Here is a 55,875-nt window from a genome sequence, read left to right on the forward strand (position 1 = left end):
ACCCGAGGACGCATCGGCGCCGGCGGATGCGGCTCCGAATATGCAACCGGAAATGCAACCGGAAGCAGCCGCGGATTGCGGCAAGGATGCAGCACCGGACATGCAGGCACACACCGCCACACCCTCCCCCACTCCCGATCGAAGCGACTTCGGAGAATCGTCCCGATGAGCACTCAGTTCAAGGTTTGCAACTGCAATCACACGATGCCGCTCGATGCCGCATCCGGCACGGCGCTGGGCAAGGCGCTCGATGCCGGACCGCTGAACGTGGTCACGCAACTGTGCCGGCGCGAAGTCGGCGCGTATCTCGACGCAGTGGAAGGCGTCGACCAGGTGGTGGTCGCCTGCACGCAGGAGCGCGCACTGTTTTCCGAACTGGCGGCGCAGAAGCAGACGGTCGCGCCGATCCGCTTCGTCAACATCCGCGAAACCGGCGGCTGGAGCGCGGAGGCGAAGACGGCCACGCCGAAAATGGCGGCGCTGCTGGCCGCCGCCGCGCTGCCCGATCCCGAGCCGGTGCCGACCGTGGAATACGACTCGGGCGGGCAAGTGCTGGTGATCGGACCTGCATCGCGCGCATTGCCTTGGGCCGAACGGCTCGGCGCGCAACTGGAGGTGAGCGTGCTGCTGACTTCCGGCGGCGGTGAGGGCGTGCAGGATCGCCTGCTCCCGGCCTTCTCGGGCGCACAGATCAGGATCGACGGCTGGCTCGGCGCATTCAAGGCGAGCTGGCAGCAGGCCAACCCGATCGACCTCGAAGTCTGCACGCGCTGCAACGCCTGCATCGAGGTCTGCCCGGAAAATGCCATCGACCTGACCTACCAGATCGACCTCGACAAGTGCACATCGCATCGCGATTGCGTGAAAGCCTGCGGCGCGATCGGCGCAATCGACTTCGCGCGCGACGACACGATGCGCAAGGGCGAATTCGATCTGATCTTCGACCTGTGCGACGCGCCGCTGATCACGCTGCACCAGCCGCCGCAGGGCTATTTCGCGCCGGGTGCGAACGAAGCGAAGCAGACCGGCGATGCGCTGCAACTGCTGCAAATGGTCGGCCAGTTCAGCAAGCCGAAATTCTTCGCCTACAAGGAAAAGATCTGCGCGCACAGCCGCAACGAGCAAACCGGCTGCAACGCCTGCATCGAGGTCTGCTCGGCTGCCGCGATTACAGGCGACGGTAATCACATCAAGGTCAATCCCAACCTGTGCGTCGGCTGCGGCGCGTGCACCACGGTGTGCCCGTCCGGTGCGCTGACCTATGCCTGGCCGCGCCCGTCCGACCTCGGCCTGCGCATCAAGACACTGTTGACGACCTATGCGAAGGCCAGCGGCGCGCAGCCCGCGCTGCTGCTGCACAGTCAGGAACACGGCGCGGACCTGATCGGCAAGCTCGGCCGCATGGCGCAAACCGGCGGCAGACTCAAGGGCGTGCCCGCGCGCGTGATTCCGGTGGAGCTGCATCACACGGCATCGGTCGGCATCGACGTGTGGCTGGCGGCAGTCAGCTTCGGCGCGACCAACATCGCGATCCTGACGACCGATGAGGAAGCGCCGCAATATGTGACGGCCTTGCGCAGCCAGATCGGGATCGCGCAAACCATCCTGACGGCGCTCGGTTATCAGGGCTCGCACGTTCAACTGCTGCGCGTCGATACGCCGCAGGACCTGGACAACGCGCTGCATGCGCTGCAGCCTGGCGAGGTGCCGGCGCAGCGCGCCACCTTCCATGTCACGCAGGAAAAGCGCACGACGCTGGAGTTCGCGATCGAACACCTGCTGAAATTCGCGCCGCAGAAGAAGGACGAGATTCCGCTGCCCGCCGGTGCACCGTACGGCATGGTGCACGTCGATACGGCGGCCTGCACGCTGTGCATGTCCTGCGTCGGCGCGTGCCCGGAATCGGCGCTGACCGACAATCCAAACCTGCCTCAGCTGCGCTTCATCGAAAAGAATTGCGTGCAGTGCGGCCTGTGCGAAAAGACCTGCCCGGAAAATGCGATCACGCTGACGCCGCGCCTCCTGCTGACCGAACGGGCGCGGCAGGCGGTGGTGCTCAACGAAGCGCAGCCGTGGCACTGCATCCGCTGCCACAAGCCGTTCGGCACCCTGCAGATGATCGAGAACATGGTCGGCAAGCTGTCCGCGCATGGCGCGTTTGCCGGCAACATCGATCGCCTGAAGATGTGCCCCGACTGCCGCGTGATCGACATGATGGAGAACAAGCGCGAAACCAGCATTCTCGATCTCAAGCGCTAGTGTCCTGAGTTTCAAATTCGTTGCAAATAAAAGTGATGAAATCGCGACGAGACAAGGAAAAAGCGCAGCAAGGCCGAGGCCTTGCGAGCATTTTTGACGCGGTATCGGTGCGATTCTCGTCATCTTTTATGCAGCGAATTTCGAACTCAGGACACCAGCCCCGCGATATCCAACCATTTGCCACTCTCACCGCATGACATGACGACAACCCAACCGTTGAAGTTCGAAGCGCCGGACCACGGCGAGGAAACCGCACGCGCCGACTTGTACGGCTTGCTGGCGACCCTGTTCTACGCGCCGCCGCCGCAAGCCTTGCTGGACACGATCGCGAGCGCAGAGGCGCAAGGCGACAGCGCGCTCGAGCAGGCGTGGGCCGAGCTCGTTGCCGCCTGCAAGACCAGCCGCGCGGACGCGGTGCGGGAGGAATACGAGATGCTCTTCATCGGCGTCGGCAAGCCGGACGTCATGCTCTACGGCTCCTTCTACCTGTCCGGCTTTCTGATGGAAAAGCCGCTCGCGGCGCTGCGCACTGATCTTGCGAACCTCGGTCTGCGACGCGATGACAAGGTCAACGAGAGCGAAGATCACATCGCCGCGCTATGCGAAGTGATGCGCTATCTCATCGCCTCCGACGATGCGATCCACGCCAACCTCGCGACCCAGCGGCAGTTCTTCGCCGCGCACATGCAGCCGTGGGTGCTGGACATGTGCAGCGCGATTTCAGGCCATCCGCAAGCGCGCTTCCATGCGGCGGTGGCGAATCTGGCGAAAAGCTTTTTTGAAGTGGAGATGCAGGCGTTCGACATGGCGTGAGCGGCCTGTTGCCTCATGCTCTCAAGAATTCGCCAGCGGCGCGGTGTTGAGTTGCCGCCAGGCTTCATACGGCTCCTGCCCGGCGGGGCGCAGCGGCAGATAGGAAAGCTGCATGGCCTGCGCGGCGAGCGGTTTGGCAAGTTCGGCATAGAGCTCCCGCGTCGAAAGCCCGTACGGCTCGCCGTCCTCATTCGAGTAGGCGTAACAGACCTGCCGGATGCCGGCCAGGTACATGGCGGCCAGACACATCGGGCATGGATGCCCGCTGGCGTACATGACGTGGCCGTCAAGCCGCGGGCTGCCCTGTGCGCGGGCCGCCTCGCGAATCGCCTGCAGTTCGGCGTGCGCCGTGGGGTCATGGCTGGACAACACCGTGTTGACGCCGGTGGCGACAACCTGTCCATCCTTGACCAGCACCGCGCCGAAGGGGCGGCCTTTCCGGGTTTGCACGTTATCAAGAGCCAGCTGGATGGCCTGAGAAAGATGGTCTTCAGGCTTGGACACGATTGTCTCCTTGGCGGTGATGCGAGTCATGCAGGGCAATGCAGCAGGGGCGGCGAATCTCGCATCTCTCGCATCATATCCAGCGGCGCACCCTGCCCCTGTACGCAGAAAATTCGCCACCGAACAACGTCTGCAGCGCGCGTTCTTCCGGTGCGATCTGAAACCTGTTGAGGTAAAGCACGAAGAAGGGCAATGCGAGAAATGCGGCCGCGTTCGACAGGTACACGGCCCAGCCTGACAGCCCGAGCAGGAAGCCGAGATACATCGGATTGCGCGTGAAGGCGTAGATGCCTGCGCTGACCAGCGACGTTGCCGCGCCCGGACTGACGGGATTGACGGTCGTGCTGGCCCGCCTGAATGACACCACCCCGGCCAGGGCAATGCCGATGCCGGCAAGAACAAGAACGACTGCAAGCGCCACGCGGATTGAAGTCATCATCTGGAACGACGGCGCGAGCAGCGACAGCAGCCACATGCCGACGGCGAAGATGAATGCGACGACAAGCGGCGGAATTTTCAGTTCAAGGAAATTCATCATTCGCATAGGGGCAACGACAAGCGGTTCACGAGGACATTCAGCCGGACAGGCATTGTGCGTCGCCATCTCTTGTCCGGAAAGGAGGAACATTCCCGTTCCGCCTGGTTCTAACCTGGCTTGCCGACAATCTGAAACATATCGGCAATCTCGCACTGCATGAATGTACCGGAGGCGGCTGTTCTTGTGAATGCCGTGCTGGCACGTTCGCGCTTTCCGCACGGAATTTCACAAGGAGAACAGCATGAATCACCTTCCCGGCGATGTACTGGTTGCATTGCTTGCAGACCAGGAACCGCCATGTCTGTCGCTGTATCAGCCGACGCATCGATCGCATCCGGACAATGCGCAGGATGTGATCCGGTATGGCAATCTGCTGAAGGAAATGGAACTGTCGTTGCAGCAAAAATTCCGGGGCAAGGATACGCGGGCCATGATGGAACCGTTTCACGCGCTGGAGAGAAATACGGAATTCTGGAACCATGCGCTGGACGGTCTGGCGGTATTTGGCGGCAGCGGACGCTTTGAGGTTTTCAAGTTGCAACGGCCGGTACCGGAGCTGGCCATCGTGGCCGACAGTTTCCATCTCAAGCCGCTCTTGCGCATCTATCAGTCGACCGATCGCTATCAGGTGCTGGTATTGAACCGGGACGGCGTGAAACTGTTCGAAGGCAACCGCGACATGCTCGATGAAGTGGCGCTGTCGGCGGATGTGCCGCAGGCCATGCAGGATGTGACGGGCGAGATTGACGCGCAGCCTGACACGCTCGTGCACGGCACCGTTCCCGGCCGCGGCTCGGTGGTGCACACCGGCCGCGGCGCGAAGACCGATGTGATCGATACAGAAACGGAAAAGTTTTTCCGCGCCGTCGACCGCGCGATTCTCGAGCATTACTCGAAGCCTTCCGGCCTGCCCCTGATGCTGGCCGCCCTGCCGCAGTACCACGCGCTATTCCACAGGGTCAGCCACAATCCGTTCCTGATGAAGGAAGGCATCGAAATCAACGCGGATGCGATCGATGCGGACGCATTGCGCGCACGCGCATGGCAGACCGTCGAACCGGACTATGCCGCCGATCTGGTTCAGCTTGGCGAGCAATTCCACAACGCGCGTGCGAAAGGACAGAGCAATGATGATTTGAGCGACGTCGCCGCAGCGGCCGTGCATGGCCGGGTCGAGACGCTGCTGGTCGAGGCCGAGCGGCATATTCCAGGACGGATGGAGGCCGCCACCGCGCGCATCGCGTTCGACGAACTGGCGCATCCCGAGATCGACGATCTGCTGGACGATGTAGCGGAAGAAGTCCTGAAGAAAGGCGGCAATGTGCTGGTCGTGCCGAAGGCGCGCATGCCGACGCAGAGCGGACTGGCGGCGATCTATCGGTTTTGATTTGCGTTGTGGAGCAGCACAGGGCGCGGGCGCAATGTCCGCGCCCTCGTTGGCATGCCGGTTTCCGAAAAACGATTTCATCGGCAAGCGGAAAAGACCCGACGATGGCATGTGCTCGAACTGGCAATGAAGCCGATGACGCAGCGCAGCAGCGGCACTTGCCCTTGCGCACGAGAAGGCGACAACTTGATTCACTTCAACGAAATGCCATAAAAATCATGGCCTTCTGCTCCTTGCCGAAACAAAATGGCAAAAATCCATCTAATTCCATGAACATGTCGAATGAACATGTAATTCTTGAAAAATTGTGCTAAGTTGAAAAAGATTATAAAAATTAAAAACAAAAAGTAACCCAGATTACTTGCTGCCCTATCCCATTAGGAGACAACCATGGCAGAGCAAAGCAAAATCGCGCGCCGAAGCTTCTTCGCGGGCGTCGGCTTGATTGCAGCGGCAGGCATTGCCGCCAAGCTATCTCCCAAATCTGTCATGTCGGGCACTCCCGCCCCTTCGAAGGAACCGGAGGGTGACGGCTATCGCCTGACCGAACACATCAAGAAATACTACCGGACGACTACCATCTAACCGTCAACCGTCGAGGGGACAACCATGCTGTTGACTCGCAAGGGCCAGTCAGGCCAGCGCTCGCCCAATCGCTTCTCTTCCAGCTTGACCGATACGCTGTCGCGCGCATTGCCGACGATGGATCGCCGGACTTTCCTGAAACGTTCCGGCATCGGGGTCGGCGCGGGCATCGCCGCGACCCAGCTGTCGCTGATCCGCAAGGCCGGTGCGGCCGATGAAGGCAAGGCGCCCGGCACGGGCAAGATCGAGGTCAGGCGCACGGTGTGCACGCACTGCTCGGTCGGCTGCGCGGTCGATGCGATAGTGGAAAACGGCGTGTGGGTGCGGCAGGAGCCGGTGTTCGATTCGCCGATCAATCTCGGCGCGCATTGCGCCAAGGGCGCGGCGCTGCGCGAGCACGGTCACGGCGAATACCGCCTGAAATATCCGATGAAGCTGGTCAACGGCAAGTACCAGCGCATCAGCTGGGACCAGGCCCTGAATGAAATCTCCGCCAAGCTGATCGACATCAAGAAGACCAGCGGCCCCGACGCCGTGTTCTTCATCGGTTCGTCCAAGCACAACAACGAGCAGTCGGCGCTGTTGCGCAAGTTCGTTTCCTTCTACGGCACCAACAACACCGATCACCAGGCGCGCATCTGCCATTCGACGACCGTCGCGGGCGTGGCCAATACCTGGGGCTACGGCGCGATGACCAACAGCTACAACGACATGCAGAATTCGAAGGCGGCGATGTATATCGGATCCAACGCCGCCGAGGCGCATCCGGTGTCGATGCTGCACATGCTGCATGCGAAGGAAACCGGCACCAAGATGATCGTGGTCGATCCGCGCTACACCCGCACGGCGGCCAAGGCGGACCAGTACGTGCGCATCCGTTCCGGCTCCGACATCCCCTTCCTGTACGGCATGCTGTACCACATCTTCAAGAACGGCTGGGAAGACAAGCAGTACATCAACGACCGCGTCTTCGGCATGGACAAGGTCAGGGAAGAAGTGATGAAGTGGACGCCGGACAAGGTGGAAGAAGCCTGCGGCGTGCCGGAAGCGGAAGTGCTCAAGGTCACCGAAACGATGGCGAAGAACAAGCCGTCGACCGTTGTCTGGTGCATGGGCCAGACCCAGCACACGATCGGCAACGCGATGGTGCGCGCCTCCTGCATCCTGCAATTGGCACTGGGCAACGTCGGCGTCTCCGGCGGCGGCACCAACATCTTCCGCGGCCACGACAATGTGCAGGGCGCGACCGACGTCGGCCCGAATCCGGATTCGCTGCCCGGCTACTACGGACTCGCCACCGGCTCGTGGAAGCACTGGGCGGCGGTATGGGGCGTGGATTACGAATGGATCAAGAAGCAGTACGTGTCGCAGGCGATGATGGAAAAGTCCGGCACCACGGTGTCGCGCTGGGTCGATGCGGTGCTGGAGAAGAACGATCTGATCGACCAGGACAGCAACGTCAAGGGCGTGCTGTTCTGGGGCCATGCGCCGAACTCGCAGACGCGCGGCCTCGACATGAAGAAGGCGATGGACAAGCTCGACCTGCTGGTGGTGATCGATCCGTATCCGTCGGCGACGGCGGCAATGGCGGCGATGAAGGTGGATAACCAGGAATTGAATCCGAACCGCGCGGTGTATCTGCTGCCGGCGGCGACCCAGTTCGAGACTTCCGGCTCGGTGACGGCGTCGAACCGCTCGCTGCAATGGCGTGAAAAAGTCATTGAACCGCTGTTCGAATCGCGCACCGACCAGATGATCATGTACCAGTTCGCCGAGAAGCTCGGCTTCGGCAAGGAACTGGTGGCGAAGATCAAGCTGGTGCCGGGCAAGGGCGGCATGATGGAGCCGGAACCGGAAGACATGCTGCGCGAGATCAATCGCGGCAGCTGGACCATCGGCTACACCGGCCAGTCGCCGGAACGCCTGAAGGCGCACATGAAGAACATGCAGATGTTCGATGTGAAGACGCTGCGCTGCAAGAGCGGCAAGGATGCGGAGACCGGCTACGACCTGACCGGCGATTACTTCGGCCTGCCGTGGCCGTGCTACGGCACGCCGGAACTGAAGCACCCCGGTACGCACGTTCTGTACAACACGCACCAGCACGTGATGGATGGCGGCGGCAACTTCCGCGCCAACTTCGGCGTCGAGCGGGATGGCGTCAATCTGCTGGCGGAAGACGGCTCGCATTCGCTGGGCTCGGACATCACGACCGGCTACCCGGAATTCGACCACATCCTCCTGAAGAAACTCGGCTGGTGGAACGACCTGACCGATGCGGAAAAGAAGGCGGCCGAAGGCAAGAACTGGAAGACCGATCTGTCGGGCGGCATCCAGCGCGTGTGCCTGAAGGTGCATGGCGTGCATCCGTTCGGCAATGCGAAGGCGCGCGCCCTGGTGTGGAACTTCCCCGACCCGGTGCCGCTGCATCGCGAGCCGCTGTACGGCACGCGGCCCGACCTGGTGGCGAAGTATCCGACGCACGATGACAAGACGGCCTTCTGGCGCCTGCCGACCTTGTACAAGTCGGTGCAGCAGAAGAATGTCGAAGCCAAGCTGTACGAGAAATTCCCGATCATCCTGACCTCGGGCCGGCTGGTCGAGTACGAGGGCGGCGGCGAAGAGACGCGTTCCAATCCCTGGCTGGCCGAGCTGCAGCAGGATAACTTCGTCGAGATCAATCCGAAGGCGGCATCGGACCGCGGCATTCGCGACGGCGAGTACGTCATCGTCTCGACACCGACCGGCGCGCGCCTGAAGGTGAAGGCGCTGGTGACGCCGCGCGTCGGCCCCGACACCGCGTTCATTCCCTTCCATTTCTCCGGCTGGTGGCAGGGCAAGGACATGCTGGAGAGCTACCCGGCAGGCGCGTATCCGATCGTGCGCGGCGAAGCGGTCAACACCGCCACCACCTACGGCTACGACTCGGTGACGATGATGCAGGAAACGAAAACGACGATCTGCAATATCGAACGCTTCACGGCTTGATCGATGGCATGAGTCTGAGGAGACACGACAATGGCACGAATGAAATTCATCTGCGACGCGGAGCGCTGCATCGAATGCAACAGCTGCGTGACCGCGTGCAAGAACGAGAATGAAGTCCCGTGGGGCGTGAACCGCCGTCGCGTGGTCACGGTCAACGATGGCGTGGTCGGGCAGGAAAAATCGATCTCGGTCGCCTGCATGCATTGCTCGGACGCGCCGTGCATGGCGGTGTGTCCGGTCGACTGCTTCTACCGCAGCGACGAAGGCGTGGTGCTGCACAACAAGGACACCTGCATCGGCTGCGGCTACTGTTCGTATGCCTGCCCGTTCGGCGCACCGCAATTCCCGTCCAACGGTCAGTTCGGCCTGCGCGGCAAGATGGACAAATGCACCTTCTGCGCCGGCGGCCCGGAAGAAAGCGGCTCGAAGGCGGAGTTCGAAAAATACGGACGCAACCGCCTGGCCGAAGGCAAGCTGCCGGCCTGCGCGGAAATGTGTTCGACCAAGGCGCTCCTGGGCGGCGACGGCGACACCATTGCCGATATCTTGCGCACGCGCGTTTTGCGACGCGGCAAGGGCAGCGAGGTGTGGGGCTGGGGCACCGCCTACGGCAAGTCGCACAATCCGGACGCCACGGCACCCAACAAGCCTAACGGAACGAACCAGACAACCGGGACGATCGGGACAAAATCATGAGGCTCTCTTCTCTGCGTTTTCTGCTGCTGGCCATGGCGGCGGCTTCGGTCATCGGCTGCGGCGAAATCGACCAGGCCCAATCGGCATCCAATACCAACCGGGGCGATACGCCGGCCTGGAAGGGCGCAAAGGATCCCTTTGTCGCCAAGGGCTGGACGCCAGGCGACAAGGCCTCCTGGGAAAGCCAGATGCGTACGCGTTCGCTCAACCAGAACGAATACGTCAGGACGAATTGAGCCGCCAAGGGGAAGCATCATGAAGAATCGGTTTGCCAGCCTGGTACTCGGCATTGCAGTCATGGCGCTGTCTGCCGGCTCCGTCATGGCGCAGGACAACACGGCGAAGCCGGCACCAGCGGCACAAGCGGCGCCATCGACGCAACCCGCACAGCCCGCGCCGGCCGCCGCGCCCAACGTCGAATCGGACGATATCCGCTACCTCCAGCAGAACCAGGCCGAACGCGCGCGCGACCAACCCGGCAACAATGCGCCCGTATGGCGCACCGTGGTGGAAGGCACGAAAAACTATTCCAGCCTGCCCTATCCCGAAGCGGGCGTGCTGATCCAGCCCAGGCAGCAATTCCCCGGGCAGGCGCGCGCGACGACCGCCGGCGAGGCATGGCGCCAGTATCGCAACGGCCCGCTGACGCAGATCAGCGGCTGGGTGCTGCTGGTGGCGGCGGCAGCTTTCTTCGGCGCGTATCTGATCTTCGGCCCGATCAAACTGAAGGCCCCGAAAACCGGCCGCCTGATCGAACGCTTCACGCCCTTCGAACGCATCGCGCACTGGTCGACGGCGATCAGCTTCACCGTGCTGGCGCTGACCGGCATCATCATGCTGTTCGGCAAGTACGTGCTCATGCCGGTGTTCGGCCACACATTGTTCGGCTGGCTGGCCTACGGGTCCAAAACCATCCACAACTTCGTCGGACCGATCTTCACCGTCTCCGTGATCGTGGTCTTCCTGCTGTTCGTGAAGGACAACCTGCCGCGCGCCGTCGATGTCAAATGGCTGGCCCGACTGGGCGGCGCGATCGGCAAGGGCCATGTCAACGCCGGGCGCTTCAATGGCGGTGAAAAGCTGTGGTTCTGGGGCGGCGTGGTCGTCCTCAGCCTGATCGTCAGCATCTCCGGTTTCGTGCTCGACATGCTGGTGCCGGGCATCGAATACACACGCGGCAACATGCAAGTGGCCAACGTGATCCATATCATCGCCACCGTGCTGATCATGGCCGTATCGCTCGGCCATATCTACATGGGCACGATCGGCATGGAAGGCGCGTACGGCGCGATGCGCACCGGCTACGTGGACGATACCTGGGCCAGGGAACACCATGACCTGTGGTACGAAGAGGTACAGAGCGGCAAGGTGCCGCGCGTGCGGTCGCAGGAAGGCGACCGCAAGATGGTCGATCTGAAGGAGAAAGGCGCATGAAAAAACCGAGATACGATCTGACACGCGGACTGACACGCGGGCTGATGCTTGGACTGACGGCGCTGGCCATGTCAGGCGCTGCCATCGCCAAATTACCGGCCCCGAGTCCGGAAGCCAAGGCGAAGGCGGACGAAGCCAAGAACAAGACGACATGGAGCGACAAGGTGGCCGCATTCCAGCTATGCAAGGCGCAAAACAAGGTCGCGGAGCAATACCTGAAGAGCAAGGGTGGCGACCAGAAGCCGGAAGCCGACACGTCCTGTACCGATCCCGGCCCCTATTTGGCGCTGGTCGCCGGCCAGCAGGTCGGCGTCGCCGATGCCAAACCCGTCCCGGCCGCCGGCAAAGCGGTGCCAGGCGCAGAGACAAAGAAATAAGCGAAGAAATGATTGCGCAGGCGAATCGCTAGTGTCCTGAGTTTGAAATTCGTTGCAAATAAAAGTGATGAAATCGCGACGAGACAAGGAAAAAAGCGCAGCAAGGCCGAGGCCTTGCGAGCATTTTTGACGCGGTATCGGTGCGATTCTCGTCATCTTTTATGCAGCGAATTTCGAATTCAGAACACTAACCTGCCTCAACCGGAACACGACAGCCATCGCATGCCACGCCGCCCTCAGCTCTCCAACACGACGATTCACTTGACGCAACAGGTCGAGGTGATGGACGAACGCGGCAGGCTCTCGATCATTTCCATCCCCGCTGAACGGCCGCTGACGGTCTATGTCGACAAGCGCGAACTGGTGACGCTGATGACGCTGGGCGGCGCGCCCGAGGCGCTGACGCTCGGCTACCTGCGCAATCAGCGACTGGTGCGCTCGGTCGAGGACATCCATTCCATTCATGTCGACTGGGACGTCGAGGCGGTCGCGGTCAGGACGCATGGCGGCATCGCGAACATCGAGGAGCGCACCGCCAAAAAGGTGGTGACGACCGGCTGCGGCCAGGGCTCGGTGTTCGGCAGCCTGATGGATGAGATCGAGAACATCGTGCTGCCGTCCGATGCGCGCCTGAGGCAATCGACGGTGTACAAGATCGTCGACACCATTCGCACCCAGCAGTCGATCTACAAGCAGGCCGGCTCGGTGCACGGCTGCGCGCTGTTTTCGGCGGACGGCGAAATGCTGTATTTCGTCGAGGACGTGGGCCGCCACAACGCGGTCGATTCCATCGCCGGCAAGATGTGGCTGGACGATATCGCCGGCGAGGACAAGGTGTTCTACACCACCGGCCGCCTGACTTCGGAAATGGTGATCAAGGGCGCGCAGATGGGCATCCCGTTTCTCCTGTCGCGCTCCGGCACCACGCAGATGGGGCACATGGTCGCCGACAAGCTCGGCATGTCGCTGTTCGCCCGCTGCACGGGCAAGCATTTTCTTTTATTGACGGGCAAGGAGCGGCTCGTGCTGGAGACAGAGCTGGTGGACATGTTGAAGATCGCCTGATCCGGCAATGGATGTGCCGGCCATCCCGCCGCTGATCCCCTTTCCCGAATCTCTGGCAATATATGCATTGTCACAGTCGGACCCGCGCCCACCCTCATGCACCTGCTCCAGGCCATTCGAGATGCGTTCCTTCTGCTCTTGTCGGGCGATCCTTCGCTATGGCAAATCATCTGGGTGTCACTCAAGACTTCCTTCGTTGCGCTGATCCTCGCCACACCGCCCGCCGTCGTCGCCGGCTACCTGATCGCGACCCATTCCTTTTCCGGCAGACGCATTCTCATCTGGCTGACCCAGGCCTCGCTGTCGCTGCCGACGGTGCTGATCGGCCTGCTGCTGTATCTCGTGCTGTCGCGGCAGGGGCCGCTGGGCGGGCTGCATTGGCTGTTTTCGCAATCGGGCATCATCGCCGGACAGATACTGATCGTGCTGCCGGTCCTGACCGCGTTTGCATTGGCGGCGGTGCAGGCAGCCGATCTGCGGCTCGCCGAAACGGCGATCACGCTCGGCGCATCACGCTGGCGCGTGATGCGCACCGTGCTGCATGAAGTGCGCTTCGGCGTGATGGCGGCGGTGATCAGCGGCTTCGGCCGCGTCATTTCCGAAGTGGGATGCGCCATCATGGTCGGCGGAAATATCGCCGGCGAGACACGCACCATGACGACGGCGATCGCCTTGCAGACCAGCAAGGGAGAATTCGCGCAGGGCATTGCCTTGGGCATCGTGCTGGTCGCCATCGCGCTCCTGATCAATGCGATGCTGGTGATGGTGCAAGGCGATCCGCGCGCGGCGAGGGGCATCTCGTGACGACAACGACGCCGCTGCTGACCCTGCGCCACCTGCGCAAAAGCTACGGCGAACGGCCGCTGTTCGACATCGAGGCGCTCACCATCTGCGCAGCCAGCGCATACGTATTGACCGGCCTGAACGGCGCCGGAAAGAGCACGCTGCTGCGCATACTCGCCGGGCTGGAAACGGCCGAGGTCGAGGCGGCGCATTTCCTCGACCAGCCGGTGCGGCTGACGCCCTATCCGCGCGCGATGCGCGAAGCGGTGGTGTATGTGCACCAGCATCCGATCATGTTCTCGACCAGCGTGGCGGACAACATTGCATACGGCTTGAGCGCGCGCGGGATGACGAAGGCGGAGATCGTGCGCCGCACGGAAGGAGCGATGGAATGGGCCGGCGTGACGCACCTGCGCGACAGCAGGCCCCTGACCCTGTCGGGCGGCGAAAAGCAGCGCGTCGCGCTGGCGCGCGCGAAGGTGCTGGAGCCGAAGCTGCTGCTGCTGGACGAGCCGACCTCCAGCCTCGACGGCGAGGCGCGCGAACAGGTGATCGGCCTGATCCCGACCCTGCTCGAATCGGGCAGCAGCATCATCATGGCCTGTCATGACCGCGACCTGATCGCGCTGCCCGGCGTGCAGCGGCTGAAGCTGCGCGACGGACGCCTGCAGGCGCGCCAGAACCGGATGCGCCTGGCCTGAACGACATCGATTGATTCAACCACCAAGAGGAGACCTACATGCAACACGCAAGTAACCGAAGCATTTTGTCCCGCCTTTTTGCCGTAGCCGTCGCCCTGCTGCTGTGTACCTCGTCCGCCTTCGCGCAACAGGTGCTGCGCCTGTCCACCACCACCAGCACCGAGAACTCCGGCCTGCTGACCTTTCTCCTGCCGGAATTCGAGGCGCAATCAAAACTGAAAGTGCAGGTCATCTCTGTCGGTACCGGCAAGGCGCTCGAACTGGCGAAGAATGGCGACGTCGATGTGACACTGGTGCACGCCCGTCCGTCCGAGGACAAGTTCGTGGCCGAAGGCCACGGCGTGAACCGGCGCGACGTGATGTACAACGACTTCATCATCGTCGGCCCGGCCAGCGATCCGGCCGGCATCAAGGGCATGAAGAGCGCGCTGGATGCCATGAAGAAGATCGTCGATGCGAAGGCGCGCTTCATCTCGCGCGGCGACAATTCCGGCACCGACCAGATGGAGCAGGCGTACTGGAAGGAAATCGGCGCCAAGCCGACCGGCAGCGCCTATGTCTCGGCCGGCCTCGGCATGGGGGAAGTGTTGACGATGGCGGCGGAACTGCAGGCCTACACGCTGACCGACCGCGCCACCTATATCGCCTACCGCGCCAAGACCGGACTGGCGATTGCGATCGAGGGCGACCCGAAGATGTTCAATCCCTACGGCATCATCGCGGTCAGCCCGGCCAAGTACAAGGACATCAACTACAAGGGCGCGATGCAGCTGATTGAGTGGCTCACCTCGGACGCGGGCCAGAAGAAGATCGCCGCGTTCAAGGTCGATGGCCAGCAGCTGTTCTTTCCCTCAGCCGGCGGCGTGCCGCGCTGACACGGACGACTGCCAACTTCCGCTCAACTCAATTCTTTTTCTCGCCGGTGCTGTCCGGCACCGAATGGCTGTTCGGCTGCCCCGGCAACGGCATTGCCGTCTTTTCCTGTTCCTGGCTCAGGGTGGATGGGCTGGCTTGGGTCGGGTTGTTCGAATCTCCGCTTTTTGGTGCACCGGAAGCTTCCGGCTTGATCTGCGCATCCGATGGCGGCATCGCACTCGGCGGCGCGGCTACTGATGGCGGTGCCGCGGCTGAACCGGAATCCGCCGCTGCCGGCTTGGGTGGGTCACTTGCCTTTTGACATGCACCCAACATCAATGCGCACAACAGGGAAGCCAGATACAGACCTGATTTGCTTTTCATGGATACCTCGCGAAAAGGGGACCTATATCCGTTTTGACATCTGTGCGCAAAGCCGGTTCGCGTGGGTTTTCCTTATCAGGAACATTTATTGCATCAGACATTTCCACAAGGAAATTTCATTCTGCAAATAGTTGTTTTGCCGCTATGATTGAAAAAACAATAATTACATTTATACATATCGCATTTCCGCATATGCAAACGGTCCATCACATTTTCTGGCAAGTCGGGGGAGATCATGAAGTTCAGCAATTTGAGAATCGGTCAGCGTCTGTCCATCGGGTTCGGTCTGGTAATCCTGCTGATGCTGGCGGTAACCGCCATCGGCGTCACGCAGATCAGCAAGATCAACGGCGACATCGAGGACATGGTGCGCGACTTCTATCCCAAGACCGTGATGGTCAACACCATCAAGGGTGCGCTGAACGATACCTCGCGCAGCATGCGCAACGTGCTGTTCGTCAATACCGCGGCTGAAGTCGATGCCGAACTGGCCGCGATCGAGAAATCCGGCAAACTCGTCGCCGATACCTTCACCCGCTTTGAAAAAACCGAGCGTTCCGCAGAAGAAAACCTGCTGATCAAGAACGTCATCGAGGCGCGCGAGAAATACACGCCGATGCTGGCGAGTTACCTGAAACTGATCAGGGACGGCCAGACCGAGCAGGCGCGCGACCTCGCGCTGCCGGAGATCACGCCGGTCCAGCAGAAGTATTTCGATGCGCTCGACAAGCTGATCGAGTTCGAGGGCGGCTTGATGGAAAAGGCCGGCAAGCAGGCCGAATCGGTCGCGGGCAATGCACGTCTGCTGATGCTTGCGCTGGCATCGATCGCCGGCGTGCTGGCGGTGCTGGTCGGCCTGCTGGTCACGCGCAGCATCGCGCGGCCACTGACCTCTGCGGTCGGCATCGCCAAGCGTGTCGCCGGCGGCGACCTGACCGCTCGCGTCGAAGTCACCTCGCAGGATGAAACCGGCCAGCTGCTGCAGGCGCTCAAGGACATGAACGACAGCCTGGAAGAAACCGTCAGCCAGGTGCGCGCCGGCACCGACACCATCACCCAGGCATCGCAGGAAATCGCCGCCGGCAATGCCAACCTGTCGTCGCGCACCGAGACGCAGGCCAGCGCGCTGCAGGAAACCGCATCCTCGATGGAACAGCTGACCAGCACCGTGCGGCAGAACGCGGAAAACGCGCAGCAAGCCAACCAGCTCGTGATCAAGGCCTCCGATCACGCGACCAGGGGCGGCGCAGTCGTCGGCCAGGTGGTCGATACGATGGGTTCGATCAAGGAAAGCTCGCGCCGCATCGTCGACATCATCGGCGTGATCGACGGCATCGCATTCCAGACCAACATCCTCGCGCTGAATGCGGCAGTCGAAGCGGCCCGCGCCGGCGAACAGGGGCGCGGCTTTGCCGTCGTCGCGGCGGAAGTGCGCAGCCTCGCGCAGCGCTCCGCCGGTGCTGCCAAGGAAATCAAGACGTTGATCAACGATTCCGTGGAAAAGGTCGATGCCGGCGGCAAGCTGGTCGATGAAGCCGGCAAGACCATGGGCGAGATCGTCACCTCGGTCACGCACGTGGCCGACATCATGCGCGAGATCACGGCCGCCGGCGAGGAACAAAGCACAGGCATCGAGGAAATCAATCACGCCATCACCAAGATGGATGAAATGACGCAGCAGAACGCGGCGCTGGTCGAACAGGCGGCGGCAGCAGCCGACAGCATGCGCGTCCAGGCCGGCAGCCTCGCGCAGTCGGTGGCGGTGTTCAAGTTGAAGCACGGGGCCGTGCCGGCCGTCATCACGCCCCGCCCTGTTGCGGTATCGGCTGCGCCAGCAGCCAAGCGCGCTGCGCCACCGAAATCCACCACGCCCGCCGTGGCCGACCGCAAGTCGACCGCCATCGCAAGGGATGGCGGCGACTGGGAAGAGTTCTGATTTTCCTGAATGCCATTCCCTGTGCACGCAGGGAATGGCAGAATGTTGCTTTCTTTTAAGCAACTCCCTCACCTGCCTGCAAGTCATGCCGGACAGTCAAGCCGGCGCAGCGGGGAAGCGAGCTTCCATCCATGGGATTTCTGTACGGTCTGGCCGTTGCGCTCATCTGGGGCGCGCAACCTGTCGTCGCGAGTTTCGGCTATCGCGCCTCGCTGACTGCCTTCGATCTGACCATGCTGCGCTTCGCGGCGAGCGGCCTGTTGATGCTGCCACTGTTTTTCAGGCGCGGCGCGTGGAACGCATGCGGCATCGGCTGGCCGCGTGCGCTCGTACTGATCCTGCTGGCCGGACCGCTGTACAACATGGCGCTGATCGGCGGCCTGACGTGGGCGCCGGCGACGCACAGTTCGCTGATCTATCCCGCCTTCACGCCGCTGTTCACCGCCATTCTCGCGCGCGTCATGCTGGACGGAAACGATCGCCTGCCCATGCTCGGGCTGGGCATGCTGATCGTCGGCGTGCTGTCGATCAAGCTGGGGGCGGTGCTGCAACCGAGCGGCAATGCGCATCCGGATGCATGGCGCGGCGATCTGCTGTTCATGGGCGCTGCGCTGATGTGGTCGCTGTACACCGTGCTGATGCGGCGCTGGAATACCGAGCCGCTCGCGGTCGTCAGCCTGGTGCAGGTCGGCAGCCTGCTGTATGTGCCGGTCTATCTGTTGATGCACGGCACCGCGGTATTTCAACTCGACCCGACGGCCATCACGATCCAGGTCCTGTATCAGGGCATCCTGGTCAGTGTGATATCGGTCCTGCTGTTCAATCTCGCGGTGCGCCAGCTCGGTGCGAAGGCGTCGATGTTCACCGCGCTGATGCCGATCGTCGGCGTGAGCCTCGCGGTGCTGCTCCTGGGCGAGCCGCTGACGCTGTCGCTCGTCGGCGGCACATTGTTCATCGTCAGCGGACTGTTCCTGTCGCTCAGGAAGAAGTGATTCTTGTTGCGTCGTCTTGTCGCGACGCGCGCTTGTGATTTCACCTGCCGACGATCCTGTTGGAACGTTTCTAATTCCGCGCGTGCGACAGGTTGAAGCTTTCCACGTCTTCCATGGTGCTGAGTTCGCGCGCCAGCTCACTGAGCGGTGCGCCGCTCAACTTGTCGAACGCGACGGCGACGAAATGCCATTCTGCCTTGCCGTTCTGCACTGAAATCGAGATCGAGCCGTTGGCGATTTCATAGCCGCGCGCGAATGCGGCTTGGCGCAGCCGCGCCTCATCCGGTTCGAAGCCCGCCTTGAAGCGCAATACGATCACGATTGCCTGGCGCGACGGCAGCCAGTGGGTCACCTTCGGCACCCAGATCATGCATACGGCGGACATGAGCGCAAGCAGCATCGCCGACAGGAAAAATCCGATGCCGACCAGCACGCCGATCACCGACGCCACCCAGATCGATGCCGCCGTGGTCAGCCCGCTGATGTTCAGGCCCTCCTTCATGATCACGCCGGCACCGAGGAAGCCGATGCCGGTCACGATGCCCTGGATGATGCGGGTCGGATCGGCACCCAGTCCGGCCACCACCTGACCGCCATACCAGTAGCCCGGGTAGCCGGCGATCACCGTCAGTGCCGCCGACGCCATGCAGACCAGACCGTAGGTGCGCATGCCCGCCGCGCGACCGCGATAGGAACGCTCGTAGCCGACCAGCAGGCCCAGCAGCAGCGCGCCGAACAGGCTGAAGAAGACGATGAGGTTGGTGGCGATGACGGGGCCGGACCAGAACGCGGCGAGCGACTCCCAGGTGGGCAGATCGGCGGTGAGTTTTTCCATCAATGAGGTTCAAATGGTTTGTGCATGGACTGCTCGGCAGACTGGCGCTCACGCGCGAAAATTGCGCAGTCCCTCAAGGTCGAGAATGTGGATGCCGCCGTAATCGACCTTCAGCAATCCTTCCTTCTCCAGCACCTGCAGGGCCTGATTGGCGCGCTGGCGCGATGCGCCGGACAGGTAGCCGACCTCTTCCTGCGAGATCTGCAGCAGCTTGTCGGTGCCGGGATACAGATGCGGATTGAACAGTTGCGCCAGGCAGCGCGCAACGCGGGTATCGACATCCAGCAGTCGGTCGAATTCGACCATGCCGATGAACTGGCCGAGGCGCTCGTTGAGCTGCATCAGCAGAAAGCGGGAAAACGGCAGGCTGCTGTCAAGCAGCCACATGAAGGTATGGCGCGGCATGCGCGCAATGCGACTGTCGCGCAGCGCGGTCACGTCGTACTTGCGGCATTCGTTCTTGAGCAGCGTGCCTTCGCCGATCCAGCCGCCGGCCGGCACGCCGGCGAAAGTGACGGATTTTCCTTCCGGCGAGAAGTTGTTGATCTTGATCAAGCCGTCGACCACGCCGATCCAGCTGTCGACCATCTCGCCCTTGCGGCACACGAATCCACCCTTGGGCACGAATTGCTCGACCGTGTCGGCTTCCACCCGCGCCATCTGCTCGGCGGTGAGCTGTCTGGCCCAGATCGTCTGGCGCAACAATTCCTTGAACAGCGGCTTGTTTGATGTCATTGTGCGCGCGTCAGCCCCTTTGCATGCTAGTGTCCTGAATTCGAAATTCGCTGCATAAAAGATGACGAGAATCGCACCGATACCGCGTCAAAAATGCTCGCAAGGCCTCGGCCTTGCTGCGCTTTTTTCCTTGTCTCGTCGCGATTTCATCACTTTTATTTGCAACGAATTTCCAACTCAGGACACTAGGCCTTATTCACCTATTCGCATGCAGGAAAAATAGAGGTAAATTGTCAGTCAAATGACAGCATGTGCAAGAACTGCTGTCTACTATTCTGAGAAAAAGAACTACGGAGACATTGTAAGCGCATCTCGCAGCCGTCGATACAGACGGCGCAATATTGCCCTGCAACCCTTGAATCGGGATCAAGGGCCCCGCGTCTCTCCAAAAGATTCTGCTGCTGGTTTTTTTACTGGTTGAACGCCTGTTAAAGAAAGAGTGGGACGATGGCGGACGAGACACGAGACGCAGCGGCGCAGACCTTTCCGCGCATCCTGCTGCAGCACGCGCAGGCCAGGCCGGACAAACCGGCTTTCCGCGAAAAGGATCTGGGCATCTGGCAAACCTGGAGCTGGGCGCAGGTCGCCGACGAGGTGCGCGCGCTGGCCTGCGGTCTGGCCGCGATGGGTTTCAAGCGCGGCATGAACCTTGCCATCATCGGCGACAACCGGCCGCGCCTGTACTGGGCGATGGCGGCAGCGCAATGTCTGGGCGGCGTGCCGGTGCCGCTGTACCAGGATGCGCCGGCGGCCGACATGGCGTATGTGCTGGACGACGCCGAAATCGATTTTGCCGTGGTGGAAGACCAGGAGCAGGTCGACAAGCTGTTCGAGATCAAGCAGTCGCTCGCGCGCATTTCCCATATCGTGTACGACGACGAGCGCGGCATGCGGCATTACGCGCAGCCGGAACTCAATTCGTATGAGCAAGTACAGCAACTCGGGCGCGAGTTCGACAAGGCCAATCCCGATTTCTTCATGCACGAAGTCAATGCCGGCAAGGGCAGCGATGTCTCCATCATGCTCTACACCTCGGGCACCACCGGCAAGCCGAAAGGCGTGTGCCAGACACATGCGGCAATGATCGCGGCCGGCATCGGCGGCGTCGGTTTCGACAAACTGACGGCGGACGACGACATCCTGTCCTACCTGCCAATGGCGTGGGTCGGCGATCACCTGTTTTCCTTTGCGCAAGCAATGGTGGCGGGCTTCACCGTCAACTGCCCGGAATCGGGCGACACGGTGATGACCGACCTGCGTGAAATCGGCCCGACCTATTACTTCGCGCCGCCGCGCATCTTCGAGAACATGCTGACCACGGTGATGATCCGCATGGAAGACGCGAGCGCGCTCAAGCGCAAGCTGTTCCGGCATTACATGGACGTCGCGCGCCGTGTCGGCTCCGACATTCTCGACGGCAAGCCGGTCGGCCTGATGGACCGCATCCAGTATGGTCTGGGCAAGCTGCTGGTCTACGGCCCGCTGAAGAATGTGCTGGGCCTGTCTCGCGTGCGGGTCGCCTACACGGCAGGCGCGGCCATCGGCCCCGACCTGTTCCGCTTCTACCGCTCGATCGGCGTCAACCTGAAGCAGCTGTACGGCTCGACCGAAACCTGCGCCTATGTCTGCCTGCAACCCGACGGCAACATCAAGTTCGACAGCGTCGGCCTGCCCGCGCCGGGCGTTGAAGTGGCGCTTGCCGACAACGGCGAAGTGCTGGTCAAGTCGCCCGCCATGCTCAAGGAGTATTACAAGCGGCCGGATGCAACGGCGGAAGTGATCGACGCCAACGGCTACTTCCACACCGGCGACGCCGGCATCTTCGACAGCGAAGGCCATCTGCGCATCATCGATCGCGCAGCCGACGTCGGGCGCATGTCGAGCGGCGACATGTTTGCGCCGAACTACATCGAGAACAAGCTGAAGTTCTTCCCCTTCATCAAGGAAGCGGTCGCCTTCGGCAGCGAGCGCGACCGCGTGTGCGCCTTCATCAACATCGACATGGAAGCGGTCGGCAACTGGGCCGAGCGGCGCGGCATCGCCTACGCCGGCTACACCGACCTGGCGGCCAAGAAGGAAACCTACGATCTGATCGCCGAATGCATCGAAAAGGTGAACGCGGACCTCGCCGGCGAGGCACTGATGAGCGGCACGCAGATCCATCGCTTCCTCGTGCTGCACAAGGAGCTGGACCCGGACGACGACGAACTGACGCGCACGCGCAAGGTGCGGCGCCGCTTCATCGCCGACAAGTACCACGCCCTGATCGATGCGCTGTATTCCGGCAAGACCTCGCAGTACATCGAGACGCAGGTGAAGTTCGAGGATGGACGGCAAGGCATGGTGGCAGCCGACCTGCGCATTCTTGACGTGAAAACATTTGCCTCGGTGAAGCAGGCCGCCTGATCGACCAGGACACAAGATGACCATGACCAGCACCCGCAAGATCGGCGACGTGATCCTCGACTTGCAGAACATCTCGCTCGCGTTCGGCGGCGTGAAGGCACTGACCGACATTTCCTTCGACGTGCGCAAGCACGAAATCCGCGCCATCATCGGCCCGAACGGCGCAGGCAAGAGCTCGATGCTGAACGTGATCAACGGCGTGTACCGCCCGCAGCAGGGCAAGATCACCTATCGCGGCGAGCACCGCAAGGACATGGACACCTACGCCGCGGCCAAGAGCGGCATCGCGCGCACCTTCCAGAACATCGCGCTGTTCAAGGGCATGTCGGTGCTCGACAACATCATGACCGGCCGCAATCTCAAGATGAAATGCAACTTCCTGCTGCAGGCGCTGTACTGGGGCCCGGCACAGAAGGAGGAAATCGAACACCGCAAGAAGGTCGAGCAGATCATCGACTTCCTTGAAATCCAGCACATCCGCAAGACGCCGGTCAGCCGCCTGCCCTACGGCTTGCAGAAGCGCGTGGAACTGGGCCGTGCACTCGCGGCGGAGCCGGAAATCCTGCTGCTCGACGAGCCGATGGCCGGCATGAACGTCGAGGAAAAACAGGACATGTGCCGCTTCATCCTCGACGTCAACGACCAGTTCGGCACCACCATCGTGCTGATCGAACACGACATGGGCGTGGTGATGGATATCTCGGATCGGGTGGTGGTGCTGGACTACGGCAAGAAGATCGGGGATGGCACCCCGGACGAGGTGCGCGGGAATCAGGATGTGATCAATGCGTATCTAGGGGTGGCGCATTGAGGTTGTTGGCAGCGGCTGAGAGATTCCTCGCTGCGCTCGGAATGACAGGCCGCGGTGAATTTTCAAGAATGCAAATGATTGACGTTGCAAGCCAAGCGCGAACCGGTAGTGCCGGGAGCTTTGGCAGTTCCGCTGTGACGCTGCCGAAAAGTTGACTGGCAAAGTGGAAAAAGAAGCGAAACATGTCTGAGCCCGCAGGGCGAGTTGGTTTCGCTTCCCACTTTGTCAGTCAACTTTTCGGGAACCCCGAAGGGGCAGCGGCTGTGCGGTCGCCTTCTTTTGGTTACTTTTCTTGGCGAGACAAGAAAAGTGACTGGCTGCTGGGCCACCCCCGGCTTGTCTCCACGAAGGAACAGCATTGTTATGCAATGAACGAGGCACATAGCAGCCGCACTGCAAAGACAGCGCAGCAACCTTAAAGCAGCTGACCAGGACCCACGCATGAACATCAGTTTCTTCTTCGAAGTACTCATCGGCGGCCTCCTCGCAGGCGTCATGTACGCCCTCGTCGCCCTCGGCTTTGTCCTCATCTACAAAGCCTCCGGCGTCTTCAACTTCGCCCAGGGCGCGATGGTCTTCTTCGCCGCATTGACCTGCGTCGGCATCTCCACCAAATTCAACGTGTCCTTGTGGATCGCGATCCCCCTGACGATGGCCGTGATGGTCCTGCTCGGCCTCGCCACCGAAAGAATCGTCTTGCGCCCGCTGGTCAACCAGCCCGAGATCACGCTTTTCATGGCCACCATCGGCCTCACCTTCTTCATCGAAGGCCTGGCGCAACTGATGTGGGGCTCGCAAGTGCACCAACTCGACATCGGCATCGAGGACGTGCCGATCCAGTCCCTGCTGGACAACTTCAATATTTCGATTTCACAGTTCGACGTCACCGCCGCCGTGATCTGCGCGGCACTGGTCACGGGCCTCGCACTCTTTTTCTCCAAAACCAAGATCGGCCGTGCGCTGCGCGCCGTGGCCGACGACCATCAGGCGGCGCTGGCGGTCGGCATTCCGCTGCAGCAGATCTGGGGCATCGTGTGGGCGGTGGCCGGCTTCGTCGCGCTGGTGGCCGGGCTGCTGTGGGGGGCGCGCAACGGCGTGCAGTTCGCGCTGACCTTCGTCGCATTGAAGGCATTACCGGTGCTGATCCTCGGCGGCTTCACCTCGGTGCCGGGCGCGATCGTCGGCGGCCTGATCATCGGCGCGTCGGAGAAACTGGCGGAGGTGTATATCGGACCGATGGTGGGCGGCGGCATCGAGGGCTGGTTCCCGTACGTGCTGGCGCTGCTGTTTTTGCTGGTGCGGCCGGAAGGCTTGTTTGGCGAGAGGATCATTCGGCGGATTTAAGAATGTTGGCGATTCCGGCGAAAGGTGTAGCAGGGGATTCGGGCAGCATGCTGCCCGCCTGCGGAACGGTTTGCGCCTGCAGGCGCAAACGCGCCGTGCAAGGGGGAACCCGGTGTCGTTTATTCATGCGTCAGAAGTTCAGGTGGTGATCGCGTCAGGATCTCCTTCCCCTTCAAGGGGAAGGGTGCAGCAGGGAATTCGGACGACATGTCGTCCGCCTGCGGAACGATCTGCGTCTGCAGACGCAGATGCGCCCTGCAAGGGGGATGGGGATGGGTTCGAGCAGTCGTGTTCCACCCATCCCCACCCTAGCCCTCCCCTTGAAGGGGAGGGAATCAATACCTGCAAACGTATGACAGGCAAATTGCAACACTTCAGGAAGGCAAAACATGTTCTACCGTGAAGCAGGCCAGTTCAAGACAACGTATCAAGCCGACAGCCAGATCCTGCCGATCCGCCAGGATCGCATCGGCATCGCGACGCTGCTCGCCTTCGCCTTCCTGGTGGTGCCGCTCATCGCGTCGCCCTACGCCTTTTCCGCGATCCTGATTCCCTTCCTGATCTTTGCGCTGGCCGCGCTCGGGCTCAACATCCTGACCGGCTATGCAGGGCAATTGTCATTGGGGACGGCGGCCTTCATGGCGGTCGGCGCGTTCGCCGCCTACAACTTCATCCTGCGCGTGCCCGGCATTCCGGTGCTGGTCGCCTTCATTCTCGGCGGGTTATGCGCGGCGGCGGTCGGCATCGTGTTCGGCCTGCCCTCGCTGCGCATCCGCGGCTTCTATCTGGCGGCGGCGACGCTGGCGACGCAGTTCTTCGTGGTGTGGTGCCTGACCAAGATCCGCTGGTTCACCAACTACAGTTCCTCCGGCGTGATCACCGCGCAGAAGATCACGATCTTCGGTTACAGCTTCGACACGCCGGCCAGCAAGTATCTGCTGACGCTCGGCATCGTCTGCGTGATGGCGGTGCTGGCGAAGAACATGATCCGCAGCAACGTCGGTCGCTCGTGGATGGCGGTGCGCGACATGGATGTGGCGGCGGAGGTGATCGGCTTTCGCCCGATGCGCACCAAGCTGCTGGCGTTCGCGGTCAGTTCCTTCTATTGCGGCGTGGCCGGCGCGCTGTATGCGTATGCCTATCTCGGCACGGTGGAACCGGAAGCGTACAGCCTCGATCTGTCGTTCCGCATCTTGTTCATGATCATCATCGGCGGCGTCGGTTCGATCCTCGGCTCCTTCCTCGGTGCCGCCTTCATCGTGCTGCTGCCGATCTGGCTGAACATGTTCGCGCATGCGCTGGGGCTGCCGACCTCGGTTGCGTCGAATCTGGAATTGATGGTGTTCGGCGCGCTGATCATTTTCTTCCTGATCGTCGAGCCGCACGGACTGGCGCGGCTGTGGCAGATCGCGAAGGAGAAGCTGCGGCTGTGGCCGTTCCCGTATTGAATCCGCAATGGATGTCATCGTTGTCACTGCTGTCTTATAACAAGGAGGAGCACCATGAAATTGATCAAATCCGCCCTGCTGGGCGCAGCCTTGCTCGGCGCGGTCAGCGCCGCCTCGGCGCAGGAGCAATTCGTCCCCGTCCTGTCCTATCGCGTCGGTCCCTATGCCGCAGGCGGCTCCGGCTTCTTCGGCGGCGCGATCGACTACATGAATCTGGTCAACGCGAGCGGCGGCATCAACGGCGTGAAGCTGACCTGGGAAGAATGCGAAACCGAGTACAACGCCTCGCGCGGCGTCGAATGCTACGAGCGCCTGAAGAGCAAGAACGGCGGCGCGTCGCTGGTCGAGCCGCTGGCCACAGGCATCGCCTACGGCATCCTGGATCGCGTGGCGACCGACAAGATTCCGATGACGACGCTCGGCTACGGCCGCTCCGACGCCGCCAACGGCAAGGTCTTCCCCTATGTCTTCCCGCTGATCACCAGCTACTGGAACCAGGCGGCAGCGATGGTGAAATACCTCGGCGACAAGAGCGGCGGCATGGACAAGCTGAAGGGCAAGAAGATCGTGCACCTGTATCACGACTCCGCCTTCGGCAAGGAGCCGATGCCGGTGCTGGACGCGCAGGCCGCGCAGTACGGTTTCGAACTGATCAAGATTCCGGTCGCGCATCCGGGCAACGAGCAGCAATCGCAATGGCTGCAGATCCGCCAGGCCAAGCCGGATTACGTGATCCTGTGGGGCTGGGGCGTGATGAACGCGGTGGCGATCAAGACCGCGCAGCGCAACGGCTTCCCGCGCGAGAAAATCCTCGGCGTCTGGTGGGCCGGCTCGGAAGAAGACACGATCCCCGCAGGCGACGCCGCCAAGGGCTACACCACGATGACCTTCAACACGCCGGGCAACTATCCGGTGCTGGATGAGATTCGCAAGAAGGTCTACGAGGCCGGCAAGGGCAACCTCGACGACAAGACACGCATCGGCTCGGTGTACCACATGCGCGGCGTGACGGCGGGCATTCTGTGGACCGAAGCGATTCGCAAGGCACAGGAAAAATACGGCAAGGGCAAGGTCATGACGGGCGAACAGATCCGCTGGGGCTTCGAGAACCTGAACGTGGATGAGGCAAGGCAGAAGGCGCTCGGCGTACTCGGCATGTTCCCGCCGGTCAAGACTTCCTGCGACGATCACGAAGGTTCCGGCGCGGTGAAGGTGCAGCAATGGAACGGCACGAAATGGGTCGCGATCACGCCGAACTGGGTGGTCGGCGACAAGGCGCTGACGCGCAAGCTGCTGGAGGAATCGTCGGCCAAGTATGCGGCGGAGAAGAACATCAAGCCGGCTTGCGCGAGCGGGGCTTGAAGTCACATTGGGTCGGAAAGTTCGCGAATCGCGAAATGCGCATTGATTCCCGGACTGCAAATTAACCCGCGACCTGCGCCTTTCCCCTCGCAGGGGGAAGGCCGGGATGGGGGTAGAGTCCCCGAACGAGCGTTAGCGCAAATTCGAGCACTCCACCCCCACCCTCTCCCTGCAAGGGAGGGGGAGGTCGCCTCTGCACACCTTCAACCATGAACATGAGCACCGCTCCCGCAAACAACAGCACCGCCGCCCCCTACCTCGCCGTCAACAATATCGAGGTCATCTACGACCACGTGATCCTCGTGTTGAAAGGCGTGTCGCTGCAAGTCCCGCAAGGCAAGATCGTCGCCCTGCTGGGCGCCAACGGCGCGGGCAAATCGACCACGCTGAAGTCGATCTCCACCCTCCTGCGCGGCGAGCGCGGCGACGTCACCAAGGGCAGCGTCGAGTTCAAGGGTGAACGCATCGACCAGCTGACGCCGAACGAACTGGTCAGGCGCGGCCTGTCGCAGGTGATGGAAGGACGGCACTGCTTCGGCCATCTGACCATCGAGGAAAACCTGCTGACCGGTGCCTACACGCGCCGGATTTCGCGCGCGGAACTGAAGGATTCGCTCGACATGGTGTATCACTACTTTCCACGCCTGAAGCAGCGCCGCGGCTCGCAGGCCGGCTACACCTCCGGCGGCGAGCAGCAGATGTGCGCGATCGGCCGCGCGCTGATGGCCAAGCCGTCGATGATCCTGCTGGACGAGCCGTCGATGGGCCTCGCGCCGCAGATCGTCGAGGAGATTTTCGAAATCGTGAAGGATTTGAACGGCAAGGAAAACGTGTCCTTCCTGCTGGCGGAACAGAACACGATGGTGGCGCTGCGCTATGCGGATTTCGGCTACATCCTGGAGAACGGGCGCGTGGTGATGGAAGGCGACGCGCAGGAACTGGCAAGCAACGAGGATGTGAAGGAGTTCTATCTCGGCGTTTCCGGTGCGGCGCGCAAGAGTTTCCGCGACATGAAGTTCTATCGACGCCGCAAGCGCTGGCTGGCGTGAGGAATGTGCGGCGGGTGGGACCCGCCCTACCGCCCGTGGAATGTAGGGCGGGTCCCACCCGCCAAGCACATGGAAGGCATAGCGTGCGCCACGCGCCCCGCCTTGCGGCATTGCATGAAAACGGCGACGTGCATGGCGCACCTTGGCACTGCGTTTGACAAACACATGGCGGGTCGCGACCTGCCCTACCGACATGAATTACGCGAAGCTCATCACGTATTGCAAGACACTCCCGCACGCTAGCTGGGAACGCAAGTGGGGCAGCACGCTGATCTTCATGGTGGAACGAAAGATGTTCGCGCTCTTCATTCTCAATGCGAACGACAAACCGATCGATCTCTGGTGCAAGGTGGATGACGACCTGTTCCTGTCCTACACCGAGCAGCCGGGCATCCGACCCGCGCCCTATCTGGCGCGCGCCAAATGGATCGGCATGGAATCCGGTGCGATGAGCGATGCGATGGCAAAGGAAGTGCTGGGCCGTGCGCGTGAAATCGTTTTCTCGAAATTACCCAAGCGCACGCAAGCCGCCTTGCGCGCCCAATCAAGATAGGTCCGGCATGCCAGATTATCTCGACTCACTCGAAACCCGCGATCCCGAGCAGCGCGAACGCGATCTGATGCAGCGCCTGCCGCAACTGGTGGCGCACGCGCAAGTCGCGCCGGGCTGGTCGCGCCTGCTCGCCGGCGTCGATGCCGCGGACGTCCGCAGCCGCGCGGCGCTGGCGCAGTTGCCGGTCACGCGCAAGTCGGACCTGCACGCACTGCAGCAGGAAGACCCGCCCTTCGGCGGCCTCACCGCGACCCCGGTGCAGCAGCTGCGGCGGCTGTTCATGTCGCCGGGGCCGATCTTCGATCCCGAGGGGCGCGGCGAGGACTGGTGGCGCTTTGCGCGGCCGATGGCGGCGATCGGGCTGCGCGCCGGCCACATCGTGCAGAACTGCTTTTCCTATCACTTCACGCCCGCCGCCTTCATGGCCGAAGGCGGCGCGGCGAAAATCGGCTGCGCGGTGATCCCGGCCGGTATCGGCCAGACCGAGATGCAGGTGCAGGCGATGGCCGCGCTGAAACCGGATGCCTATGTCGGCACGCCGTCCTTCCTCAAGATCATCATCGAGAAGGCGCGCGAGATGGGCGCCGACATCGGCAGCGTGCAGCGCGCGCTGGTCGGCGCGGAGGCGCTGCCGCCCTCGCTGCGCACATGGCTGCAGGGCAACGGCGTGCCGCACGTGCTGCAGATGTACGGCTCGGCCGACGTCGGCAACATCGCCTACGAAACGCAGAGCGGCGGCGCGGTGAATCCCGGCATGGTGCTCGATGAAGAGCTGATCCTGGAAATCGTGCGGCCCGGCACCGGCGACCCGGTGGCCGAGGGCGAGGTCGGCGAGGTGGTCGTCACCTCCTTCAACCCCGATTACCCGCTGATCCGCTTCGGCACCGGCGACCTGTCGGCAGTGCTGGCCGGCGTTTCGCCGTGCGGCCGCACCAATGTCCGCATCAAGGGCTGGATGGGCCGCGCCGACCAGACCACCAAGGTGCGCGCGATGTTCGTGCATCCGTCGCAGGTGGCCGAAGTCGCCCGGCGCTACCCGGAAATCCTCAAGGCGCGCCTGATCGTCAGCGGCGAAATCGGCAAGGATGTGATGACCCTGCATTGCGAAGTGGACAGCGCCGCCCGCATCGACGAGAACGCCATCGTCGAGACGATCCGCGACGTGACCAAGCTGCGCGGCGGCGTGCAGTTGGTTGCGCGCGGCAGCCTGCCGAACGACGGCAAGGTCATCGAGGATGCGCGCAAGTACGATTAGCCGGAACCTGCGCCAGGATATCCATCCGTCATCCCGGCGCGCACCGGGACCGGAGTGAGGTGCGCCTCGTCCGGCCGGACCACTCTTTTTCCTCGCTAAAATTTACTCCAGAGCAACACCGTTGTAACATGCCTGCATCACGATGAGGGCATGCGTGGCGCTGCGTGCGGCGCGGCCTTGCCCGACAACTCCGCACCCTGCCATTGCGGCGGAAGGCAGAACGACATGAGCAAGAACAAGCGATTGCAAAAAGGGCTGGATGATCTGGAAGCCGCGCTGCACCAGTGGCTGGGCGCCTTCGAGAACAAGGACCGTCTGGTCGCCGTGCACCAGCACTTGAAGGGCCTGGCAGAGTCGGCCCGCAGTTCCGGCGTGGGCGAATTGAGCGCGCGCGCCCTGCGCATCGAGAAACCGCTGGCGGCACTGGTCGCAAATCCCGGTCTGGCCGCGCAAAGCGCGATCCAGACGGCGGCCGCGCTGCAGGAATTGCTGGCATGGGACGCCGCCGTGCCGCCGCAGCACGGCGGGCCGCCGGCATCACAGCCGCAGCAGGTCGCGCCCAAGGGCGCCACCGCAGCGCCGATCTATCTGTTCAACAGCAATCCGCTGCTCGGCGAAGATACCGCGATGCAGCTGCGCTATTTCGGCCACAGCGTGGTGGTGGTCAGCGATATCGAGCGCGTCGGCAGCGCCATCGAAAAACGTCCCCCGTCGGCGCTCATCTTCGACTTCGAATACCGCGAAGACCTGATGGCGAAGGTGGCGGCACTGGCGCACGCGCGTCGCCCCCCCAATCGGCATTATCCGATCGCCGTGATCTCGACCCGCGGCAATTTCAAGGCGCGCCTGGCCGCGGCGCGCGCCGGCGTGGACTGCTACTTCACCAAGCCGGTGGACGCCGCCGCCCTGATCGACCGGCTCGACGCGTTGATCGTGTCGAAGGTGGCGCATCCCTTCCGTATCCTCTTCATCAGCGACGACCCGGCCGGCGCCGCGCAATACAGCGACGTGCTGCGCGAAGCGCAGATGGATACGCGAATGCTGCACAAGCCGGCCGAGATTTTCGAGGCCTTCGAGGAGTACCGGCCCGAACTGGTGGTGATGGACGTGCACACCGCCGCATGCAGCGGCATCGATCTGACCCGCCTGATCCGGCAGAACAACGTCTACCTCGACGTGCCGATCGTGTTCCTGTCGCACGACGACAGTCTGTCGCACGAACTCGATGCGATCAACTCCGGTGCCGACGATTTCCTCGCCAAGCCGGTCGATCCGGCGCACCTGATTTCCTCGCTGTCGAGCCGTGCCGAACGCTACCGCGCGCTGCGCGGACTGATCATGCGCGACAGCCTCACCGGCCTGTTCAACCATTCCGCCATCAAGGAAACGCTGGCGCGCGAAGTGGCCAGCAGCGAGCGCACCCGCACGCCGGTCACGCTGGCGATGATCGACATCGATTTCTTCAAGCGCGTCAATGACACCCATGGCCATCCGGTCGGCGACCATGTGATCCGCACCTTGTCGCGCCTCTTGCAGCAGCGGCTGCGACGCGGCGACGTGGTCGGGCGCTACGGCGGCGAGGAGTTCGCGGTGATCCTGCCGGCGACGCCGGCGACGGCCGCCATCGGCGTGCTCGACGAAATCCGCGAGGCCTTCTCCCGCATCCGCCATCATGCGGACGAAGGCGACTTCACCGCCAGCTTTTCCGCCGGCGTGGCCGATGTCACCGCGCACGAAACCGCCGACGCGCTGTTTCGCGCCGCCGATGCGGCGCTGTACGAAGCCAAGCACAAGGGCCGCAACCGGATCGAAGCGGGATAACTGCGCCAGGCGCGCCGCCATAAGCTTAGAGCCTATCCCAGTAGGCCTATGCTTCGCCAGGTGATAATGCCGCAGGCGAGATGAAGGAACGCGAGATGGTTCTTCGCCTTCTTGGCCCAACGAATCAGCAAGCCACGAAACCGGTTCAGCCAGCTATGCGTACGCTCCACCACCCAGCGGCGGGCTCTCGTTCCCGTCTGCCGCTGCTGCGCTTCCTCCCCGCGTGACCGGATGTGCGCCCGGTAGCCCAATTCAAGCGCCAACTGCTGGATCTGCGGATAGTCATAGCCCTTGTCCAGGCACAGTCCTTGTGGCCACACCGCAAGCAATGACGGTCGCCCCACTTCCAGCGACTCCAGTGTCGGTCGCGCCAGCTTCATGTCATGGCGGTTCGCACCATCAATGACGATGGCCAGGGGAATGCCGTGTGCGTCCGTCAGCAGGCTGCGCTTGACGCCGCCTTTGCCGCGATCCGTTGGATTGGGGCCGATTTTTTTCCCCACCCAGAGGAGCCTTGGTCATCGCGCCGTCGAGTGACAGCCAGGACCAGTCGATTTCCCGCAACGCCGCTGCCGACAACAGCCCATGCATCCAGAACTCCTCGAACACGCCGGCATCAACCCATTCCTGAAAGCGCCGATGCGCCGAACTGCTGGAACAAATGCCGGTACCGTTCAATGCATTCCACTGGCAACCGGTACGCAACACGAACAAGATCGCATCCATGGCTGCCCGGTCGCAGACACGCGGGTTATGGCAGCCCAGCGGATGTGGCTTGCGTGGCGGTAAAAGCGGCTCCATTTGCGCCCAGAGTCTGTCTGGCAAACGCCAGCCGTCGTCCTGCTTGACCATGCCCATGTCGAACCTCCTTCGCCAACATGCGCTTGGACCACCATTTACCTCGCAATTTCCCTTGCCGACGGCCTACCGGGATAGGCTCTTAGAGCCTATCCCAGTAGGCCTATGCTTCGCCAGGTGATAATGCCGCAGGCGAGATGAAGGAACGCGAGATGGTTCTTCGCCTTCTTGGCCCAACGAATCAGCAAGCCACGAAACCGGTTCAGCCAGCTATGCGTACGCTCCACCACCCAGCGGCGGGCTCTCGTTCCCGTCTGCCGCTGCTGCGCTTCCTCCCCGCGTGACCGGATGTGCGCCCGGTAGCCCAATTCAAGCGCCAACTGCTGGATCTGCGGATAGTCATAGCCCTTGTCCAGGCACAGTCCTTGTGGCCACACCGCAAGCAATGACGGTCGCCCCACTTCCAGCGACTCCAGTGTCGGTCGCGCCAGCTTCATGTCATGGCGGTTCGCACCATCAATGACGATGGCCAGGGGAATGCCGTGTGCGTCCGTCAGCAGGCTGCGCTTGACGCCGCCTTTGCCGCGATCCGTTGGATTGGGGCCGATTTTTTTCCCCACCCAGAGGAGCCTTGGTCATCGCGCCGTCGAGTGACAGCCAGGACCAGTCGATTTCCCGCAACGCCGCTGCCGACAACAGCCCATGCATCCAGAACTCCTCGAACACGCCGGCATCAACCCATTCCTGAAAGCGCCGATGCGCCGAACTGCTGGAACAAATGCCGGTACCGTTCAATGCATTCCACTGGCAACCGGTACGCAACACGAACAAGATCGCATCCATGGCTGCCCGGTCGCAGACACGCGGGTTATGGCAGCCCAGCGGATGTGGCTTGCGTGGCGGTAAAAGCGGCTCCATTTGCGCCCAGAGTCTGTCTGGCAAACGCCAGCCGTCGTCCTGCTTGACCATGCCCATGTCGAACCTCCTTCGCCAACATGCGCTTGGACCACCATTTACCTCGCAATTTCCCTTGCCGACGGCCTACCGGGATAGGCTCTTAGTAAGCGGCCCTATTTTCCGTCCTGCTTTTCGTCCTGCTTTTCGACCTTCTTCTTGCGCGGCACATCCAGCGGGTTGACCGGCGACGGCTCCGGCGTCTGGTTGACCACCGCATCGACCCCGCGCTCTGCCCGCAGATCGGTATCGACCTGGCCGCTCATCAAATCGTCATACGCCTGCCTGATCTTGCGGCGCGGACCGCTCGACTGGCTGTCGGCCGATTCGTCGCGCTCATTCGGCAGGCGCGGCGTGGCATCCTCGCGCAGGGGCGGGCCGGTTTTCACTTCGGTTTCCTGTGAGGCATTTTTCATGGCAATCCTTGCAGGCTTGTCGGCAATATTCATTCGAGCCGGCGGCTGGGCAAAGATTCCCCGCTGCACAGAATCTGTGCAGCCGAGTCGCGTTGTCATTCCGAGTGAAGGCGAGAAATCCCTGCAAGGCATGGCCGTGGGGAAGATTCCTCACGGCGCTCGACAACGACGCTAAATGGCATCCAGGCTGGTCCTGGCTTGCTGCCCGCAAAACCGGCCGCCGCAGCCGGATGGATGTGCGGGATCGCAGAACTTGTTGCCGCGACGCCGGGCGCAATCCGCGCGCGACGTCGCCTTGACCCCCTCGACATGTTTCTTCGCTGCCAGTTGCGGCAGCTGAAATACCGTCTTCGCGTGCGAGTGCGCCATGGACAGATGGTGCATGCGGTCGCCGCTGCCCGGTATGTGCAGGTTCTGCGGTGTGGCAGTTCTTCCGGAAGCGTGATTTTCCGCCGGAGCGCCTTGAGACGTGCCTCCCTGGGCAACGGCGTCCGCCAGCGGCCCGGTGGGTGCCGGCGGCGATGCTGGCCAATCCGGCGGCGTGGGCCTGGCCGGCTTTTTCCCGGCACCCTTTCCCGGTAGCGCCCCGGGGGTCTTTTTATGATCGCCGAATGATTTGGAACTCATGGCATGGTCTTGGCAAGAGGATTCGCTCGCAGGATGAGTGGGCAATGCGGCCGCACCGGTTCCCCATGCCTGAAATTTCCCCCTGGAATGGACTGGAATACGGGCGGCACAATCGTGTCCGTGCGCCGTGTCCGTGCGGCATCCCTTGCGGTGGATCGTGCTTTTCGCGCTTATTTTCTCGCTCGCGCCGCGCTCTGCCTAAGATGAGATGGGTCGCGCAACAAGATCTCCTCCGGCACGGAACTCAGGACACTAGATGCGCCGACCGAACCCGCAATGCATCACTGTGCAAGGAGATCCGGCAATGGAGGAAATTGCTGCGCTGCTGCATCGGCGTCCCGAACTGGCCTTGTTCGCCGCCATCCTGCTCGGCCAGATCATCGGGCGCATTCACGTCAAGGTCTTCAGCTTCGGTTCGGTGGTCGGCACCATGATCGCCGGGATTCTGATCGGCATTTTCGCCGCGCCGCCGCTGCCAGACCTGATGCGCTGGGTGTTCTTCTACCTTTTCCTGTTTTCCATCGGCTACTCGGTCGGGCCGCAGTTTTTCGGCAGCCTGCGCAAGGAGGCCATCCCGCAGATCGTGCTGTCCATCACGCTCGGCGTGACCGGCCTGATCACCGTCGTCGCCGTCGCGATCGTGCTGGACTTCGACGAGGGCACTGCCGTCGGCCTGCTCTCCGGCGGGCTGACCCAGTCGGCGGCGCTTGGCACCGGACTGAACGCGATTGCCGCACTGCCGCTTCCCGATGACATCAAGGCGAGCATGTCGGGCGCGGCGCCATTGGCCGATGCGATCACCTACGGCTTCGGCGACCTCGGCCTGATCCTGTTTCTGACCGTCGGCGCGCCGCTGCTTCTGCGCATCAACCTCAAGGCCGAGGCGAAGGCGCTCGAAAATGAACTGGCAGGCGGCGAGGCGGCAGACAGTCTGTTCGGCGGCCGCTTCTACGCGTTTCGCGGCTACCGGGTCGAGAATCCGTCGCTGTTCGGCGTGACGGTGGACGAACTGGAACAGCGTCATGCGGCCGGACGCCTGTCGGTGCAGCGGATCAGGCGCGATGGCACGCTGCTGCAAGTGCGTCCCGACACCCCCATCCGGCACGGCGACTGGATCGTTGCCGGCGGAAACCGCGCGGCCTTCGTCCATGCCGAAAGCGAGATCGGGACGGAAAGCGACGATGCGGAACTGCTGGCGATCCCGCTCAAATCGGCCAACGTGGTCATCACCAACAAGGCGGTGATCGGCCTCAGCATCGGCGAAGCGCGGGCAGACCGGTATTTTTCGCGCGGCGTGTATCTGGATTCCATCACGCGCGGCGAGCAAGAGCTGCCGCGCTCGCCCGGGACGCGCGTCCAGCGCGGCGACGTGGTGCACATCATCGGCTCGCCGCAGGACGTCGAACGCGCCGCCGCCGCAGGCGGCTTTGTCGAGCGCGACAGCGGCAAGACCGATCTCACCTTCCTGGCGGCGGGCATCATCTGCGGCGTGCTGATCGGCCTCTACACGATCGACATCGACAACATTCCACTCGGACTCGGCATCGCCGGCGGCATTCTCGTCGTCGGACTCATCGCGGGATGGGCGCGCAGCCGTTATCCGGTTTTCGGTTCGATGCCGGAGGCCGCACAGCGCGTGCTGGCCGACATCGGCCTGACCGTTTTCATCGCCATCGTCGGTCTCACTGCCGGCCCGCACGCGGTGGAGGCGTATCACACGCGCGGCGGAATCTTCTTCGCCAGCATATTTTTCGGCGGCATGATCGTGACGCTGGTGCCGCCGCTGGTGGCGCTGCTGGTGGGGAAGTTCCTTCTCAAGATCAATCCGCTGCTGCTGATCGCCGGCATCGCCGGCGCACAGACCTGCACACCGGGATTGAATGCCTTGCGCGACGCGAGCGGCAGCAATATCGTCGCGCTTGGTTATACGGTGCCTTACGCCATCGGCAACATCATCCTGACCATCTGGGGGCCCATCGTGGTGGCGATCCTGCAGGCGCTGCGGCATTGACGCGCCGCCTTGCGCGCCCGTGATGTCGCAACGCGCAAGGTGCTGTGCGCGCTGCCCTGCTACACGCCTTCGACAATGAACAGCCGCCCGATCGAATTGGCGAGGCGGACCTCTTTCGCCTTGCCGTACTCCACCGAGTCATACCAGCTGCGGGCCTGCTCCAGCGACGGGAACTCGACGATCACGGTGCGCCGCCCGCTGTTGTGCTCGGCGTCCTCGCCTTCCATCTGATGGCGCTCACCGCCACGCACGAGAAACCGCCCGCCGTATTGCGCGACGGTGGGCGTGGTCAGCACGCGATACTGCTCGTAGGGCTGCGGGTTGGTGACGACAATTTCCGCAACGACATAGGCTTTTTTCACAATTTCCTTTCCGGGCGTATCAGCCCTTGAGTGACAAGCGCTCACGTGCAGCGCGATATTCCGATTGCAGCCGTTCGACCACCTCGGCGACGGTCAGCACGTGGTCCATCAGGCCCACGCCCTGGCCCGCGCCCCAGATGTCGCGCCATGCCTTGGCCTTGCTGCCGCTGCCGGAACCGAAGTTCATTGTCGACTTGTCGGCCACCGGCAGGTTCTCGGGATCGAGGCCGGCGGCGACGATGGACTTCTTCAGATAGTTGCCGTGCACGCCGGTGAACAGATTGGTGTAGACGATGTCGGCGGCGCTCGATTCGACAATGGCCTGGCGATACGCTTCATCCACGTTGGATTCCTGTGTCGCCAGCCAGCGCGAGCCGATGTAGGCGAAGTCTGCGCCCATCGCCTGCGCCGCGAGAATGGCGTCACCGGTGGCGATCGAACCCGACAGCGCGATCGGGCCGCTGAAGAACTTGCGCACCTCGCCCACCAGCGCGAACGGCGACAGCGCGCCCGCATGGCCGCCCGCGCCGGCGGCAACCAGGATCAGGCCGTCGACGCCGGCCTCCAGCGCCTTCTGCGCATGACGGATCGAGATCACGTCGTGCAGCACGATGCCGCCGTAGCTGTGGATCGCATCCAGCATTTCCTTGGGCGGCGCGCGCAGGCTGGAGATGATGATCGGGATCCGGTGCTTCACGCATACCTCGACGTCGTGCGCGAGGCGGTCGTTCGACTGGTGCACGATCTGGTTGACCGCGATCGGGCCGACAGTTGCGCCGGGATTGGCCTCCTTGAACGCAGTCAGTTCCTGCTGGATCTCGGTCAGCCATGTGTCGAGCAGTTCCGCCGGACGCGCATTCAAGGCCGGGAACGAGCCGACGATGCCGGCCTTGCATTGCGCCTTGACCAGCGCCGGGCCGCTGGCGATGAACAGCGGCGAACCGATGACGGGCAGGCTGAGATTGCGCAAGGCAGCGGGCAGGCGTTGATTGCTCATGAATACTCCTTTGGTGATCTGGACGACGCGCGGCGCGACGTGTCTGCACATGCCGCGTGTTGCGCGATGCTGGCGGCGCATATCGCGCCAGGCGATTGCGTTTTCTGATATTGTGCGCAAGATGTTATCAGAAAAAACGCTGTTTTTTTCAGAACCCGATTCTGCCCATGAAAACTGCCAAACCCCCCGTGATCGACTTCCGCCAGGCGCAGGAAAATCTGCGCCTCGGCTTGCGCCAGGGCATGCTGGACGAGGCGACGCGCCTGCTGACCGAGGAAGGACCGCAGGCGATGACGGTGCGGCGCGTGGCCGAAGCGGTGAACTGTTCGACCACGCTGCTGTATTCGTTTTTCGGCGGCAAGGACGGGCTGGCCAACGAAATGTATCTCGAAGGATTCGCGCGCCTCAAGGCCGAATTCGACGCCGCCTCCACGCAGTTGTCCAGAAAGAAGACGGACAAGGACGGCCTCGCGCGCATCCTGCTGCATGCCCGCATCTATCGCCAGTATGCGAAGAGCAATCCGAGCTATTACATGGTGATGTTCGGTGACGCCATCGCCGGCTTCGTGCCGCCGCTCGAATCGCGCAAGAAGGCATGGGAATCGCTCGCGGCATTGATCGACGCCTTCGAGGAATGCATGAGCAAGGGCGCGCTGCCGCCCTCGAATCCGACCGCCGCCGCACGGCTGTTATGGGCGGCGATGCATGGCGCGGTCAGTCTGGAACTGAAGGGCTATTACCTGAAGACCGAGCGCGCGAACGAGTTGTATGACGCGGCGGTGAATGCGGTGCTGTGCTCGCTGAAGATGGGGACGGATGGCGCGCGCAAATGAGAGTGTCGTTCAGCTTGCGCCGTCATTTCGAATGCAATGAGGACACTAGGGTGTCAACGCCATTGCATGCGGAATGACCGTAAACAGTGATTCATGGATTAGGGCACGAACAACAACTTCACAGGAGACCTCGCAATGACCTACGAAAGCATCCAGTTCAGCATCACCGACAAGATCGCGCACCTCGTGCTGAACCGCCCTGCCTCACTCAACACCATGCATCCGGTGCTGTGGCGCGAATTGACTGCCGTGCTGACCGAACTGCAGCGCAACGCATCCGCGCGCGCACTGGTAATTTCCTCGACCGGAAAGCATTTCACCGCCGGCATGGCGCTCGATGTGTTCGGCAGCGCAGGCGGCATCGCACTCGACGACAAGAGCGCGGGCGGACGCGCCAACATCGCGCCGCAGCTGGCCGACATGCAGCACGCCTTCAACCTGATCGAGGAATTGCGCATGCCGGTGATCGCCGCGATCCACGGCGGCTGCATCGGCGGCGGCGTGGACATGGTGTGCGCCTGCGACATCCGGCTGGCGACGGCGGATGCATTTTTCTGCATTCAGGAAATCAACATCGGCATGACCGCCGATCTCGGTACGCTGCAACGGCTGCCGAAGCTGATTCCGGAAGGCATTGTGCATGAGCTGGCCTATACCGGACGGCGGCTGCCGGCGCAGCGCGCACTGGCGCTCGGACTGGTGAACGAGGTGTTCGACACGCAGGACGCGATGCTGGCCGCCGCGATGCAAATGGCGCGCGAGATCGCCGAGAAACCGCCGGTCGCGATCTGGGGCAGCAAGCAGGCCATCCACTACGCACGCGACCACTCCACGCACGATGCATTGCGGCAAATGGGCTGGCTGCAATCGGGCATCTGGCAGACAGGCAACCTGGTGGAAGCCTTCACCGCGAAACAGCAGGGGCACGCGCCGCAGTATGACGATCTGCCGCCGCTGCACTCGTTCGAGGAAGCGAAATATACGCTGAAGTGATGCGGCATGATCCTGCGCAAGCGGGAACTTGCGGGCACTGCGATGCTGTAAGCAGATATTGGTAGGGGCGTCGCAGGGGTTTCGTGGAGCATGCTCCACGCCTGCGGAGCAACACGGGCTTGCAAGCCCATGTGCGCCCTGCAAGGGGGCATGCAATGCCCACGCGGCTTGCGTCGATGACAGCGTGGGCACGTTGTGCCCACCCTACCCCCACATGAGGAGCCTCCCATGTTCCAGCCCGCACTCCTGCAAGGCAAACGCATCCTCGTCACCGGCGGCGGCACCGGCCTCGGCCGCGCGATGGCGGAAAAGTACCTCTCGCTCGGCGCCGACCTCTATATCTGCGGCCGCCGCAAGCCGGTGTGCGACCAGACCGCGACCGAACTGATGGCCGCGCACGGCGGCAGCGTCAAGACCTTCGGGCTCGACATTCGCGATGCGGCGGCGGTGGACGACATGGTCGAACAAATCTTCGCCGAAGGCCCGCTGACCGGACTCGTGAACAATGCGGCCGGCAACTTCATCTCGCCCACCGCCGCGCTGTCGCCGCGCGGCTTCGACGCCGTCGCCAACATCGTCATGCACGGCACCTTCTACGTCACGCACGCCGTCGGCCGCCGCTGGGTCGAGATGGCGATGAAAGGCGAGTGGAAACCATCCGATGGCTACCGCAGCGTGATCTCCATCATCGTCACCTGGGTGCTGAACGGCGGCCCCTTCGTCGTGCCCTCCGCAATGAGCAAATCCGCGATCCAGTCGATGACGATGTCGCTCGCCACCGAATGGGCGCAATACGGCATCCGCCTCAACGCGATCGGTCCCGGCGAAATCCCGACCGAAGGCATGAGCAAGCGATTGAATCCGGGCGAGGAACCCGGCGCGCGCACCGCCGCGATCAACCCGATGGGGCGTGCCGGCAGGATGGAGGAGTTGCAGAACCTCGCGACCTTCCTGATGGCCGACGGCTGCGACTGGCTGACCGGCCAGGCGATCATGATGGACGGCGGCGGTCATCTCGCCACCGGCGGCAATTTCTACGAGCTGCGGTCATGGACCCAGGAGCAGTGGAAGGAGGCGCGCGATCGGATCGAGGCGCAGAACAAGAAGGATCGCGAGCAGCGCACGGCGTGAGTGGTGCTGAACAAGCACGGCTTCACCTTTCGGCGAGGATTTGTCCGGCGATTCGGTCACGGCATTGGCGATGCGGTGATACCCGCCGCTCTTTTTGCAATCCGTTCGCCGTCCGTCAAATTCGGCATAAACATCGCAACATGCCGCTCAAGCAAGTGCAGAACGGCTTTCGAGAATTCCTGCGGCGCCACGCCATGCAGGTGGTGCCGGGTTACATGGAAAGCTCATGCCGCATAATCACGGTGGGCATCACATGCTGTTTTCACTCAAGGAGATAACACGTGAATTACCGAGGCAGTTGTCACTGCGGGCAGATTGCATTCGAGGCCGAGGGAGAAATTGGCGAAGTCCTGGCCTGCAATTGCTCCATATGTCAGCGCAAGGGTTCCCTGCTCTGGTTCATCCCGCGCCAGCAGTTGCGCCTCCTGACCGAGCCGGAGGCCATGAGCACGTACACCTTTAACAAGCACGTGATCATGCATCGGTTCTGTCCCAGGTGCGGCATTCATCCATTCGGAGAAGGCGTGGGCCCCGACGGCCAGGAGATCGCGGCGGTGAATGTGCGCTGCCTCGAAGGTATCGAGCCGGAGTCCTTGCGATTCCAGCACTTCGATGGACGCGCGGTTTAGCGGTGCGCGCCGCCTTTCGCAGTCCGGTTAATGCGGCATAACTATCGCAACATGCCGCTCAAGCAGGCGCAGAGCGGCTTTCGACGATTCCTTCGGTGCCACGTTATACAGCAGGTGCCGAGTTATAAGGACAGACCCTGCTGTATATATCAAGTTAGACCGCTTCAAGAGGAGAACGCATCGTGCCATCCACGCCATCAATGCCGGCGAGTCAACGCGTCGTGCAAATCTGCTTGTTCCTCGTCGCAGCAATCGCGATATTCGGCGGCACGCTGCAGATGTACTTGGGAGAACCGCAGGTTTCTGCACGCCTCGACAACGTGCACCGCTTCATGGCCGGTATTTATCTTTCCACAGGCCTCATCAGCCTCTGGGCAGCCATCACCGTCAGGCAACAAGGAACGCTGGTGTACCTCCTTGCACTGGGCGTTCTCTTCGCTGGCATCGGAAGGCTTGTGTCCATCAGCCAGGTCGGGCTTCCCGAGCCGGCGGCAGTGTGGCTCGGCTACCTCATCCCGGAGTTGCTGTTGCCGGCAGTCATCGTTCTAGCCCACAGAGCCACAAATCGCGATGCCTCGCGCGTAGCGGCCTAACCCTTCCATCGAGAGGACTTGTCCCGGCAAGCCGGGCCAAGCCTCTCATGTCAAACGTTATATTTGAAAATGCTGCCATTCCATATTTACACAGAGCAGCGAGGCCCGCGGCTATATCAGCTCGATGACGGTAGGTTTCAGATTATCGAAAAGGGTGATTTGGGACCATTCATGTCTGGATATGGCTATGTCCTAGCTGACCGCGATTTGGCTGATTTCCTTGAGCAACTGGATGCTGAACGCGTGACCTTCAAAGACGCCGTTGTGTGGGATCGGACTTCAAACGCTGAGTACACGACGTATCGACAGATACTAATAAATCAACATTTCAGCCACGACCAGATTCGAGATTTAAATATTGAGGGAACGCGGATGCTTATGATGGGTAACGAATATCCATTTGTAAGTCCAATGCTCAAGCACCGATTGGAGAACTCTCAGTTCACATATTTGAGATTCAGCGAGGGACTAAGTGGATTCGCCGGCCAAATATAAATCAGTAATCGACAGGGGCGTGTTGCCCCGCCCGTCATCGCAACGTTAGCCATCTCAATGAACCTCAGCCGCACGCAACAATTGATTCACGACGGAATTGATCCCAACGCTCCTGTCGAGAGCCTTATTCATGTTTTGGAATCAGCCATTGAATTGTTATCCCTGCCAGATAACGACTTCTGTTGGTCATCTTGGCAGGGTGAGCAAGATGCAGTTGCTGAACTCAATAGCATCATAAACCTGTTAAAAGAAAGTTCTCTTCCAGAGCGAGTCAAAGTAGCTGTTTTATTTGCACCAACAGGGCCACTCCAAGAGGTCAGTCTAAGCAGTGGCTGGGGTGACGCTTTCCTCAAGGTGGCAGAGAAGTATGACGAAATCGAAAAACGTCTCTGGTAAGCCAGCTAACATTGTGGTCAATACCACTCCTTTCGGTCGCTGGACGTCCCACAAGCGGGCCACCCATCACCTACAACGTTGGGCTCCATAAGGAGGTTTCAATGCATACCGATAAAGCTCACAGCGTCCTCAACACGTACCTGCATGTGAAGGATGACGGCAGAACGGACCCAATCCCCGCGTCGGAATCATTCTGGGAACAACTCGCTGGCGGCGCATATCCGCACCTCGATCAAGGCAGGCTCATGTCGGCCTTTGCGTTTTCCGAGCCATGGTCCGTGTGGGAACGTCATCCCGCCGGCGAGGAGCTCGTCATGCTGCTCTCGGGCGCGGCCACCGTCGTACTGGAGGAATCCGGCACAGAACGTACCGTGCAACTCAGCGACACCGGGGCTTATGTTCTTGTGCCGCCAAATGTCTGGCATACGGTCAGGACTTCTGTCCCCACCACCATGCTGTTTCTTACACCGGGCGCGGGAACCGAGCATCGGCCGGTGCAGGGTTAGGCGCCCGATTCGGGAGTTGCGTTCGTCGGGCAGGCTGGATCGGAAGAAGTGAGGCATCCATTCCGCAAGGAGCCATCATGCTGAAGACCTGCCACGGCAGCTGCCATTGCGGTGCCGTCACCTTCGAGGCGGATCTCGATCTCGCGCAGAGCACTTATCGCTGCAACTGTTCCATTTGCAGGCGTACCCGCTTCTGGCCGGCCATTGCCAAACCGGAGAACTTCCGCTTGCTGACAGGCGAATCCGACCTGATGCAATATGTGTTCAACACGGAGAAGAACCATCACACCTTTTGCAGGCACTGCGGCGTGCGCAGCTTCGGCATCGGCAACGAAACGCCCATCGGCAAAATGTATGGCGTCAATCTGGGTTGTCTTGACGATGTGACAGACGAGGAATTGTCAAAGGCGCCGATCACCTACGTGGATGGCCGCAACGACCGATGGCAAGGCGCGCCTGAGTTCTTCGCGCATCTGTGAGTCATGACGCCGCATCACGAATCATCATCAAGGAGATCGCCATGCCCATTCACGAGAAAATCAATTACGTGGAGTATCCGGCCAGGAACCTGGCGGCCACCAAAGCCTTCTTTCAAGCCGCGTTCGGCTGGTCGTTCGTGGATTACGGACCTGACTACGCGGCATTCTCGGATCAGGGGCTTGACGGCGGCTTTTACCGATCCGAACTGAGCGCGAGCACGGACAAGGGAAGCGCGCTGATCGTTTTCTACAGCGAACGCCTCGAAGACACGCTTGCCAAGATCACCGCCGCCGGCGGACAGATCGTGAAGCCGATCTTCTCGTTTCCCGGCGGACGCAGGTTTCATTTCATGGAACCCAGCGGCAACGAGTTTGCGGTGTGGGCGGAGCCGGCTGCGTAGGGTAATGAAATGGACGCCTCCCACCCACGACGGCATCGCGATGTGCCAAAGTGGAAGAGTGATCAACCACTGAGTGAGGGGAAGCGTCATGGACAAGATTAGCGTAGTTGGCCTGGATTTGGCAAAGAACGTATTCCAGGTACATGGTGCCAATGCACAAGGGAAAAAGGTTTTGTCGCGGCGGTTCAAACGGGCAGAGGTGCTGGAGTTTTTTGCGAGCTTGCCGGCCTGCCGTGTCGGCATGGAAGCGTGTGGTGGCGCCCACGAGTGGGCCCGGCGCATCAAGGCGCTGGGCCATGCCGTCAAGCTGATGGCGCCGCAGTATGTGAAAGCCTACGTACAGGGCAACAAGACCGATGCGCGGGATGCGGCGGCGATCTGCGAAGCCGCTAGTCGGGACTGTGTGCCGGCGGTTGCCATTCGCAGCCGGGATAGCCAGCAGGTGCAGGCCTTGCACCGGGTACGCGAAGGCTGGATGAAGCAGCGTACTGCCACGGCGAATCAAGTGCGGGGCCTGGTCGCCGAGTTTGGCCAGGCGCTCACGCCCGGCATGCGCCGCCTGCGCAGCGAAGTGAGTGCATGGCAGGACAAGGCACGGGCCGATCTGGGGCTGCTATGCGGATTGATCGACGACTTGCTGGCGCACCTGACGCAACTGGAAGAGCGGATTGCACAAGTAGACAAGCAGCTCATGCAGGTGCATCGGGACAATGCAGCGTGCCAATTGATCGAGAGCATTCCGGGCATCGGAGTCATGACCGCCACGGCCGTGGTGGGCAGTTTCGGCCGAGCGGACATGTTTGCGGACGGGCGCAAGTTTGCGTGCGCGCTGGGATTGACGCCAAGAGAACACAGCAGCGGCGGCAAGCAGATATTGCTGGGGATCAGCAAGCACGGCAACGGTTATGTGCGCAAGTTGCTGGTGCATGGCGCGCGCGCGGTGCTCAAGGCACGGATGGGCAAGCCGGCGTATGCCGACGATTGGGTGGTCAAGCTGGCGGCGCGACGTGGCCACAACGTTGCGGTGTGCGCGCTGGCGGCGAAGAATGCGCGGCGTATCTGGGCCATGCTGCAAAGCGGCGAGGTGTTCCGTGCCGATTATGCGCAGACCAACGGCGTCTGCGCATAATCGGCACGGCAGAAAGATGAACTGAACACGACAACGGAGGAAGTGCAACCGATTGCCATGGCAATCCCAAGTGATGACAGGACAGGTCAGACCGGGGTGGTCACAGCTCGCCGAGCGCACCGTGCGTGAAGCACGATAGGGTGATTGAGCGGCCACCAGCGAATTTCATCATGCGTCAGCAGCCCATACGTCGGCTGCAACAAAGACCGAATGTATGGCTGCAATCGACTTCGTCAGGAAACACTTGAAGATTTGTTCTTGCAAAAGGGAGGCGTCCATGTATGCGCCACGCGCACCGTTTCTCGTGTTGAGGCAAGCCTTGTCGGCAAATGTCGTCGCTGCACCGGTGCGCATGGCGCACCCTGCCCTTGCTGCAAGCCTGTATCCAGACAAGACGCAAAGGCGCTTCCGCAGCTTCGCGCCGCACTGCATTGCCATGCGGAGAAATCATGCTTGCGCTTGTTGCCGACCGGTTCCTGACGCTTTGCAATTGCAGACGGCGAGGTGAACTTGAAAGGACAGGCGCTGTCGATAAGGAGCACGACAGTCTGTCATCAGATGCCGGTGAGCGTGCTGACCGCTCCGGTATCGCGTGCACGGGTGCATACGAGTTACACAAATAAGTTGCACGAATCTCGTCTCATTCCGAAAGGAATCCCATGAACAACAATCCCGTTGGCTGGTTCGAAATCTACGTTCAGGACATGCAGCGCGCGAAGGCGTTCTACGAGAGCGTGTTCGGCATTCAAATGAAAAAACTCGACATGCCGGATATCGACATGTTGATGTTCCCGATGCAGGAAGAGGGGCCCGGCGCGGCGGGCGCGCTGGTTCGCATGGAGGGCTTTCCTTCCGGCGCGAACAGCGTCCTCGTCTACTTCAGCTGTACCGATTGCGCGGTGGAAGCGGCACAGGCGGCACGCGCCGGCGGCAAGGTGCAGAAGGAAAAATTTTCCATCGGCCAGTACGGCCATATCGCGCTGGTGATCGACACGGAAGGCAACATGATCGGCCTGCACTCCATGCAGTAGGACGAAAGCGCGAATCCTTGCTCGATGCATGGAATGGCATGTCTTGTCACAGGTTTTTGCCGCAGGCGGAGTTGCCGGAGTTGCGTTATCCCGATAAACAGCGCCCGGACGATTTTCCGTCGGGCCGCGTGACCACGCCACGCGACGCGACACTTTGCACCGCAACGGATTTCGCCGACGCAAAACGCCACCATTCCGCTGGCAGCCATCCGATATACGGCTTTGGTCCAATGGCTGGATCTCGTCCTGGCGATTACGCTGTCTCAAGAGGTGGGTGTCGGCACATGCATGCAGGCAACGACATTCACTACCGGCATCAGCCACAACTGGAAGGAGGATAGCAACATGGCGGCAACTTTATTGAACCAGGTGTCCAGCGAGTTTGGCGGCGACGTGCTCGACCGCATCGGCACGGCGATCGGCGAAAGTCCGGGCAAGATCAAGATGGCGCTGGGCGACATCCTGCCGGCGCTCCTGGGCGGACTCGCAAGCAAGGCGGAAACCAGGGAAGGCGCGCACGAACTGCTCGACGTGATTCATCGCGACCATCTCGACACCGAGCAATACAGCCATGTTGCCGACGCGATCAAGGAACCCGGTGCTGTCAGCGAGCTGATGCACACGGGAGCGCCCTTGCTCGATAGCGTGCTCGGCGGAAAAACCGGCGCGGTCAACGACTACGTTGCATCGCATGCGGGGCTCGACCCGATGGCGTCGAAATCCTTGATGAGCCTGGCATTGCCTTTGGTGCTGGGCCTGATCGGACGGAAGGTCGGTAATGGCGGCGAATCGGGCCTGATGAATCTCCTGGGCAAGCCGCGCAATTTCCTGCAGGACCTGCCGTCCGGTCTGGCGGGCGTTCTCGGTCTGGGCGGCGCAACAGCGGCGGCGGCAAGCGCGCGCCCGGCGTTGGCCGAGACGATGCCGCGCCATACGGGCAGCTATACGGACGTACAGGAGAAGACAGGCTCATGGCGCAAATGGCTGCTGCCATTGCTGGCCCTGGTGGGGCTGGCCTGGCTGGCCAGCTATTTCCTTGGCCGGCGCGAGCCGGTGAGCACGGCTCCGCCGCCACCGGCGGCCACCGCACCAGCCACGCCGTCTGCGCCCGCAATGACGGCACCGCCGCCGGCAGCGACGGCACCTGCCGAAACCGCACCGACGGCACCTGCCGCCACCGCGCCAGGGGCGATGGCGTCGGGCGACCTCGGCGCGATGATCGACAAGAGCCTGCCCGGCGGCCTGACACTCCGCATTCCGGGCAACGGTGTCGAGAGCAAGCTGATCGCGTTCATCGAGGATCCCGCCATGACGGTCAGCGAGGACAAGTGGTTCAGCCTCGACCGGCTTGAATTCGAGACCGCCTCGGCCACGCTCAAGCCCTCGTCGGAAGAACAGTTGCGCAATGTCGCCGCGATCATGAAGTCATATCCGGAGGTGAACATGCGGATCGGCGGTTACACCGACAATACCGGCAGCCCCGATGCCAACCTGCTGCTGTCGAAGAATCGCGCAAACAGCGCAATGCAGCAGCTGGTCACGCTCGGCGTCGAGCCGACGCGGCTGACAGCCGAAGGCTACGGTGAAAAGTTTCCGGTCGCCGACAATTCGACCGACGACGGACGGCAGCGGAATCGACGGGTGGATGTGAATGTGACGAAGAAGTAGTGGCACGCCGGGGCGGTCGGCGCGCGCCGCAGCAAGCCGCGCCGACTGTCCGCACAGAGCGGATATCCCGGACCTCAAGACATCGCGGCATCACGCGAGCGCCGCCACCCTGCTTTCCGCCGTGCGCAGCTGACTCGGTGGCTCTTCCTCGATTTTTTCGATACGCACCGCGACTGCCGGCGCGCAAGTGCGACGCCGGTGCATTGCAGGTAAAACCCGGCGTTACGCCGCAAGCTTGTGCGGGGCGTACTGCGTCGCGATGCGAGTGATCGCCTGCTGTGCCTGTGCAATCGTCTGCGTCGCGGTATCGCGCAAGCGATGAAATTCCGTTTTCGTCAGCGTCTGTCTGCGCAGCCCCTGCTCCGCCATCTCGAACACATCGCGCAGCACCAGACGCAGTGCGCTGCGATGTTTTTCCGCTTCACCGAGAATCTGCTCATACAGTGCAGACGGCCCTGGTGCAGCTGGCGAGCGCGCCAGTTGCATGGCCACATACGCGAATGACCGAACGGTCATATCCGTGTCGAATTTGCTCTGGATATTCATAAGTAATCCTTGGTCGCTGTGGGGATACAAGGCATATAACGTCGTGCATCTCGATTCAGCTGACGAAGTAACAATTACTTACGAATTTCTGCAGGGCTCGCAAAACGCATGTATTGCCATGGAGGGAAAAACGAGAATCCATGGCCTCTTGCGCGTCATTCTCCACCATGCGACATGGTGACTATCACGATGCGAAAAGGATTTCGCATTCCAGGTGATCCGGGACGTCTTTGTCTTCCGCGCACACCTGCACATGGCATCAGATCAATTCACGAGCTCCACCGCCTTTTCCGTCGCGCGCAATCGGCTCGGCGACGCACCCTCGAACTTTTTCCACACGCGCCGCAATTGCCGGCTCGAGTGGAAGCCTGCCCTTTCCGCCACGCGCTCGATATCCAGCTGCGACTGCGTGAGCAGATCGCGCGCCAGCGCGATGCGGATGCACTGCAGGTAGTCCACCAGGCTCGCGCCGGCATGTTCGCGGAACAGGCGCGTAAGGTGGCGTTCGCTGGTGCAGGCGATCTGCGCCAGTTGCGGCACGTTCCAGTCATGAGCGGGATTGCCGACGATCGCATCCTGCACGCGATGGACTGCCGGATGCAGGTGATTGCGGAATGCGAGCCACGGCGAGAACTGCGGGTCGGTGCCGGCGCGCCGCATGTAGATCACCATCGATCTGGCCACGATGGCAGCCACGCGATGCCCCGCGACCTGCGCCACGATGTGCAGCGCGAGGTCGATGCCCGCCGTGACACCGGCGCTGGTGAAGGCCGGTCCGTCTTCGACGAAGATGCGATTTTCCTGCACGTGGGCGCGCGGCGCGATCATGCGCAGACTGTCGCAATGGCTGTGGTGCGTGGTGCATTGCCGTCCGTCCAGCAGACCGGCATGCCCCGCCAGCAGCGCACCGGTACAGATGCCGAGCAGGCGATGCTCGCGCGTGACGTGCCGATGCAGCCATGCGACCGCCGCCTGCGCCGTCTCGCTGCTGAAATCGTCATCACTGCCGGCGCAGCCGATCAGCATCAGCATCGCATTCGCCGGCAGGCTGTCCGGCAGACCGCCGAAGCCGGTCAGACCCAGCCCGATCGACATCTCCAGACTCGGTTCGGCGCTGATGTAGTGCAGCGAGAACAAGGCGGGCCGACCTTCTTTCTCCGCCGCACGGTTGGCATAGCGCAAGACCTCGGCCGGACCGATCAGGTCGAGCGCAACGATGCCCTTACGCAGCAGAAAATAGACGGGCAGCGCTTGAGCGAGAGCGGGCTGATTGTGTGTGGTCAATTGTTCCATGCGTACTCCATCGATATTCCATTTGCCGCGCCGTCGCTTCCGCCAGCTGCCGCCCTGCCAGTCGCTCGACCAAGTGCAGGCTCATGTCGATGCCGGCCGAGATGCCGGCGGACGTCACCACTCTACCGCAGTCGACCCAAGGCACATCCTGCCTGACTGTCGTCGCCGGGAACATGCTGGCCATCTCGGCCTGGTCTTCCCAGTGCGTGGTCGCGGGCAGTCCGTCCAGCAAGCCCGCCCTGGCGAGCAGGAAGGCGCCGGTGCAGACCGAGGCCGTGATCGTCGCGTCCAGCGCCTGCGCGCGTATCCAGTCGATCACCTCCGGGTTGCCGAGCACTTTCGACACGTCGCCGCCCGGCACGATCAGCACGTCGACATCGGACGACGGCGTCAGCACGCAATCCGGCAACACCTTCATCCCGCCGCGCGCGCGCACTGGTCGCATGTCAGGCGCAACGAGAAAGCAGCGAAACAGGGACGCCGCCGTGTGCAGGCGCGCATGCACCCGCGCCGCAGTCGAAAACACTTCATAAGGACCGGAGAAATCGAGTATCTCCACATCGTCAAAAACAAGTATGCCTACGCTCAACATCATGCACTCCTTCGCACAGGAAATCCGGACGACGGCTCCTTCGAAGAAGGAGTGCCGCGCCTGAAAGTCATCTTAGGGAAGGAGGCGATGCGGCGAAATGCGCATGGGGGACAAGATGCGGACAAAAACGGACATGCGAATGGATAGGCTGCTGTAGAGAGGAATGGCGCAAGCCATTGCGTCCCCTGTCATTTGCCCGAATTGCGTTAGCCGCCTAACAATCGCACACGAAGAATGGTTTCGAAGTCCTGGCGGGTGGAGCAAAAGACATGGACATAGACGATCATCTTTCCATCATCGATTTGATAGATGATCTTGTTCAGGTTTTCCACGACCATCTGACGGTAGTGTTCGAAACCTGTCTCGGTCAGTTCGGGAATCGGCTTTCCCATTTCTGGGTGAGCCTTCAGCAAATCCACCGATTTCTTGATCGCGGCATACTTTTCTCTCGCCACATCAACACCGAAATTCGACACAAGATAGTTGTGATACAAGTCCCGTAGTTCAGCTTGCGCGCCTTTGAGCAAGACAACGCGGTACGTCATCGGGCGATTTCCTTGTCCATCCCGGCAAAGAACTCATCGGCATCAACAAATTCCCCGCGCGCGATTTCCTTTTGACCCAGCGCCAGAATCTTGAGAAGAGCCATCGTCTGCTGTGTTTTCTCAAAGCTCTTGATGTCCTGCACAACGAAAGTCGCCTCGCCATTCTGCGTGATGATCATCGGCTCACGGCTCTCGGTAATTTCCTTTACGACCGACGCAGTTTTTTCCTTGAGGTAACTTATCGGTTTGATACATGATGAAAATTGCATGCCGCCTCCGAATTTTCCGAAACATTCAGACTAAATATAGACCGAATTCAGTCTTATCGTCAATAAAACAAGAAGCAGATCAAAAGAAGGGAAGCCGGACGAGATGAGCCCGAAGTTGACGCGCGGGCGCCTCAAGAGGTGAAACTACCCGATACGATACGCAAGCTTCCACCCTTGGAGCGACATTACCGATTCATTCTCCAAGTGCGGCGCACGGTAGTAGGCACAACGTGCCCACTCTGTCGCTCTCAATCGCGATTCACCAACACCCCATCCACCACTTCCGCCACCCCACCCCGCACCAGTTGCGCCACCACCCATTGCGCCAGTTCCGCATCATCCCGATGCAGATAGCGCCGGTTCGCCTCATGGAACAGATGCATGTTCGACAGCAAGGGCAGCACCTCGGTCAGCGCCATTCTCTGCTTGTCGAGCAGCAGGAATTTCAGCAGCACCTTCACGGCATTCTGTGCATTGCGCACCGGGTCGGCGATGAAGTAGTCGATGCGCGAGAACGCGGTCTTCAGCACCTTGTCGACATCGGCAAACGGCGCGCCGTGTCCCGGGATCACCAGCCGCACGTCGAGCGAGGCGATCAGTTCCAGCGTGGCGCGCGTCTCCGCAAAACCGGATTCTCCCTCCAGCTCCGGGAAGATCACGCCGAAGCCGTTTTCCCACAGTGCATCCGCCGAGATCAGGATGCGCTCCTGCGGACAGTACAGGATCAGCGAATGCGGGTCATGCCCCGGTGCGCCAAGCGCCTGCCATTCCATGCCGCCCAGTGTCAGTGTGTCACCCGGCGCGAGCGTGTCGTCGAAGGTAAAGCGCTCGCACTGCTGGCCGGTGGCGGCGTAGCTCAGTTCATCCTCGGCCCAGGCGCGCACCATGTCGGCGTCCGCGACGGGAATCGTGGTGCGGCAACGGTATTCGCGCTGCAGTGCCGCGTTGCCGCCGCAATGGTCGGAATGCAGGTGCGTGTTGATCAGCCGGTCGAGCGGCCGGCCTTGCAGCGCGTGCTTCACCAGCGCGAGCGTTTGCGGTGCGTGCGTGAGATAGCCACTGTCCACCAGCGCGGTTTCTTCGCCGAGGAACAGGATGTTGTTCGACGAGAGCCAGCCGCGCTCGAACACGCGCATGCTTGCGGGCAGTGTCATCGTTTGGTGTTGAACGCGAGCGCGATTTTTGTGAATTCGATCAGCATCTCGCGCGTGCCGCCATTGAAGGTGGCGATCGAATTGCCGGTGCGCACCACGAGCCGCGGCGGGAACAGCCACGACATGAAGGGGATGCCGATCAACTTCGCCGCGCTGACGTTGCGCCATTCAACCTGCTTGTTGTGCATGCCGGTTTGCCGGATGCCCTTGTCGTCGATGGTGGTGGTCGAGCGCAGGAACCAGTAGCAGCTGATCGCCAGCAACAGCGCCGCGCATGCGAGCGAGACCGCGAGGCCGAAGCCGAATTGCATCAGCGGAAAGCGCAGCACCACGCTTGCGCCGTATGCCGCGAGGATGGTGCAGATGACAGTGGCGACAGACTTGAAGCCGGTGCTGTAGGTTGGGCCGCTGACGGTGTTCTGTGGTTGGTAAAGCTGCATTGCGGATGGTGTCCTTTGATGGTTGCTATGGTTGTTATGGTTGCTGTCCGGCTTGAATGTCCTGAATATCCTGCTTGCGATGGATTCCACATCTGTCGCTTGCCGTCATGCCACGCGCAGCGAGGAATGACGCGCACGGCGAATGTGTCAGCGACAACGCCTCAACGCGCAAACACGTCATGCTGCCGCCGCCTGATCTCCACCCACACCGCGCGCTTCGTCTCCTCGCTCGCGCTGCCCCATTGCGCGATTTCGTCGATGGTGCGGTAACAGCCTTCGCACAAGCCGGTGCGCGGATTCATCCGGCACACGTTGATGCACGGCGAAGGCACCTTGCCGGTATCGACGGACGGATCGACATCCATTGTCATGCCGCTACCGTCCTTTCTGCAAACCGCGCATTCTCAGGCATCACGCAGCGCCACATCGGCCACCGTCGCGCCGGTCATCGACACCAATTGCCGCGGGGTCAGGTTGAACACCGCATGCGGATGGCCTGCGGCGGCCCAAACGCTTTCCAGCTTCAGCAGATCCTCGTCGATCAGCATGACCGTTTTTTCAACATGTCCGATCGGGCAGACGCCACCGATGACGTAGCCGATGCGCTGCTTCACGAATTTGGCGTCGGCTTTGCCGAGCGGTCCGACGACGGCGGCAACCTTCTTTTCATCGACGCGGTTGACGCCGCTGGCCACCACCATCACGGCGGCATCGTCCGACAGGCGGCGGAACACGATCGACTTCGCGATTTCGGCGATGCTGCAACCGAGGCCGGCGGCGGCTTCGGCGGAGGTCTTGCCGGTTTCCGGCAGCATCACGACCGGCTTGTCATGGCCGAGTTCGGATAATAGATCGGCGACGCGCTGTGCGGTGTCGGGAAGGTTGCCTGCTGTGCTTTCTGTTTGCATACGGTTCATTGATAAGGGTGCAATGCCATCGCTGCGGCACGCATCGTCGGGATGACGGAAAAATTTCGGAGGCGGCAATGCATTACAAGGCCAATGCCGCTTTCACCCGCTCGCGCACCACCGGCAGCATGTCGCGCTCGAACCAGGCATTGTTCCTCCACCATGAGCGGTTCAGCGGACTCGGGTGCGGCAGCGGCAGATATTCCGGCAGATAGCTTTCATAAGCCGCCACAGTGTCGGTCAGCGTCGCCCTGCAATTTTCCTTCAAAAACGTCTGCTGCGCATAACGACCGATCAGCAAGGTCAATTGCACATCCGGCAACATGGACAGCAGCTGCGGATGCCACAGCGGCGCGCATTCGGGGCGCGGCGGCAAGTCGCCGCTCCTGCCCTTGCCCGGATAGCAGAAGGCGGTCGGCACGATGGCGATGCGCGTGTCGTCGTAGAAAACATCGGACGAAACGTTCAACCATTCGCGCAGACGATTGCCGGACGGATCGTTCCATGGAATCCCCGTCTCGTGCACATGCCGGCCAGGCGCCTGCCCCACGATCAGCAAGCGCGCCGTCGGCCCCGCCTGCACCACCGGCCTCGGTTCATGCGGCAGATGCGCCGCGCACACGTTGCAGGCGCGCACGTCGGCGAGCAGCCGCACAAACTTTCTATCTCTTGCAAAATCTCTTGCAGATGTCACAACACACTTCCAATTCCATTGCCGCCATCAGCCCTGCCGCTTCGCCGCAATCGCATTCCCCGCGCGGCTGACCGCCTTGCGGCCGAGATGCTGCGAGATGAACTGGCCCGCATCGACCACGGCATCCAGGTCGATGCCGGTGTCGATCCCGAGGCCCTGCATCATGTACAGCACGTCTTCGGTCGAGACATTGCCGGTCGCGCCTTTCGCATAGGGACAGCCGCCGAGGCCGGCGACGGAGGAATGGAAAATCGCGATGCCGACTTCCATGCTGGCGTAGATGTTCGCCAGCGCCTGGCCGTAGGTGTCGTGAAAATGTCCCGACAGCCGTTCCATCGGAAACTCCTTCATCACACGCTGCATGACAGCCTGCACATGCTTCGGTGTGCCGACGCCGATGGTGTCGGCGATGTCGATTTCATCGCAGCCGAGATCGCGCATGCGCTGTACCACGTCGGCCACGCTCTCCGGCGACACCTCGCCCTGATACGGGCAGCCGAATGAGCAACTGATGCTGCCGCGCAGACGCATGCCATGTTGCTTGGCGGCCTGCGCGACATCGCGGAAACGCTCGATCGATTCGGCAATCGAACAGTTGATGTTCTTTTGCGAAAACGCTTCCGACGCCGCGCCGAAGATCACGACTTCATCGGACCTGGCCTCGACTGCCGCCTCGAAACCTTTCATGTTCGGCACCAGTGCGGAATAGATCACGCCCGGCTTGCGGGCGATGCGCGCCATCACTTCGGCCGAGGTCGCCATTTGCGGCACCCATTTCGGCGAGACGAAGGAAGCTGCTTCGATGTTGGCGAAGCCGGCTTGCGTCAATCGGTCGACCAGCTCGACCTTGACATCGGCGGGAATGGTTTCCTTTTCGTTCTGCAAACCGTCGCGCGGACCGACCTCGACGATCTTGACGCGTTGGGGAAGCTTGCTCGTCTCCGTCATCTCAATATCCTTTCGCAAAATCGACCACGCCGGCGATCTCCCGGCCCTCTTTCAACGCCTGAATCTTGTCCGCGATCTGGCGCGCACTCTGATCCACCTGGGTCAGCGCCGAGATGTGCGG

At 61.8% G+C, this 55,875-nt stretch carries 61 protein-coding genes (2 of these 61 only partly in view); 38 read left to right on the forward strand and 23 right to left on the reverse strand.

The window, feature by feature from the left end; all coding sequences use genetic code 11:
* From D3870_RS16945 to D3870_RS16955, 3 genes are all read left to right on the forward strand, one after another.
* Positions 1-169, forward strand: partial view of a DUF3306 domain-containing protein gene (locus D3870_RS16945; protein ID WP_119740915.1) — the end only. Its footprint begins 398 nt before the window's first position; 169 of the gene's 567 nt are visible here — the last part of the coding sequence; its start codon lies beyond the left edge, outside the window; its stop codon occupies positions 167-169.
* Positions 166-2,259, forward strand: coding sequence for a 4Fe-4S binding protein (locus tag D3870_RS16950; RefSeq protein ID WP_119740917.1), 2,094 nt, complete (start codon positions 166-168; stop codon positions 2,257-2,259). The genes D3870_RS16945 and D3870_RS16950 overlap by 4 nt, the downstream gene beginning before the upstream one ends.
* A gap of 198 nt (positions 2,260-2,457) precedes the next feature.
* Complete coding sequence (locus D3870_RS16955; protein WP_119740919.1) at positions 2,458-3,072, forward strand: TorD/DmsD family molecular chaperone; 615 nt, start codon at positions 2,458-2,460, stop codon at positions 3,070-3,072.
* Between the two features lie 21 nt (positions 3,073-3,093).
* On the opposite strand, the gene D3870_RS16960 is transcribed toward D3870_RS16955, so the two are convergent.
* Complete coding sequence (locus tag D3870_RS16960; RefSeq protein ID WP_119740921.1) at positions 3,094-3,606, reverse strand: nucleoside deaminase; 513 nt, start codon at positions 3,604-3,606, stop codon at positions 3,094-3,096.
* A gap of 43 nt (positions 3,607-3,649) precedes the next feature.
* Positions 3,650-3,943, reverse strand: a complete 294-nt coding sequence (locus tag D3870_RS23260; RefSeq protein WP_422879670.1) for a methyltransferase family protein — start codon at positions 3,941-3,943, stop codon at positions 3,650-3,652.
* A gap of 412 nt (positions 3,944-4,355) precedes the next feature.
* On the opposite strand from D3870_RS23260, the gene D3870_RS16970 reads away from it, so the two are divergent.
* The 11 genes from D3870_RS16970 to D3870_RS17020 all read left to right on the forward strand — a co-directional run bounded on the left by D3870_RS16970 (position 4,356) and on the right by D3870_RS17020 (position 15,005).
* Entirely contained in the window at positions 4,356-5,501 is a 1,146-nt protein-coding gene (locus D3870_RS16970) for a baeRF3 domain-containing protein (protein ID WP_119742278.1), read from the forward strand.
* 390 nt (positions 5,502-5,891) lie between these two features.
* A complete protein-coding gene (locus D3870_RS16975; RefSeq protein ID WP_119740923.1) occupies positions 5,892-6,086 on the forward strand; it encodes a hypothetical protein in 195 nt (64 codons plus the stop codon).
* Between the two features lie 24 nt (positions 6,087-6,110).
* Complete coding sequence (locus D3870_RS16980) at positions 6,111-9,074, forward strand: formate dehydrogenase subunit alpha (RefSeq protein ID WP_119740925.1); 2,964 nt, start codon at positions 6,111-6,113, stop codon at positions 9,072-9,074.
* 30 nt (positions 9,075-9,104) lie between these two features.
* A complete protein-coding gene (gene fdh3B / locus D3870_RS16985; RefSeq protein WP_119740927.1) occupies positions 9,105-9,770 on the forward strand; it encodes a formate dehydrogenase FDH3 subunit beta in 666 nt (221 codons plus the stop codon).
* Complete coding sequence (locus D3870_RS16990; RefSeq protein WP_119740930.1) at positions 9,767-10,006, forward strand: hypothetical protein; 240 nt, start codon at positions 9,767-9,769, stop codon at positions 10,004-10,006. The genes fdh3B and D3870_RS16990 overlap by 4 nt, the downstream gene beginning before the upstream one ends.
* 19 nt (positions 10,007-10,025) lie before the next feature.
* The gene (locus tag D3870_RS16995; RefSeq protein WP_119740932.1) at positions 10,026-11,204 is read left to right on the forward strand and encodes a formate dehydrogenase subunit gamma; all 1,179 of its coding nucleotides are present in this window, start codon (positions 10,026-10,028) and stop codon (positions 11,202-11,204) included.
* The gene (locus D3870_RS17000) at positions 11,201-11,581 is read left to right on the forward strand and encodes a hypothetical protein (protein WP_242490015.1); all 381 of its coding nucleotides are present in this window, start codon (positions 11,201-11,203) and stop codon (positions 11,579-11,581) included. Before D3870_RS16995 ends, D3870_RS17000 begins: the two co-directional genes overlap by 4 nt.
* A gap of 222 nt (positions 11,582-11,803) precedes the next feature.
* The gene (locus D3870_RS17005) at positions 11,804-12,646 is read left to right on the forward strand and encodes a formate dehydrogenase accessory sulfurtransferase FdhD (RefSeq protein ID WP_119740933.1); all 843 of its coding nucleotides are present in this window, start codon (positions 11,804-11,806) and stop codon (positions 12,644-12,646) included.
* Positions 12,647-12,742: 96 nt separating this feature from the next.
* Positions 12,743-13,450 carry an ABC transporter permease gene (locus tag D3870_RS17010; RefSeq protein WP_119740935.1) on the forward strand — a complete coding sequence of 236 codons (708 nt, stop codon included), beginning with the start codon at positions 12,743-12,745 and terminating at the stop codon, positions 13,448-13,450.
* Positions 13,447-14,130, forward strand: coding sequence for an energy-coupling factor ABC transporter ATP-binding protein (locus D3870_RS17015; RefSeq protein ID WP_119740937.1), 684 nt, complete (start codon positions 13,447-13,449; stop codon positions 14,128-14,130). Before D3870_RS17010 ends, D3870_RS17015 begins: the two co-directional genes overlap by 4 nt.
* A gap of 38 nt (positions 14,131-14,168) precedes the next feature.
* Positions 14,169-15,005, forward strand: a complete 837-nt coding sequence (locus D3870_RS17020; protein ID WP_119740939.1) for an ABC transporter substrate-binding protein — start codon at positions 14,169-14,171, stop codon at positions 15,003-15,005.
* Between the two features lie 28 nt (positions 15,006-15,033).
* On the opposite strand, the gene D3870_RS22155 is transcribed toward D3870_RS17020, so the two are convergent.
* Positions 15,034-15,369 (reverse strand): hypothetical protein, encoded by a 336-nt coding sequence (locus D3870_RS22155; protein ID WP_147375817.1) that lies wholly within the window; start codon positions 15,367-15,369, stop codon positions 15,034-15,036.
* A 235-nt stretch (positions 15,370-15,604) separates the two neighbouring features.
* Between D3870_RS22155 and D3870_RS23095 the strand changes: the two genes are divergently transcribed.
* Both D3870_RS23095 and D3870_RS17035 read left to right on the forward strand, forming a co-directional pair.
* Complete coding sequence (locus tag D3870_RS23095) at positions 15,605-17,305, forward strand: methyl-accepting chemotaxis protein (RefSeq protein WP_119740942.1); 1,701 nt, start codon at positions 15,605-15,607, stop codon at positions 17,303-17,305.
* Positions 17,306-17,436: 131 nt separating this feature from the next.
* The gene (locus D3870_RS17035) at positions 17,437-18,297 is read left to right on the forward strand and encodes a DMT family transporter (RefSeq protein ID WP_119740944.1); all 861 of its coding nucleotides are present in this window, start codon (positions 17,437-17,439) and stop codon (positions 18,295-18,297) included.
* A gap of 70 nt (positions 18,298-18,367) precedes the next feature.
* Here D3870_RS17035 and D3870_RS17040 read toward each other — a convergent pair whose 3' ends face one another.
* Both D3870_RS17040 and D3870_RS17045 read right to left on the reverse strand, forming a co-directional pair.
* A complete protein-coding gene (locus tag D3870_RS17040) occupies positions 18,368-19,111 on the reverse strand; it encodes an MgtC/SapB family protein (protein ID WP_119742282.1) in 744 nt (247 codons plus the stop codon).
* Positions 19,112-19,180: 69 nt separating this feature from the next.
* A complete protein-coding gene (locus D3870_RS17045) occupies positions 19,181-19,867 on the reverse strand; it encodes a Crp/Fnr family transcriptional regulator (protein ID WP_119740946.1) in 687 nt (228 codons plus the stop codon).
* Between the two features lie 447 nt (positions 19,868-20,314).
* Between D3870_RS17045 and D3870_RS17050 the strand changes: the two genes are divergently transcribed.
* The 9 genes from D3870_RS17050 to D3870_RS17090 all read left to right on the forward strand — a co-directional run bounded on the left by D3870_RS17050 (position 20,315) and on the right by D3870_RS17090 (position 31,916).
* Positions 20,315-22,273: an AMP-dependent synthetase/ligase gene (locus D3870_RS17050; RefSeq protein ID WP_119740948.1), complete on the forward strand. Its 1,959-nt coding sequence runs from the start codon at positions 20,315-20,317 to the stop codon at positions 22,271-22,273.
* 16 nt (positions 22,274-22,289) lie between these two features.
* Complete coding sequence (locus D3870_RS17055) at positions 22,290-23,084, forward strand: ABC transporter ATP-binding protein (RefSeq protein WP_119740950.1); 795 nt, start codon at positions 22,290-22,292, stop codon at positions 23,082-23,084.
* Positions 23,085-23,531: 447 nt separating this feature from the next.
* Positions 23,532-24,428 (forward strand): branched-chain amino acid ABC transporter permease, encoded by an 897-nt coding sequence (locus D3870_RS17060; protein WP_199710791.1) that lies wholly within the window; start codon positions 23,532-23,534, stop codon positions 24,426-24,428.
* 389 nt (positions 24,429-24,817) lie between these two features.
* The gene (locus D3870_RS17065) at positions 24,818-25,876 is read left to right on the forward strand and encodes a branched-chain amino acid ABC transporter permease (RefSeq protein ID WP_119740954.1); all 1,059 of its coding nucleotides are present in this window, start codon (positions 24,818-24,820) and stop codon (positions 25,874-25,876) included.
* Positions 25,877-25,930: 54 nt separating this feature from the next.
* A complete protein-coding gene (locus tag D3870_RS17070) occupies positions 25,931-27,238 on the forward strand; it encodes an ABC transporter substrate-binding protein (RefSeq protein ID WP_119740956.1) in 1,308 nt (435 codons plus the stop codon).
* 209 nt (positions 27,239-27,447) lie between these two features.
* Positions 27,448-28,287 carry an ABC transporter ATP-binding protein gene (locus D3870_RS17075; RefSeq protein WP_422879657.1) on the forward strand — a complete coding sequence of 280 codons (840 nt, stop codon included), beginning with the start codon at positions 27,448-27,450 and terminating at the stop codon, positions 28,285-28,287.
* A gap of 154 nt (positions 28,288-28,441) precedes the next feature.
* Positions 28,442-28,840: an MmcQ/YjbR family DNA-binding protein gene (locus tag D3870_RS17080; protein ID WP_199710688.1), complete on the forward strand. Its 399-nt coding sequence runs from the start codon at positions 28,442-28,444 to the stop codon at positions 28,838-28,840.
* Positions 28,841-28,847: 7 nt separating this feature from the next.
* The gene (locus D3870_RS17085; protein ID WP_119740960.1) at positions 28,848-30,095 is read left to right on the forward strand and encodes a phenylacetate--CoA ligase family protein; all 1,248 of its coding nucleotides are present in this window, start codon (positions 28,848-28,850) and stop codon (positions 30,093-30,095) included.
* 225 nt (positions 30,096-30,320) lie between these two features.
* Entirely contained in the window at positions 30,321-31,916 is a 1,596-nt protein-coding gene (locus D3870_RS17090) for a diguanylate cyclase (RefSeq protein WP_158590490.1), read from the forward strand.
* A 32-nt stretch (positions 31,917-31,948) separates the two neighbouring features.
* Here D3870_RS17090 and D3870_RS17095 read toward each other — a convergent pair.
* The 4 genes from D3870_RS17095 to D3870_RS17110 all read right to left on the reverse strand — a co-directional run bounded on the left by D3870_RS17095 (position 31,949) and on the right by D3870_RS17110 (position 34,711).
* Positions 31,949-32,774 (reverse strand): IS5 family transposase gene (locus D3870_RS17095; RefSeq protein WP_199710509.1). Its coding sequence is split into 2 segments (ribosomal slippage): positions 31,949-32,404 and positions 32,406-32,774, totalling 825 coding nucleotides; the frame shifts between segments, so codons are not numbered across the junction.
* A gap of 89 nt (positions 32,775-32,863) precedes the next feature.
* A protein-coding gene (locus D3870_RS17100; protein ID WP_199710509.1) for an IS5 family transposase occupies positions 32,864-33,689 on the reverse strand; the annotation gives its coding sequence in 2 pieces (ribosomal slippage) (positions 32,864-33,319 and positions 33,321-33,689; 825 coding nt in all).
* Between the two features lie 95 nt (positions 33,690-33,784).
* Entirely contained in the window at positions 33,785-34,084 is a 300-nt protein-coding gene (locus tag D3870_RS17105; RefSeq protein WP_147375818.1) for a hypothetical protein, read from the reverse strand.
* A gap of 171 nt (positions 34,085-34,255) precedes the next feature.
* Positions 34,256-34,711: a hypothetical protein gene (locus tag D3870_RS17110; protein WP_119740966.1), complete on the reverse strand. Its 456-nt coding sequence runs from the start codon at positions 34,709-34,711 to the stop codon at positions 34,256-34,258.
* A 304-nt stretch (positions 34,712-35,015) separates the two neighbouring features.
* On the opposite strand from D3870_RS17110, the gene D3870_RS17115 reads away from it, so the two are divergent.
* Complete coding sequence (locus D3870_RS17115; protein ID WP_158590491.1) at positions 35,016-36,722, forward strand: aspartate:alanine exchanger family transporter; 1,707 nt, start codon at positions 35,016-35,018, stop codon at positions 36,720-36,722.
* Between the two features lie 59 nt (positions 36,723-36,781).
* Here D3870_RS17115 and D3870_RS17120 read toward each other — a convergent pair whose 3' ends face one another.
* Both D3870_RS17120 and D3870_RS17125 read right to left on the reverse strand, forming a co-directional pair.
* On the reverse strand, positions 36,782-37,084 hold the full coding sequence (locus D3870_RS17120) for a DUF1330 domain-containing protein (protein WP_158590492.1): 303 nt from the start codon (positions 37,082-37,084) through the stop codon (positions 36,782-36,784).
* A gap of 19 nt (positions 37,085-37,103) precedes the next feature.
* Positions 37,104-38,081, reverse strand: a complete 978-nt coding sequence (locus tag D3870_RS17125) for an NAD(P)H-dependent flavin oxidoreductase (protein WP_119742286.1) — start codon at positions 38,079-38,081, stop codon at positions 37,104-37,106.
* Between the two features lie 167 nt (positions 38,082-38,248).
* On the opposite strand from D3870_RS17125, the gene D3870_RS22375 reads away from it, so the two are divergent.
* The 12 genes from D3870_RS22375 (at position 38,249) to D3870_RS17195 (ending at position 48,365) form a co-directional block, all read left to right on the forward strand.
* The gene (locus tag D3870_RS22375) at positions 38,249-38,914 is read left to right on the forward strand and encodes a TetR/AcrR family transcriptional regulator (protein ID WP_158590493.1); all 666 of its coding nucleotides are present in this window, start codon (positions 38,249-38,251) and stop codon (positions 38,912-38,914) included.
* A gap of 135 nt (positions 38,915-39,049) precedes the next feature.
* A complete protein-coding gene (locus tag D3870_RS17135) occupies positions 39,050-39,907 on the forward strand; it encodes an enoyl-CoA hydratase-related protein (protein ID WP_119740972.1) in 858 nt (285 codons plus the stop codon).
* Between the two features lie 228 nt (positions 39,908-40,135).
* A complete protein-coding gene (locus D3870_RS17140) occupies positions 40,136-41,038 on the forward strand; it encodes an SDR family oxidoreductase (protein WP_119740974.1) in 903 nt (300 codons plus the stop codon).
* Positions 41,039-41,319: 281 nt separating this feature from the next.
* Positions 41,320-41,667, forward strand: a complete 348-nt coding sequence (locus D3870_RS17145) for a GFA family protein (protein WP_119740976.1) — start codon at positions 41,320-41,322, stop codon at positions 41,665-41,667.
* A gap of 182 nt (positions 41,668-41,849) precedes the next feature.
* Positions 41,850-42,260, forward strand: a complete 411-nt coding sequence (locus D3870_RS17150; RefSeq protein WP_119740978.1) for a DUF4345 domain-containing protein — start codon at positions 41,850-41,852, stop codon at positions 42,258-42,260.
* Positions 42,261-42,812: 552 nt separating this feature from the next.
* The gene (locus tag D3870_RS17160) at positions 42,813-43,151 is read left to right on the forward strand and encodes a hypothetical protein (protein WP_119740982.1); all 339 of its coding nucleotides are present in this window, start codon (positions 42,813-42,815) and stop codon (positions 43,149-43,151) included.
* A 101-nt stretch (positions 43,152-43,252) separates the two neighbouring features.
* The gene (locus D3870_RS17165; RefSeq protein WP_119740984.1) at positions 43,253-43,657 is read left to right on the forward strand and encodes a cupin domain-containing protein; all 405 of its coding nucleotides are present in this window, start codon (positions 43,253-43,255) and stop codon (positions 43,655-43,657) included.
* A gap of 77 nt (positions 43,658-43,734) precedes the next feature.
* The gene (locus D3870_RS17170) at positions 43,735-44,136 is read left to right on the forward strand and encodes a GFA family protein (protein WP_119740986.1); all 402 of its coding nucleotides are present in this window, start codon (positions 43,735-43,737) and stop codon (positions 44,134-44,136) included.
* A 41-nt stretch (positions 44,137-44,177) separates the two neighbouring features.
* Complete coding sequence (locus tag D3870_RS17175; protein WP_119742288.1) at positions 44,178-44,537, forward strand: VOC family protein; 360 nt, start codon at positions 44,178-44,180, stop codon at positions 44,535-44,537.
* A gap of 88 nt (positions 44,538-44,625) precedes the next feature.
* Positions 44,626-45,666 carry an IS110 family RNA-guided transposase gene (locus D3870_RS17180; RefSeq protein ID WP_119740988.1) on the forward strand — a complete coding sequence of 347 codons (1,041 nt, stop codon included), beginning with the start codon at positions 44,626-44,628 and terminating at the stop codon, positions 45,664-45,666.
* Positions 45,667-46,325: 659 nt separating this feature from the next.
* Complete coding sequence (locus D3870_RS17190) at positions 46,326-46,697, forward strand: VOC family protein (RefSeq protein ID WP_119740992.1); 372 nt, start codon at positions 46,326-46,328, stop codon at positions 46,695-46,697.
* 345 nt (positions 46,698-47,042) lie between these two features.
* Entirely contained in the window at positions 47,043-48,365 is a 1,323-nt protein-coding gene (locus D3870_RS17195) for an OmpA family protein (protein WP_158590494.1), read from the forward strand.
* A 222-nt stretch (positions 48,366-48,587) separates the two neighbouring features.
* On the opposite strand, the gene D3870_RS17200 is transcribed toward D3870_RS17195, so the two are convergent.
* From D3870_RS17200 to D3870_RS17255, 12 genes are all read right to left on the reverse strand, one after another.
* Positions 48,588-48,911, reverse strand: a complete 324-nt coding sequence (locus D3870_RS17200) for a hypothetical protein (protein ID WP_119740996.1) — start codon at positions 48,909-48,911, stop codon at positions 48,588-48,590.
* A gap of 264 nt (positions 48,912-49,175) precedes the next feature.
* Positions 49,176-50,204, reverse strand: coding sequence for a GlxA family transcriptional regulator (locus tag D3870_RS17205; protein WP_119740998.1), 1,029 nt, complete (start codon positions 50,202-50,204; stop codon positions 49,176-49,178).
* Positions 50,134-50,799, reverse strand: coding sequence for a DJ-1/PfpI family protein (locus tag D3870_RS17210; RefSeq protein WP_242490016.1), 666 nt, complete (start codon positions 50,797-50,799; stop codon positions 50,134-50,136). The genes D3870_RS17205 and D3870_RS17210 overlap by 71 nt, the downstream gene beginning before the upstream one ends.
* Before the next feature lie 203 nt (positions 50,800-51,002).
* On the reverse strand, positions 51,003-51,341 hold the full coding sequence (locus tag D3870_RS17215; RefSeq protein WP_119741000.1) for a type II toxin-antitoxin system RelE/ParE family toxin: 339 nt from the start codon (positions 51,339-51,341) through the stop codon (positions 51,003-51,005).
* A complete protein-coding gene (locus D3870_RS17220; RefSeq protein ID WP_119741002.1) occupies positions 51,338-51,610 on the reverse strand; it encodes a type II toxin-antitoxin system Phd/YefM family antitoxin in 273 nt (90 codons plus the stop codon). The genes D3870_RS17215 and D3870_RS17220 overlap by 4 nt, the downstream gene beginning before the upstream one ends.
* Before the next feature lie 248 nt (positions 51,611-51,858).
* Positions 51,859-52,764, reverse strand: coding sequence for an MBL fold metallo-hydrolase (locus tag D3870_RS17225; RefSeq protein WP_119741004.1), 906 nt, complete (start codon positions 52,762-52,764; stop codon positions 51,859-51,861).
* A complete protein-coding gene (locus D3870_RS17230; RefSeq protein WP_119741006.1) occupies positions 52,761-53,204 on the reverse strand; it encodes a hypothetical protein in 444 nt (147 codons plus the stop codon). The genes D3870_RS17225 and D3870_RS17230 overlap by 4 nt, the downstream gene beginning before the upstream one ends.
* A gap of 161 nt (positions 53,205-53,365) precedes the next feature.
* Positions 53,366-53,575 (reverse strand): DUF1289 domain-containing protein, encoded by a 210-nt coding sequence (locus D3870_RS17235; RefSeq protein WP_119741008.1) that lies wholly within the window; start codon positions 53,573-53,575, stop codon positions 53,366-53,368.
* 33 nt (positions 53,576-53,608) lie between these two features.
* Positions 53,609-54,112, reverse strand: a complete 504-nt coding sequence (locus D3870_RS17240; RefSeq protein WP_119741010.1) for a YbaK/EbsC family protein — start codon at positions 54,110-54,112, stop codon at positions 53,609-53,611.
* Positions 54,113-54,194: 82 nt separating this feature from the next.
* Positions 54,195-54,806: a uracil-DNA glycosylase family protein gene (locus D3870_RS17245; protein WP_199710690.1), complete on the reverse strand. Its 612-nt coding sequence runs from the start codon at positions 54,804-54,806 to the stop codon at positions 54,195-54,197.
* Between the two features lie 27 nt (positions 54,807-54,833).
* Complete coding sequence (locus tag D3870_RS17250) at positions 54,834-55,754, reverse strand: hydroxymethylglutaryl-CoA lyase (protein WP_119741014.1); 921 nt, start codon at positions 55,752-55,754, stop codon at positions 54,834-54,836.
* A gap of 1 nt (position 55,755) precedes the next feature.
* A protein-coding gene (locus D3870_RS17255) for a 2-hydroxyacid dehydrogenase (protein WP_119741016.1) crosses the window boundary here: on the reverse strand, positions 55,756-55,875 show its 3' end. 822 nt of this gene lie beyond the right edge of the window; the window shows 120 of its 942 coding nt (coding positions 823-942); its start codon lies off the right edge, out of view; the stop codon is at positions 55,756-55,758.

This window comes from Noviherbaspirillum cavernae, from assembly GCF_003590875.1.
Taxonomy (GTDB): Bacteria; Pseudomonadota; Gammaproteobacteria; order Burkholderiales; family Burkholderiaceae_D; genus Noviherbaspirillum; species Noviherbaspirillum cavernae.

What these genes read in the sequence shown, in the direction of transcription:
- fdh3B (WP_119740927.1), top strand. Translation starts at nt 9,105, where the DNA reads ATGGCACGAATGAAATTCATCTGCGACGCGGAGCGCTGCATCGAATGC.
- D3870_RS16950 (WP_119740917.1), top strand. Translation starts at nt 166, where the DNA reads ATGAGCACTCAGTTCAAGGTTTGCAACTGCAATCACACGATGCCGCTC.
- D3870_RS17065 (WP_119740954.1), top strand. Translation starts at nt 24,818, where the DNA reads ATGTTCTACCGTGAAGCAGGCCAGTTCAAGACAACGTATCAAGCCGAC.
- D3870_RS17035 (WP_119740944.1), top strand. Translation starts at nt 17,437, where the DNA reads ATGGGATTTCTGTACGGTCTGGCCGTTGCGCTCATCTGGGGCGCGCAA.
- D3870_RS16995 (WP_119740932.1), top strand. Translation starts at nt 10,026, where the DNA reads ATGAAGAATCGGTTTGCCAGCCTGGTACTCGGCATTGCAGTCATGGCG.
- D3870_RS22375 (WP_158590493.1), top strand. Translation starts at nt 38,249, where the DNA reads ATGAAAACTGCCAAACCCCCCGTGATCGACTTCCGCCAGGCGCAGGAA.
- D3870_RS17090 (WP_158590490.1), top strand. Translation starts at nt 30,321, where the DNA reads ATGAGCAAGAACAAGCGATTGCAAAAAGGGCTGGATGATCTGGAAGCC.
- D3870_RS17235 (WP_119741008.1), bottom strand. Translation starts at nt 53,575, where the DNA reads ATGACAATGGATGTCGATCCGTCCGTCGATACCGGCAAGGTGCCTTCG.
- D3870_RS17250 (WP_119741014.1), bottom strand. Translation starts at nt 55,754, where the DNA reads ATGACGGAGACGAGCAAGCTTCCCCAACGCGTCAAGATCGTCGAGGTC.
- D3870_RS17020 (WP_119740939.1), top strand. Translation starts at nt 14,169, where the DNA reads ATGCAACACGCAAGTAACCGAAGCATTTTGTCCCGCCTTTTTGCCGTA.
- D3870_RS17190 (WP_119740992.1), top strand. Translation starts at nt 46,326, where the DNA reads ATGAACAACAATCCCGTTGGCTGGTTCGAAATCTACGTTCAGGACATG.
- D3870_RS23095 (WP_119740942.1), top strand. Translation starts at nt 15,605, where the DNA reads ATGAAGTTCAGCAATTTGAGAATCGGTCAGCGTCTGTCCATCGGGTTC.
- D3870_RS16960 (WP_119740921.1), bottom strand. Translation starts at nt 3,606, where the DNA reads ATGACTCGCATCACCGCCAAGGAGACAATCGTGTCCAAGCCTGAAGAC.
- D3870_RS16980 (WP_119740925.1), top strand. Translation starts at nt 6,111, where the DNA reads ATGCTGTTGACTCGCAAGGGCCAGTCAGGCCAGCGCTCGCCCAATCGC.
- D3870_RS17135 (WP_119740972.1), top strand. Translation starts at nt 39,050, where the DNA reads ATGACCTACGAAAGCATCCAGTTCAGCATCACCGACAAGATCGCGCAC.
- D3870_RS17010 (WP_119740935.1), top strand. Translation starts at nt 12,743, where the DNA reads ATGCACCTGCTCCAGGCCATTCGAGATGCGTTCCTTCTGCTCTTGTCG.
- D3870_RS16955 (WP_119740919.1), top strand. Translation starts at nt 2,458, where the DNA reads ATGACGACAACCCAACCGTTGAAGTTCGAAGCGCCGGACCACGGCGAG.
- D3870_RS17085 (WP_119740960.1), top strand. Translation starts at nt 28,848, where the DNA reads ATGCCAGATTATCTCGACTCACTCGAAACCCGCGATCCCGAGCAGCGC.
- D3870_RS17200 (WP_119740996.1), bottom strand. Translation starts at nt 48,911, where the DNA reads ATGAATATCCAGAGCAAATTCGACACGGATATGACCGTTCGGTCATTC.
- D3870_RS17075 (WP_422879657.1), top strand. Translation starts at nt 27,448, where the DNA reads ATGAACATGAGCACCGCTCCCGCAAACAACAGCACCGCCGCCCCCTAC.
- D3870_RS17230 (WP_119741006.1), bottom strand. Translation starts at nt 53,204, where the DNA reads ATGCAGCTTTACCAACCACAGAACACCGTCAGCGGCCCAACCTACAGC.
- D3870_RS16975 (WP_119740923.1), top strand. Translation starts at nt 5,892, where the DNA reads ATGGCAGAGCAAAGCAAAATCGCGCGCCGAAGCTTCTTCGCGGGCGTC.
- D3870_RS17180 (WP_119740988.1), top strand. Translation starts at nt 44,626, where the DNA reads ATGGACAAGATTAGCGTAGTTGGCCTGGATTTGGCAAAGAACGTATTC.
- D3870_RS17215 (WP_119741000.1), bottom strand. Translation starts at nt 51,341, where the DNA reads ATGACGTACCGCGTTGTCTTGCTCAAAGGCGCGCAAGCTGAACTACGG.
- D3870_RS17225 (WP_119741004.1), bottom strand. Translation starts at nt 52,764, where the DNA reads ATGACACTGCCCGCAAGCATGCGCGTGTTCGAGCGCGGCTGGCTCTCG.
- D3870_RS17140 (WP_119740974.1), top strand. Translation starts at nt 40,136, where the DNA reads ATGTTCCAGCCCGCACTCCTGCAAGGCAAACGCATCCTCGTCACCGGC.
- D3870_RS17070 (WP_119740956.1), top strand. Translation starts at nt 25,931, where the DNA reads ATGAAATTGATCAAATCCGCCCTGCTGGGCGCAGCCTTGCTCGGCGCG.
- D3870_RS17005 (WP_119740933.1), top strand. Translation starts at nt 11,804, where the DNA reads ATGCCACGCCGCCCTCAGCTCTCCAACACGACGATTCACTTGACGCAA.
- D3870_RS17160 (WP_119740982.1), top strand. Translation starts at nt 42,813, where the DNA reads ATGAACCTCAGCCGCACGCAACAATTGATTCACGACGGAATTGATCCC.
- D3870_RS17000 (WP_242490015.1), top strand. Translation starts at nt 11,201, where the DNA reads ATGAAAAAACCGAGATACGATCTGACACGCGGACTGACACGCGGGCTG.
- D3870_RS17205 (WP_119740998.1), bottom strand. Translation starts at nt 50,204, where the DNA reads ATGGAACAATTGACCACACACAATCAGCCCGCTCTCGCTCAAGCGCTG.
- D3870_RS16970 (WP_119742278.1), top strand. Translation starts at nt 4,356, where the DNA reads ATGAATCACCTTCCCGGCGATGTACTGGTTGCATTGCTTGCAGACCAG.
- D3870_RS17210 (WP_242490016.1), bottom strand. Translation starts at nt 50,799, where the DNA reads ATGATGTTGAGCGTAGGCATACTTGTTTTTGACGATGTGGAGATACTC.
- D3870_RS16990 (WP_119740930.1), top strand. Translation starts at nt 9,767, where the DNA reads ATGAGGCTCTCTTCTCTGCGTTTTCTGCTGCTGGCCATGGCGGCGGCT.
- D3870_RS17175 (WP_119742288.1), top strand. Translation starts at nt 44,178, where the DNA reads ATGCCCATTCACGAGAAAATCAATTACGTGGAGTATCCGGCCAGGAAC.
- D3870_RS17125 (WP_119742286.1), bottom strand. Translation starts at nt 38,081, where the DNA reads ATGAGCAATCAACGCCTGCCCGCTGCCTTGCGCAATCTCAGCCTGCCC.
- D3870_RS17110 (WP_119740966.1), bottom strand. Translation starts at nt 34,711, where the DNA reads ATGAGTTCCAAATCATTCGGCGATCATAAAAAGACCCCCGGGGCGCTA.
- D3870_RS17115 (WP_158590491.1), top strand. Translation starts at nt 35,016, where the DNA reads ATGGAGGAAATTGCTGCGCTGCTGCATCGGCGTCCCGAACTGGCCTTG.
- D3870_RS17050 (WP_119740948.1), top strand. Translation starts at nt 20,315, where the DNA reads ATGGCGGACGAGACACGAGACGCAGCGGCGCAGACCTTTCCGCGCATC.
- D3870_RS17220 (WP_119741002.1), bottom strand. Translation starts at nt 51,610, where the DNA reads ATGCAATTTTCATCATGTATCAAACCGATAAGTTACCTCAAGGAAAAA.
- D3870_RS17195 (WP_158590494.1), top strand. Translation starts at nt 47,043, where the DNA reads ATGGCGGCAACTTTATTGAACCAGGTGTCCAGCGAGTTTGGCGGCGAC.
- D3870_RS17055 (WP_119740950.1), top strand. Translation starts at nt 22,290, where the DNA reads ATGACCATGACCAGCACCCGCAAGATCGGCGACGTGATCCTCGACTTG.
- D3870_RS22155 (WP_147375817.1), bottom strand. Translation starts at nt 15,369, where the DNA reads ATGAAAAGCAAATCAGGTCTGTATCTGGCTTCCCTGTTGTGCGCATTG.
- D3870_RS17170 (WP_119740986.1), top strand. Translation starts at nt 43,735, where the DNA reads ATGCTGAAGACCTGCCACGGCAGCTGCCATTGCGGTGCCGTCACCTTC.
- D3870_RS17105 (WP_147375818.1), bottom strand. Translation starts at nt 34,084, where the DNA reads ATGAAAAATGCCTCACAGGAAACCGAAGTGAAAACCGGCCCGCCCCTG.
- D3870_RS17165 (WP_119740984.1), top strand. Translation starts at nt 43,253, where the DNA reads ATGCATACCGATAAAGCTCACAGCGTCCTCAACACGTACCTGCATGTG.
- D3870_RS17045 (WP_119740946.1), bottom strand. Translation starts at nt 19,867, where the DNA reads ATGACATCAAACAAGCCGCTGTTCAAGGAATTGTTGCGCCAGACGATC.
- D3870_RS17240 (WP_119741010.1), bottom strand. Translation starts at nt 54,112, where the DNA reads ATGCAAACAGAAAGCACAGCAGGCAACCTTCCCGACACCGCACAGCGC.